Origin of the sequence: Micrococcus sp. Alg238-R198 (assembly GCF_900537135.1) — a bacterium.
Taxonomy (GTDB): domain Bacteria; phylum Actinomycetota; class Actinomycetes; order Actinomycetales; family Micrococcaceae; genus Micrococcus; species Micrococcus luteus.
In genome coordinates, this window is record NZ_UNRH01000014.1 from 1 (window position 1) to 55,544 (window position 55,544).

Below are 55,544 nucleotides of genomic sequence, written 5' to 3' on the forward strand. Positions count from 1 at the left end.
GCCACGCCAGGACGTGTTCGCTCGCGGCGTCGGTGGTGTTGGAGATCGTCTCGTGCGACAGGTCCGTGCCGATCGTGGAGGCCAGGTGGTGCTGGATGTCCCGGATCGTCATTCCGCCGGCATAGAGGCTGATGATCATGTCATCCAGGCCCCCGAGGCGCCGCTGGCCCTTGGGCACCAGGCGCGGGGTGAACGACCCGCCCCGGTCTCGCGGGACGTCCAGCTCGATCGGCCCGACCTCGGACTCCACGGTCTTCGGGGTGGTCCCGTTGCGGGAGTTGGCGTGCTTCGGCGCCTCGCTCGAGCCCTTCTCGTAGCCCAGATGGCTGGTCAGCTCGGCCTGCAGGCCCCGCTCGAGCGCGGCCTTGACCAGCGCGGGCACGAACCCGCCGTCACCGGTGAGCTCGACGCCGCCCGCGTCGATCTGCGCGAACAGGGCATCAAGCTGCCCTGAGGCTTTCAGCTGCTCGACCAGGTCCTGGCCCGAGGGCTCGCCTGGGTTCTTCTCGTCGATCATGGTCATGATTCTTACCGTTCCTCTCGGTACGGCTTACACAGACCATCTGACACGCCCCAAGCCGATCCGCCCGCGCCCGTCCCCGTAGCGAGACTCGGTGTCCACCAGGCCCAGGTCTCGCAGGCGGGCGATGTGCCGCTCCACCGAACGCACCGTCTGGGCCGACCGCCGGGCCAACAACTCCTGGCTCGGGTGGCACGACCACGCCTCGTCCGCATGGTCACCCAGCAGCAAAAGCACGAACGCCTGGCCGGTGTTGAGTTGGCCTGTCTCCGCGACTTTCTGCGCCCACTTCATCGCTTCGATGCTCATGCCTGCTCCTCCTCGGTCCCGAATGCCTCGGCGTGCGCCTCACGGGCATCGGCCAAGCGGCGGCGCCCGGTGCGCTCTGAGCACCCGAACTTCTCTGCGACCTCCGCCGCCGAGGGCACCTGGCCCTCCTGCGCACGGGCCACGATCCATGCGGTGATGTCCGCACCCGATGCCTTCTCCACCGTCTTCGTCTCTGCGGCGACCGGCTCTGACGACGCCACGGTCTCGACGACCTCGATCCCCTGGGCGACCTGCGATTCCTCGACCACGGCCTGCGGAACCTCGCGGGCCTCGCGTTCGGTCTCGAGTTTGGCTTGACGCTCCATCCGTTCCAGCTCCTGCCGGTGCCGAGCCTCGGCCACCTCGGCCTCCCGCTCGGCCTCGCGCCGCTGGGCCTCGATCTGCCAGCGGCTCGCTGCGAGTTCGGCCTCCAGCTCCGCGCGCTGACGATCCAGCTCCGCCTGAGCCTTCAGCTGCTCTGCTTCCTCCGACACCTGCGATGCGCGCTCGGCCCGCCGCGAGTCCGGGTTCTCCACCGCGACCCGCGCCAGCTGATCCGTGGCCACGAACACCGCCACCGGAACCATCACCGCGATGAGCGCACCCACCACGGACTGCCACACGCTCGCGTTCTCAGCACTCCACGCATGCGCCCCGTTGGCGATCATCGACAGCCCCGTGAACGCCCCCAGCGCCCACCACGACGCCCGCGCGGACTCCCCTCGAGACTCGTGCACCAGTACGGAGCCTGCGTAGACCAGGATCGCCAGGTCTATGAAGACCGGCACTGCCCAATGCATGAACGGCGGCAGCCCCAGCCACGCCGCGACCTCGTACAGCGCCGCGAACGAAATGGAGAACGCCACCAGCCCGGCCACAGCGGTCCCGGCCACCACGGCCCGGATGAACCGCCCATCGTTCGGGTTGACCCGGCGCGGAAGCGTCCGAATCCCACTGTCCGTGGGCCGCGCCCCGGTGCTATCCTTTGAGTGCTCGACCAGCGTGTTCTTTGGAATGTGCACCGTCTCGGATTGAGCGTTTTCGGAAGCCCCGACAGCCTGCCCGCTGGCCGGGGCTTCCGCCCTTTTCGGCCCAGACGTTCGGGCCTCCCACATCTGCTGCGCGCTCATCGCGTGCCCTCCTCGATCTTCTTCAGCACCTCATCCAGGTCGTCCACCGCGTCCCGCAGCGTCGACCGGATCTCCGCCTGGGACTCGCCCTCGACATGCCCCACGGACCGGATCACGTGCGCCAGCGTCCGCACGCACCGCACCGAGTCCCACACGACCCCGTGCAAGTCCTCGTCTTCGACCAGCGCCTTACCCGTCGCCGGAGACACCAGCGAGGCCACCGGGGTAGCCGCCTTGATCAGCGCTGGCACCGCGGCCGCACCCGACCCGTTGAACGCAGTCAGCACACGACGCGCGCGGCCCTTCTGTTCCTCGTCGTGCCGGACCAAGTTCAGCGGCTCGATCCCGAAGTCCTCGGCCGGCATGTCCAGCACCGAGTCCAGGCCCATCTGGCCCTCGAGCACCGCCTCTGGCCCTTCGGACGACGTCGCGGCTCGCTCGCGCACCGGCTGATAGGTCTTCCCGTCCGTGCCAGTCACCCGCCGAGCGTTTCCAGGTGTCCCATTTGGGACATCTCGACCCGCCGTCGCGTCGAGTTCCCGGTGCACGGTGCTCTTAGACAACTGAGTGGCGGTTGCGATGGCGCGTGCGCTCATGCCGGCCTCACGAAGTGAGAGGACCACGTCCTGCCGATATTCCAAGGGCGGACGGAGGTGGAGGTTTCCGAACTCACGGGTCACGTAGTCGTCCCAGCTGCGGTAGCCAAGAACGGCCCAGGCCCGTCCTCGATATGCCGAACGGATGAGGTGGTAGACCGACTCCATGCCAGTCTTAATCTGGTCCGTGAGGTCACGCGCTGCCGCAGCAGTCATGGACGCGCCGTGGTCAGGGTCAACCACTGTCGCCGTCACGGCTTCCCCTCCTCGGCCTCGAACACGAAGAGGTCTCGCATCGACAACCCAAGAAAGTCAGCGACGGTCTCGAGTTCCGTGAAGGTGAAATCGCGGTGCCCGTTCATACGTGCTGACACCGATGCGCGGCTTAGACCGAGGGCTTCGCCCAGGTCCCCCATGCTTTTGTCGGCCAGGGCCAACCTGGAGCGGATTTGCAGAGTTAACTGCTTCTGTCTCGTCATGGCCACCAGTGTTGTGCTACCCGCAACACTGGTCAAGCCGTATGTTGCTTATGTAGCAATTTTTTTTCGTATCCCATGACGACTGGCCTGCCCTTCGCTACGCTGGACACATGGATGAGTCAGAAATCAAGACCGCACTCCTCGCGGAGATCCGCGCCTGGATGGGCCGCCGGCAGGTCAACCAGTCCGACATGGCCCGGCACATGGGCCTGACACGCAGCGCGGTCAGCCGGCGGATGAGCGGACAGCAGGACTTCACGTTCCCCGAACTGGCCTCGATCGCGGGGTGGCTCGACATCACGCTCGCTGAACTGTTCGGCCCGGTCGTCCTCCAGGCACGAAGAAGCCCCCGCACCGACATGGTCGGTGCAGGGGCCTCAGGATCGCTCCCCCGGTTGGATTCGAACCAACAACCCTTCGATTAACAGTCGAATGCTCTGCCGTTGAGCTACGGGGGAATGTGCCGCGAACCGCCGGAGCCGTTCGGACAACGGATGGAACTCTACCAGAGCCCCTGCCTGCGCGCCACCCGGCCGCGGGGCGCCGTCGTCGTCCTACCCACGCCCGGGGACCGGGCCCTTGCCAGGCACGGTTCCGGCGGGCCTACGGTGCGCGGACACCCCAAAACCATCAGGAACGGACCCGAAGGAGAGACGTGTCCATGACCATCACGACCCTCACACGCAAGACCGCCCTGACCGGCACGGGCATGCTCGCCGCCCTCGCCCTCGCGGCCTGCGGCACCACCTCCGACAACGGCGACGACGGCTCCGCCTCGCCGGGGGTCGACGCCTCCTCGGCGGTGGCGAGCACCCCCACCACGGACGACGCGTCGGGCTCGGCGTCGTCATCAGCCTCCTCCGCTTCGGCCTCGTCGACGGCCGCCGCGGCCAGCAGCGGCTCGGCCACCGGCCAGGCCGACGACCCCGCCTACGCGGTGATCGACGCGGTCCTGGAGAAGTACGGCGACGGCATCATCGTCGGGGTGGATGCCGACGATGACGACACGACCTGGGAGGTCGACGTCGTGGTGGGCGAGGAGGTGAAGGAGCTGGACGTCACCGCCGACGGCGACATCACCGAGACCGATCGCGAGTCGGACCCCGAGGACGTCCAGAAGGCGAAGGAGGCCGAGGTCACCGCCCAGCAGGCCCTCGACACCGCCCGAGAGGGCCGTGACGGGGTGACCCTGGACGAGATGGGCCTGGACGACGACAACGGCACCCTCCAGTGGGAGGTCGAGTTCGACCGCGAGGACGGCTCAGACGGCCCCGAGGTCGAGATCGACGCCAGGTCCGGCGAGGTGCTCACGGTCGACGAGCACTGACGCCGGGTGGCCGACGGGCCGCCGTTTCCCGAACGAAAGCGCGTCTGGGGCCGCCATTTCCCGAACGAAAGCGGGTGGGGGTCAGTCGTCGGCGCGGAGGGCCCGGCGGCGCGCCTCCAGTTCCATGAGCTCGCTGTTGAGGCGGGTGAACTCGGCGGGGTCGCCCTCGGGGCCGAGCCGCTGCAGGCGCCCGAGCAGCTCCTCCTTGCGGTGCACGATCTGCAGGGCGAACAGGCGGTTCATGATGTCCCGGCAGTACCGGTCCACATCCTCGGGAGTGCGGGCGGGCAGGTCGCGGACCGCCAGTTCGGACACGACGCCGGCCACCTCCTGGGGCACGGCATCCCGCACGGCGTCCACCCAGCGCTGCGGCGTCGCCCCCGCCGACCCGGCCATCTTCACGCCCTGGTGGACGGCGGCGTACTGCGGGACCGTGAAGCGGGCGGCGTACAGCGCGGTCCACTGCTCCGCGGAGAGCAGGGTCGGATGCTGCAGCACCACCTCGAGGGACTCCCGCTCCCGGCGGGCGACGGGGTCGCGCGGATCCACCGGCACCACGATCCGCGGCGCCGGGGCGGCAGCCTCCCCGTGGCGGCCCGTGGGCCCGATCGCCTGCCCGTCGTCCGCCGGGGCTGGCCGCGCCTCGGGCTCGGGCCCCCGCCGCGGCGCGCGCCCGGCCGCGGCCACGGCGCGGTGCACGGCGTTCGGGTCGAGGCCGAGCCAGCCGGCCAGCTCCCGCTCGTAGCCGGGACGCAGGACGGCGTCCTTGATGCCCGCCACGATCGGAGCCGCGTGGCGCAGGGCCCCGGCGCGGCCCTCCACGGTGTCCAGGTCGTAGTCCTTGAGCCCGGCCCGGATCGCGAACTCGAAGAGCGGGCGCCGCGAGGCGATGAGCGCGCGCACCGCCTCGTCGCCCTTCTGCATGCGCAGGTCGCACGGGTCCATGCCGCTGGGCTCCACGGCCACGAACGTCTTGGCGAGGAACCGGTGGTCCTCGTCGAACGCCTTGAGCGCGGCCTTCTGCCCGGCCTCGTCGCCGTCGAAGGTGAAGATCACCTCGCCGCCCGTGCCGTCGTCGGAGATCAGGCGACGGGCCACCTTGATGTGGTCCGCGCCGAACGCGGTGCCGCACGTGGCCACGGCCGTCCCGACGCCGGCCAGGTGGGCCGCCATCACGTCCGTGTAGCCCTCGACGAGCACCAGCTGGCGTTCCTTGGCGATCGTGCGCTTGGCCAGGTCGATGCCGTAGAGCACCTGGGACTTCTTGTAGAGCGGCGTCTCGGGGGTGTTCAGGTACTTGGGGCCGGGATCGTCGTCGTAGAGCTTGCGGGCGCCGAAGCCGATGGTCGCGCCGGTCATGTCCCGGATGGGCCAGAGCAGGCGGCCGCGGAACCGGTCGTACAGGCCGCGCTGTCCCTCGGACACCAGCCCGGAGGCGCGCAGCTCCTCGTCCCGGAAGCCGCGCTGCCGGAGGTGGTCCAGCAGATGCGACCACCCCTGCGGGGCGTACCCGAGGCCGAACTGCGTCGCGTGCTCCTGCGTGAATCCCCGCTGGGTGAGGAAGTCGCGGGCGGCCTGGGCCTCGGGCGAGCCGAGGGCACGACGGAAGAACTCGTCCGCCACCTTGTTCGCCTCGAACAGGCGACGACGGCGCCCCGTCTCCGCCTTGTCCGGGCCGGTGCCGCCGTCCTCGTAGTGCAGCTCCACCCCCACGCGGGACGCCAGCCGCTCCACGGTCTCCGTGAACGTGGTGTGCTCCAACTCCATGAGGAAGCTGATGACGTCCCCGTGCGCGCCGCAGCCAAAGCAGTGGTAGGTGCCCACGCCGGGGCGCACGTGGAACGACGGCGTCCGCTCATCGTGGAACGGGCACAGCCCCTTGAATGAGCCCACGCCCGCCGAGCGCAGAGTGACGAACTCCTCCACGACGGCCTTCAGATCCGTGCGCTCGCGGACGAGGTCGATGTCCTTGCGCACGATCAGTCCAGCCATGCGGACCATTCTAGGGACGGGGCGGGGCGGTCAGCCCCGAGCGGAACCGGCCTCCGTGGACGGCTCGGCCTCCGCTGCGGCCTGTGCAGGACCGGTCCCCGCCGTGCGGGGCGCTTCGGTCCGCGCCGCGCCCGCTCCCTCGGACGCGGGGCGCCCGGTGGCGGGGTCGATGACGGGCAGCGCGCCGGTGGCCGCCTCGACCAGCGGATGGAACAGCGCGGCCGAAGCCAGGCCGCCGTGACGGCGGCGCGCCGAGGACACGAACGAGAGGCTCATGTCGCCCACCATAGCGACTCGCGACCGTGATTCCGGTCACGGGAAGGCAACATTCTGGGCGGTCAGGTCACGGTTCGACGCGCGCCCGCCCCCGCGGACTGCCCGTGCAGCGGCAGCAGCCGGGGCACCAGCCGGACGAGGCTCACCATCACCCCGAGCTCCACGAGCGTCTGCGTCACCACCACGAGCGGGGCCGGGTCCAGGCTCGCCGGCAGGGCCAAGGCCAGCGGCAGCATGACCAGGGAGTTCCGCGTCGCGCCCGAGAACACGAGTGCCCGTCCTGCGGGCACGTCGAGATGCGTCCACCGCGCAGCCACCACGCCGAGGGCCACCATCACGGCGGCGAACGCCGCGAACAGGGGCACGACGGCGGCCAGCGCGGGCAGCCGCTCCCCCGCCCCGCGGATCTGCGAGGCGACCACCGTGAACAGCGTGACGACCATGAGCGGGACCATCGCCGCCGTGAACCCGCACCCCACCGCGGCCGCGCACCGCACCCCACTGGAGCAGCGCCGCGAGCGCGAGCGGCGCCAGGATCAGCAAGACCAGGGCACGGACGAACGGCCCGGCGTCGACCACGGCCACCGCCGCCTCGCCGGCGACGACGCGCAGCAGCACGGGCAGCACGGGCAGGACGGGCAGCACGACCAGCTGGACGAGCATGAGCAGTGGAGCCGCCGCCAGCAGCCGCTCGGCCGCCCCGCCCGCGAGCGCGGTGAACGCGATGACGTAGTCCACGCACGGGGCCAGCAGCACGAGGAGCACGCCCACGAGCAGCACGTCGTCGTGGGCCACGAACCGACTCAGCCCGAACACCACCGCCGGCACCACCAGGAACGTCGCCAGCAGGAGCGGCGCGAGGACCGGCTCGACGAGCACCGCCCACGCGCCGGCCCCGGGCACGGCCCACCCGACGACGGCGCCCGCGGCGATCCCGGCGGGGGCTGACCCCTACGCTGGGGGCCATGCCCACCGCCCCCGCACCGTCCGAGGCCGCTGCCACCCCGTTGCACGTGGCCGTGCGCACGCTCGACGCCGCGGCGCTCGCGGCGGCCGGACACACGGCGGCGACCGCCGTGGCCGCGGTGTACGCGCACGCGGTGGTGCGCGGGGCGGCGTCGTTCTGGCTGGACTCGGCCCTGCCGGACCCGGCCGAGGCCCGCTGGTCCGTGGCGGGCGACGGCCTGGACGTGCTCGGCGAGGAGCAGGGCCGTGTGCCCTCCCCCGGACCGCGCCTGGTCCGGCACGACGACCCCGCCGATCCGGACCGCGCGTGGGCGGGCCTCGCGGCTGCGGCCGCGCCCCGGCCGGTGGTCGGCGGCGAGGGGCTGCCCCTGCGCGGCGGCCTGGTCGGCTGGTTGGGCTACGAGCTCGGCCTGGCGGATCTGGGGGTGACACCGCCCTCACGTCGAGCCGAGGACCCCGCGCCCCTGCCCGCGCAGTTCTGGGTGCGCCCGTCCCGCTACGTCGTGGCCGACCACGCGGCCGGGGTGCTGCACTGCTGCGTCGTCTCCCTCGATCCGACCACCGCGGAGGCCGGGGCCGACCGCTGGGCGGCGGACGTGCGCCGCGCCCTCGCCGCGGCCCGCCGCGCTCTCGAGACGGCGGCGGGCGACGCCGTCGTACCCCCGCCGCAGGACGCCGTCCCGGGGCCGCGGGCCGATGAGGAGGCGCCGGGCACGTGGCGCGAGGACCGGGCGGCGTACGCCGAGCAGATCGCCCGCTGCCGCGCCGCGCTGCACGCCGGCGACTCCTACGAGCTGTGCCTGACCACCCGCTTCGACGCCGATCCCGGGCTGCGCGTGGACCCGCTGGTCCTCTTCCACGAGCTCGCCGCGCACCAGCCGGCCCCGTATGCGGCGCTGCTGGAGCACGGCACGGGCTCCCGCCGGTGGGCCGTGGTCTCCGCCTCCCCCGAGCGCTTCCTCTCCGGGCGCGAGGGCCGGTACAGCACCAAGCCGATCAAGGGCACCGCCGCCCGACTGGCCGACCCGGTCGCGGACGCCGAGGCCGCCCACGCGCTCGCCGCCGATCCCAAGACGCGCGCCGAGAACCTCATGATCGTGGACCTGCTGCGCAACGACCTCTCGCGGGTGTGCGAGCCCGGCTCCGTGCAGGTGCCCTCCCTCATGGCGGTGGAGAGCTACGCGAGCGTCCACCAGCTCGTCTCCACCGTCACGGGCACCGCACGGGCCGGCGTCGAGCCCGTGGACGTGGTGCGGTCGCTGTTCCCGGGCGGGTCGATGACGGGCGCGCCGAAGCGACGCAGCGTCGAGCTGCTGGCCGCGTGGGAGGCGTCCCCGCGCGGGGTCTACTCCGGGACGCTGGGGATGCTGAGCGCGGACGGGACGACGTCGTTGTCCGTCGTGATCCGCACAGCCGTGCTCGCCGGGGGCCGCTGGTCCGTGGGGGCCGGCGGGGCGATCGTCGCGGACTCGGACCCGGCCGCCGAGCACGACGAGGTCCTCCTCAAGGCCCGCGGCCTGCGCCGGGCCCTCGCCCGCGCCGCCGGCACCGGCCTGCCGACGACGTCGCCCGACGTCGCCTGACCCCACCCTGTGGTTCGGGGGCGATACTCGGCGGTATTCCGACGGAATAACGCCGGGAACCGCCCCTAAACAAGGGGGGGCGACCACCCGGGCCGCCTGCCTAGGCTGGGGACATGGCCGATCCGCACCCCGTCCTCGCCGCCTCCGCCCCCGACCTCGACCCTGACGCGCTGGACGCCGTCCGCGCGCTCGTGGCCGCCGCCGAGCGTCCCGTGGTGCTCTCCGGGGCAGGGATGAGCGCCGAGTCCGGCATCCCCACGTTCCGCGACGCCCAGACCGGGCTGTGGGAGCGGTTCTCCGCGGAGGAGCTCGCCACGGAGGAGGCATTCCTCGCGGATCCCGCGCTCGTGTGGTCCTGGTACCGGTGGCGTGCCCGGATGGTGCGGGCCCGCCGACCCAACCCGGGGCACGACGCCGTCGCCGCCTGGCAGCGCCACACACCCGGCCTGGAGGTGGTCACCCAGAACGTGGACGACCTGCACGAGCGCGCCGGCGCCCGGGTCCTCGCGCACCTGCACGGGTCCCTGTTCGAGCACCGCTGCGCCGAATGCGGGGCCCCCGCCGACGTCGACCCGGGCGCGCCCGCGGACGAGGCGACGGCCGGCTCCGAGGCCGACCTCGAGGCGATGCTCCGCGAGGCACCGCCGGCCTGCACCGTGTGCGGCGACGGGCTGATCCGCCCGGGGATCGTGTGGTTCGGGGAGATGCTGCCGGCCGAGCCCTGGGACCGGGCGTTCGCCGCGCTCGAGGACTGCGACCTGTGCGTCGTCGTCGGCACCTCGGGCATCGTCCAGCCGGCGGCGTCCCTGCCGTTCGTGGCGCTGGGGGCCGGAGCCGCCGTCGTCGAGGTGAATCCGGTGGAGACCGAGCTGAGCGGCGCGGTCACGCACGTCCTGCGAGGTCCCGCCGGCGCGGTGCTGCCCGCACTGCTGGACCCGCCGGTCAGAGCCAGACGCGCCGGAACTCCGCGCCCTGCACCAGGGTGTGATGCCACTCGACGGCGGTCGAATCGGTGAGCGAGGCGATCTGGTCGATCACCACGCGCTGCCGGGCGGCGTCGTCGGGGGCCTGCGCCCAGTCGAACGCGAACATCGGCTCGAGGTACCGGTCCCCCGTGGCGTCCAGCAGCGCCACGAGCTCCGCGAGCACCTCGCGCTGCCGCGCGTAGAGCGGCTGGCGCTGCTCGGCGGTCATCACGTAGGCCGCCGCGATGCCCTTCATCACGGCGATCTCGATCTCCGTCTCCTCGGGCACCACGACGTCGGCGCCGTGGCGGGTCAGCGGCTCGTTGCCGAACACCTGGCGCGTGGCGTCGAAGGCGGCGCTGCAGAACCGGCCGATCAGCTGGCTCGTCATGTCCTTCATCGCCGCGAGCGCCCGCCGGGAGCCGTCCATCTCGGAGACCCACACGTCGGTGGCCTCGAGGCGGGCCAGGGCCGCGTCGACCTCGGCCGGGTCCGTGTGCGGCAGGTACCACTGGCGGGTGGTCTCCACGACGCGCTCCCGGTGCTCCGGGATGGCCAGCCACTTGAGCTGGAATACGGCGTTGACCACGCCGTCCTCGACGTCGTGCACGGAGTAGGAGATGTCGTCCGCGAGGTCCATGACCTGGGCCTCCATGGACGTGCGCGTGCCGGGCACCCCGGCGCGGAACCAGCGGAACACGGGCAGGTCGTCCTCGTAGACGCCGAACTTGCGCGAACGCGTGCCGTCGGGGCGCAGCGGGGCGTCCTCACGGGTCCACGGGTACTTGCATGCGGCGTCGAGGGCGGCGCGCGTGAGGTTCAGGCCCGCGGAGGAGCCGTCCGCGAAGAGCTTCTTCTGCTCGAGGCGGGCCAGCAGCCGCAGGGTCTGGGCGTTGCCCTCGAAGCCGCCGACGTCCTCGCTGAGCGCGTCGAGCGCCTTCTCCCCGTTGTGCCCGAAGGGCGGGTGGCCGAGGTCGTGGGACAGGCAGGCGGTGTCCACGAGGTCGGGGTCGCAGCCCAGCGACCTGCCGAGCTCACGCCCCACCTGCGCCACCTCGAGCGAGTGCGTCAGGCGGGTGCGGGCGAAGTCGTCCGCGTCCGGGGCGACCACCTGGGTCTTGGCCCCCAGCCGGCGCAGGCCCGCGGAGTGCAGCACGCGGGCACGATCCCGCTCGAAGTCCGAGCGGTACGAGGACTTGGGCGGCTCGGGCAGCCACCGCTCCCGGTCCCACGGCGTGTAGCCGGGGGTCTGCACGGCGCGGCCGGCATACGGGGGCCGGCCCTGGGGGCCGAACAGCACCGGCTGGTGGGCGGCGCCGGTCCAGGGCGACGACGGCGCGGCGGGCGCTCCGGCGGCGGGCTCCGGCGTCGTGGGCTCAGCCACCGGAGACGTCCAGCTCGGCGGCCTGGATCATGGCCTGCTGCTCGGCGTTGAGCTCGCGGGAGTCGAGCCAGCCGTCCGGCAGGTGCGGGCGCTTGGGGGCGCCGGCCCGGCCGCGCGGGCCCTCGGCGGCCTCGCCCGGGTAGGGCTGGTCCCGGTCCACGCGGGCGAGGATCTCGCGCATCGTGGCCAGGTCCGGGGCGGTGGACAGCGCGGTGCGGATCTCCGAGCCCACGGGGTAGCCCTTGAAGTACCACGCCACGTGCTTGCGGATGTCCCGCAGCGCCTTGAGCTCATCGCCACCGAAGGTGTCCACGAGCAGCTCGGCGTGGCGGTACAGCGTGTCCGCGACCATGCCCAGGGTCGGGCGGAACCGGTCCTGGCGGCCCTCGAACGCGGCCTGCAGATCCCCGAACAGCCAGGGCCTTCCCTGGCAGCCGCGGCCGATCACGACGCCGTCCACGCCGGTCTGCTCGACCATCGCGATGGCGTCCTCCGCGGACCAGATGTCGCCGTTGCCGAGCACGGGGATGTCCGGCAGGGCCTCGCGCAGCCGGGCGATGTCGTCCCACACGGCGGTGCCCGAGTAGAACTGGCGCGTGGTGCGGCCGTGGAGGGCGACGGCGGCGACGCCGAGGTCGCGGGCCGTGCGGCCGGCGTCGAGGAAGGTCAGGTGGTCCTCGTCGATGCCGCGGCGCATCTTCACGGTCACCGGGATGTCCTTCTTGGCCGCCTCGGTCACGGCCGCCTTGACGATCGAGGCGAACAGCTCCGACTTCCACGGCAGGGCCGAGCCGCCGCCGCGCCGGGTCACCTTGGGCACGGGGCAGCCGAAGTTCATGTCGATGTGGTCGCAGCGGTCCTCCTCGACCAGCATCCGCACCGCGGCGCCGGTGGTGACCGGGTCCACGGAGTAGAGCTGGACGGAGCGGGGCACCTCGTCCGGGTCGTGCTGGATGATCCGCATCGACTCGGGCTTCCGCTCGACCAGCGCGCGGGCCGTGACCATCTCGTTGACGTAGAGGCCGCCGCCGTACTCGCGGCACAGGCGACGGAACGCCGTGTTGGTGATGCCGGCCATCGGGGCGAGCACCACGGGGACGTCGATGGTCAGCGGCCCCAGCCGCAGCGGGGGCAGGGCCAGGCGGTCCGTCGTCGGGGCGGGGTGGCGGGCCTCGTGGAGCTGATCGTCGTCGGTGATGCGTCGACCCGCGCCGGCGGACTTGGCGTAGTGCGCGGCGTGGAGGTCGGCGACGTCGTCGGCGTCGGTCACCGCCGCGGCGGGGAGGGTGTGGGAAGAAGTCATGTCGGATCCCATTCTTCCATTCCGCCCGGCACCCGCGTCACCGTGCCCCACGACCCGGCCCGCTGGGAGGCGATCGCCGAGGCGCCCCGCCGGGACGGGCAGACCGTCCTCCCGGCGGGTCAGGCCTCCGACGACGGCGCCGCGTCCCCGCCGTCGAGCACCGCCAGCAGGTCAGCACCGGCGAACATCTGAGCGGTCTGACGCGCCGAGGGGGTACCCGCGTCCGGGTCCGCCCCGGCCGCGAGCAGATGCCGCATCGAGGCGACATCCCGTTTGAACGTGGCGCAGGTCAGGGCGCGCTGGCCGCGATCGTTGGCGTGCTCGATCTCGGCGCCGGCCTCGATCAGCATCGCCACGGTGTCCGGGTGCTCGTGGTAGGCGGCGAGGGTGAGGAAGGAGTCGCCCGCGTGGTTGCGCAGGCGCGTGCTCACCCCGGCGTCCAGGTATGCCTTCAGCTGGGCCGTGTCCCCGTCCCGCGCCATGTCGAAGAGCCGGTTCGCCAGCTCGATGTCCTTCTCGCTCCACTGCTCGCTCATGCCCGCCAGTATGGCGGACGCCGCGGCGATCGACCGCTCCGCAGCGACATCTCCGCGGGTCTGCCCGCAGGTGATGTCGCCGGCCGGCGGTCAGACGAGCACCGGGAACAGCCCCGCCCGCCCCGCGGTTGCACCCGGCATGACCCGCAAGCACCTCGGCTTCCTCAACTTCGGCCACTGGATCCACCGTCCCGGCGCCGAACCGGACGCGCGGCAGGCCCTCGACGACGTCGTCGCCATGGCCGTGGCCGCCGAGGACGCCGGGCTCGACGGCGCCTGGCTGCGCGTCCACCACTTCCAGCGGATGTTCTCCTCGCCGTTCCCGATCCTCGCCGCGATGGCCGCCCGCACCGAGCGGATCAGCCTCGGCACCGGCGTGATCGACCTGCGGTAGCGCATGTCGGGGTTGCAACACTCGTCCACGTAAGCTTGGTTGCATGGTCGAACTGGTAGCGCTGAGGAAGACGAACGAGGTGGCGGCCTACGTCCGCGCCTCCATGGACCGCAAAGGCGACCGCTGGACGGTCGATACACAACTGAGGAAGATCAGGGCATTGGCCGAGGCCAAGGACTGGAACGTGGTCGAGGTCTACGAGGACAACGCGGTGTCGGCGACGAAGAAGCGTCGAGCTGGCACCCGCTGGGCCGAGATGTTGGACGACGCCCGAGCAGGTCGATTCTCGATGGTCGTCGCCGTGGACATGGACCGACTGCTGCGGAGCACGAAGGACCTCAACACGCTGATCGACCTCGGCCTGCGCGTCGTCACAGTGGACGGCGAGATCGACCTCTCGACGGCCGACGGAGAGTTCCGAGCGACGATGCTCGCCGCTCTCGCCCGGTTCGAGGCTCGACGCAAGGCGGAGCGGCAGATCAGGTCGAACGAGCGCCGCCGCGCCGAAGGCATCCCGGCGTCCACCTGGAAGGCGTTCGGTTGGACGAGGGAGGGCGAGCTGATCGAGGAGGAGGCCGCCGCAGTTCGGCGGGCCTTCGATGCGTTCCTCGGTGAGCCGTCGCTGTCGATCCGTCGCATCCGGGAGGACTTGAACAGCGCTGGCCACCTCACCGCCCGCGGGTCGGAGTTCTCCGTCGATGCTGTGCGGTATCTGCTGGCGAACTCGCTCTACGCTGGCTTCATCCGCCACTACAAGACCGGCGAGCTGTACCCGGTGCAGGGCGAGGCGTTCCCGCCCATCGTCGGCGAGCAGACGTGGCGGGCCGCGGTGGCGAAGCTGGAGGACAACGTGCGGAGGTCGGCGAGGCAGGGCAATCAGCCGAAGTACCTCCTGTCCACGATCGGCCTCTGTGGGAAGTGCGGCGCGACGCTCGTCTCGGGGACGAACAGCCGCAAGCAGCCGACGTACCGTTGTGGCGAGCAGTTCCATCTCACCCGCCAGCGCGAGCCCGTCGATGCGATGGTCACCGAGGCGGTGCTCACGCGCCTGTCGTCCGTGGACGTGCACGACCTCGTGATGCCGCAGGAAGCCGCCGGGCCGGATCGCGAGGAACTGCTGACCGAACGGAACGCCCTGGTCGAGCGGGTGAAGGAGCTGAGCCCGCTGCTGCGCGACATCCATCAGCCGGTCCTGGAGATCACGGCGGCGATCAACGACGTGAAGGCTCGCATCGACGAGATCGACGCGGAGCTGCTCGACCGCTCGGTGTCGGTGGCGGCGAAGCTGCTGGCGGAGGTCGACGAGCCGGTCGGCACCGCGGAGCGCCGCGAGGTTGTCGAGTCGAAGTGGAAGGCGTTGGACATGGACCGTCGCCGGATGCTCGTGGACGAGCTGGTGACGGTGACCATCGAGCCCATCATGCCGGGTCACGTGAAGTTCGACCCCGATCTCGTGCGGATCGAGCCGAGACGCGACTGACTCATGACTCGACTCGTCATTGCACTGGTGAGTCGAGTCATGGAAGAATGGTTGCAGACAAGAAGATCCCACCGGGGCCGCGACTTAGAAGCGCGGGGTTCTGCTCCCGGATGAGTAGCCGGTCAAACAGCCCAATTACCGTGGCGGGGAACCGGAAGATACTCATGTCTGAGGACTTCCGATGTCTGTCGTTATCGACGTTCCCCGCGCATCCGCGCTCGTCCGCCCTGGCCTCGATCAGGGCTCCGCTCCTTCTCCGCAGGCAGACGGCCACGATCCCGTCATCGCCGCCGCCCGCGCCGCTGGCCGCCGAGCCGGTGAGCGCCTGGCACTCACTCCGCTGACCCCGCGCCAGCGCGCCGCCGTTGCCTCTGTGATGGGCGGTGGTCGCTGATGAGCGCGAACTCCGCCGCCTTCGATCACTTGACCGGCTTCCGCTGGCGTCAGGGCGACCCGTCCCTCGCCGACGCCGAGGCCCAGCTCTACGACCTCGGCGTGCTCCGCTCTGTGCTGGAGGAGGCCGTCGAGATCGCCGTCGCCGACGCCCGAGCCGATGGGGTGACCTGGGCCAGGATCGGCGACGCCCTCGGCGTCACGCATCAGGCTGTCATCAAGCGCTACGGCCGGGGCGGTGGTCGCTGATGTACGCCGACGCACGCAACCTCAGCACCGCTCCCACCAACCTGACCCCGCCCGGAGGGCCTGGCCTGGCACCCGCCGAAGGCGGGCTGCCCGTCGTCGTGATGGCTGCCCGTAGCCGTGCTTCGCACTCCAAGAGTTACGAGACCCTCATTCGTTCCTACGGGCGCGGCAAGGGCTTGTCGATTGCCGCGCCTTGCAACAACATGCCTGGTCAGCGGCCTGTTCCGCCCTCGCTCCGTCGCGTGGTCCCGCGGGATCATATGGGGTCTCATTTGGGGGTCAATAGGGGGTCATTTAGGCGCCGCACTCCCTCTGAGGCCCTCCGCGCCGCCCGCGGCGGGGGTGGTCGCCGTGGCTAAGCAGGAGAACAACCCGACGAGCATCGGGCTCACGCAGTACCTCGATCCGTCGTACTGGGCCTGGGCTGCCGAGGACCCGAACGGGGCCGCGCTGCTCCAGCAGGGTGCCGAGGCGATCCTCGCCTACGTGGTGCAGCGGCTCGAGGCCACCGGCTGCCAGGTCGTCGAGGCCTACGGCATCGTGCACGACAAGGACGAGCGCGAGGTCTGGAGTGACACGGAGAAGGCCCTGGTGGTCGAACCGAAGCCCGAGCACCTGCACGCCGTGATCAAGTTCGCCAGCCGTGCGAAGAGTGCGCCGCTGGATCGGCTCGCGTTCGGCATCGGCGTCGAGCCCCAGTACGTCGAGAAGCCTGGCCGCGGGCGGTACGCCTTCGACAACATGCTGTCGTATCTGACGCACGTGAAGTACGCGGACAAGCACCAGTACGCGCCTTCGGAGGTCGCCACGGTGCGTGGGCCTGACTACCTCGGGATCGACGCCCAGCGCCGGGAGACGTGGCTGAAGGGCCGCGCCCACGTGAAGAAGAAGATCGTCGCCGAGAACTTCGAGGACATGCGGGAGCGCGTTCTCCAAGGTGAGATCACGCGGGATCAGATCATGCTCACGGACGAGCTGTTCGATATCTACTCGCGGCATCAGCGGGAGATCGACGACGCGCTGTCGGCCTACGGCCAGCGTCGCGCATACCGGGCGGCGGCGAAGCTGCGCGCCGGTGAGTTCTCGACGCACGTGGTGTTCGTCCATGGGGATGCCGGGATCGGCAAGACCCGGTTCGCCACGGACTTCATTACCGAGGCGATCAACGCGGCGAACGCGCACGGCGAGCGGTGGCAGGTCTACCGGGCCGCGACGGGGAACCCGCTTGATGACTGGCGGGGCGAGGAAGTGCTGCTGCTGGACGATCTGCGGGCCTCGGCGATGGATGCGAACGACTGGCTGCTGCTGCTCGATCCGTACAACGCCTCGCCTGCGAAGGCCCGCTACAAGAACAAGGGCGAGGTCGCCCCGCGCCTCATCGTCATCACGGCGACGATCGAGCCCGTCGAGTTCTTCTACTACGCCCGCCAGAAGGGCAACGTGGACGAGGCGCTGGACCAGTTCATCCGCCGGCTGGCCTCGGTCGTGAAGGTCTATCGTGCCGACGACATCAATCGTTACCTCGTGCAGCACATCGGGAAGATCGAGCCCTACGAGTGGCACCAGTGCAGCGTTCCGACCGCCGCGCACACGCCCGGTATGTACGGCAACGCGTACCACCAGAACGTCGGGTCGCGGGAACTGACCTACGGCCCGGAGACCTCGGCCGAACATGATGCGGAGGGCGCGGTTGCTGAGCTGCTGGGTGGGCTCGCGGTGCGGAGCCCTGACGTGCCGCTGGCGCTGATCGGAGGTGCCGCATGAGCACCGAACGCGATGCGCTCTTCCAGGGGGTCGAGGGGGCCGGAGGCCCCTCGCAAGCAGCCGGGGAGGACATGAGCGCCAGCGAAACGTCCGACACGGCTACTGCTTGCCACTCTGGCGTACAGGTGGAGCAGCAGACCGACTCCCAGGTGAACACCGGTCGGGCTGATGCGGAGGCTGTGCGCCAGAGTCACGGCGGCGCGAAGCGTCGTCGTGGGGGCGGCGGGAGGCTCGACACCCGCTTCGATGACGCCACGCTCGCGGCGCTTCGCACTCGTGCGAAGCGGCTCGGGCTGGCTCCGAGCACGTGGGTGCGGACCGTCGTGCGCGATGCCCTGCACGCCTCTCGGAGCGAGGGGCTGGATGCCGCCGTGGCCGCGCAGCTGCTCGGGGTCGAGGAGCGCGTGCAGGCGTCTGCTGATGCTCGGGAGCTGGCCGCCCAGGTGCGCCCGCTCGCGATCAACGTCAACGACCTGGACCGCCGTGCTCGCGCGGGTGAGCCGGTGGCGCTGTCGGCGGAGGTGCCCGAGCTGATCGAGCTGCTGCACGAGGTCCGCGCGCTGCTCGGGGATCGGGCGGCCTCATGAGCACGACGCATTACAGTCCGAGCGCCAACGCCGCCGACACCGAGCGCTACATCCGGGGCAAGGAGGACGAGCGCGGCGTCGCGATCACGGGCGACGTGCCGGGAGGCCCCGGCGCGTTCTCGGCGCGCGCCCGCGCGCTCACCCAGAACACGAAGCGTGACGTCGAGGCGCTGCACTACAGGCAGTCGTTCAGCGACGACGAGTTCGACCCAAAGAATCCTGAGGACGTGCAGCGGGTGAACGATCTGGGTTACCAGCTCGCGAAGAAGATGCACCCCAACGCGGACTGCCTCGTGGTGAGCCATGTGGACGGACGCGGGAAGAAGCCGCACAACCACATCTTGGTCATCAACCACAGCAATCGGACGGGGAAGGCGCTCTCGGACTATCGCACGTTCCACGACCGCAAGGCCGGGAACCAGCGGGGCGTTCAGTCAGCGAACGACGAGCTCATGCGCGAGCACGGTCTCTCGGTCGTGAAGCGTCTGGAGCACGCGCCGAAGGACTGGGAGCTGCGCCGCGAGGACTTCGCCGAGGGCGGGCTCGACCGCGAGATGGGCGACCGGATGAGCGCCGCCCTGGCTGATCCCCGTGCGGTGGACAAGGCCGGTCTCGAAGCGGTGATCGAGGAGCAGAACCAGCAGCTCGGCGATGACGGGGAGCGGGTGCCGCGGATGCGGTTGCACAGCCCCGTCAGCAAGAAGGGCAAGCGCGCCGGGCAGGAGACCTGGACGCTCTACATCGAGGACCGCCGCGGCGAGTCCGGACGCGCCGAGCGCCGCAAGCGCGCGAGCGCACTCTCGGCGGACTTCACCCCGGAGGGCGCGCAGGCGTTCTTCGACTATCACCAGCAGCAGGAGGAGCAGGAACATGAGCGCAGCGCTCGACAGGCTGAAGCAGCAGAACGCGCAGAGCGGATCGCAGCAGCAGCTCGACAGTCCGGAGACGATGGAGGCGTTGACCTCGATCCTCGCCGCCGTCGAGGCGCAGAACGCGAGGCTCGACCGGCTGGCCGAGCAGCAGAAGAAGCTCGCAGGGTTCGTGAAGGTCATGGACGAGGAGACGACGAGGCGGCTGGAGCGGATCACGGCCTCGGCGTCGACCTCCTCGCCCTCCAGCGACGCGTCCGCGAGGATCGCGAGTATCGAGAGCAGGCTGAACGAGATCGCGAGCACGCTCGGCGAGTTCGCGCAGAGTCTCAACGGCGAGAGCTTGAACGCCGCGTCGCAGAGCTTGGTCGCGGAGGCGCAGAGGAATCACGCGGCTACGGCATCGGCGATTGAGGGGCTCAAGGCGCAGGCCGCGGCGAACCAGAAGCTCGTCAGCCAGGTCGGCGGCGCGGTGCAGCGGATCGAAAAGCGCACCGAGGAGCGAGTCGTGAAGGCCGTCGAACAGGTCGCCGGGGAGGCGTCTGCCACGATCGCGGCAAACCTCGACGCATCGAACGAGCGCGCCGAGCGGATCATCGCTGCCACGGCGAAGCTGGAGGCCCGTCAGCTCTGGTCGGCCGCCGCCGCGATGTGCCTCGCACTCCTGCCGGTGGTGGTGGTCGTCGCCGGGCTCTGGATGGGCATCGCTGGGCTCATCACAGGCGCTCAGTGGGCGCTGGACGTGGACGGTAGCGTGTGGCTCGGGATCGGGCGCTGGCTCGTGATCGCCGCGGGCCTCGCGGCGGCCGGCTACGGGGTCTTCGCGTCCGTCCGCTGGGTTGCTGGCCTCGTGGAGACCTGGAAGGGTCGCGGGATGCCGACGTGGCCGAACTGGCGACGATGACTGGAGCCACTCGAACTACTGACCCCGGTCAGTAGTCGAACGATTGCCGCAGCAGCCGGTCGAGCGACGTCGGTGCCGCCGCAGTCGCCGGAGGACGATCGCCGCTGTGACGGCCACCCCGACTGCGATCCCGGCACCGATGAGCCAAGGGTTGCCGAGGAAACCTCCGATACCTGCGAGGGCTCCGCCCGCGGCGAGGAGAGGCAGGCCGCAGCAGATCAGCAGCGGAAGCGCGCAGCATGCCAACAGGAGCAAGCCCGTCCCAGCACCGACAAGCACGCCCGCGCGATGCGAGTCGTGGTCCTTATCGCCGCTCATCGTCTGTTCCTCTCCCAGCTGAGCGTTCCCCCCGATTGTCTGCGTGCGCGTTCACGCGCAGCACGACAGGAGCGACGGATCGGTGGTGAAGGCCTTGGCGGCGATCCGGATGCCCTCGGCCATGGTCAGGTAGGGGGCCCAGGCGTCGGCGACCTCGGCGACCGTCTTGCCGAGCACGTGGACCCCGGCGGCGGCGAGCTCGCCGGCGTCCTTGGCGACGGCGGTGATGCCGAGAATCTTCCCGGTGTCGGCGTCCACGACGATCTTGACGAAGCCGCGGGTGTCGCGGTTGACCAGTGCGCGGGGCACGTGGTGCAGCGGCAGGACGCGGCAGTCGCAGCGGATCCCGGCGGCGACGACGTCCTTCTCGGTCATCCCGACCGCGCCGATCGCCGGGCCGGTGAACGTCACCCTCGGCAGTCGGGCGTAGTCCACGGCCCGGTCGGCGTCGGCGAACGCGTTCTCGGCGACGAGGGTGCCGTGGTGGGCGGCGACGTAGACGAACTCGGGGTGGCCGGTCACGTCGCCCGCGGCCCAGATCCGCGGGTGGGAGGACTGCATCCGGTCGGAGACGACCACCTCGCCGAGGTCCCCGGTCTCGACCCCGACCCTGTCGAGGCCGAGCCCGTCGGTGACCGGTCGTCGTCCGAGGGCGACGAGCACCTGGTCGGCGCGGAACTCCTCCCGCCCCCCGGCGACGTCCGCGGTGACGACGGCCTGCCCGGTCGCGGCGTCGCGGGACACCCGCGTCGGCAGCGCGCGGCGGACCACCCGGATGCCCTCGTCGGCGAACACCTCCTCCAGCGTCCTGGACACCTCCGGCTCCTCCTTCGACGCGAGCCGGGACCGGACCAGCACGGTGACCTGGGAGCCGAGCCGGGCGAACAGCTGCGCCTGCTCCAGGGCGACGTAGCCGCCGCCGAGCACGAGCAGGGACTCAGGGAGTTCGGTCAGCTCCATCGCCGTGGTCGAGGTCAGGTACCCGGTCTCGTCCAGGCCGTCGATCGGCGGGGCCCACGGCCGAGAGCCGGTCGCCACCAGGAAGTGCCCGGCCTCGATCGTCTCGGTGCTGCCGTCGTCCCCGGCGACCTGGAGGACCGGAGCGTCGGGGGTGCCGGCGAACGCGGCGTCGCCGCGGCGGACGGCCCACCCGTAGGAGTCGGCGACGTCGGCGTACTTCTCGCCCCGCAGCGACTCGACCAGCGCCTGCTTCCCGGCGATCAGGGCGGGCATGTCCACCGGCCCCGCCGTCGTCGCGATCCCCGGGAACCGGTCGGCGGCGTCGGCCGCGGAGTGCCGTGCGTCGGCCGCGGCGATCAGGGCCTTCGACGGCACGCAGCCGGTGTTCACGCAGGTGCCGCCCAGCGTCCCGCGCTCGATCATCACCACCGACTTGCCGAGCGTGGTCGCGCGGATCGCGGCGGCGAACGCACCACCGCCCGATCCGATGATGGCGAGGTCGTACTTCGTGGGCATCGCAGCTCCTGTCAACACTTGGTCTTCCGGTCTGTCTCAGCCATACTGGACCTTCCAGTGCAGGGGAAGGTCAAGAGGACTTCTGCCGAAAGAAGAGGGGGCCTGCGATGCGCATCGGGGAACTCGCCGAGCGGGCGGGAACGACGGCGAAGACGCTGCGGTTCTACGAGGAGCAGGGCCTGCTGCCGCCGGCCGAGCGCACGCCGTCCGGATACCGCGACTACGCGCCCGAGACGGCCGCCCGGATCGACTTCGTCCACCGCGGCCAGGCCGCGGGCCTCACCCTCGCCCAGATCCGCCAGATCCTCGACATCCGCGACGACGGCGCTGCTCCCTGCGAGCACGTGCGCGACCTCCTCGACGCACGCCTCGCCGAGATCGAGCAGCAGATCGCCCAGCTCGCCGCGCTGCGCGACACCATCACCGAGCTCAGACGCGACGCCGCGCAGCCCGACCCCGACTCGTGCAGCGCGGACCAGGTCTGCCGGTACCTGTAAACGGCAGAGCCGGTCGCACCAACGCCACAAGCCCGACATGCGCTATGAGAACCCCCTGTACATGGCCGAGGCCGCGGCCACCACGGACCTCATCTCCGGCGGCCGGCTCGAGCTCGGCGTCTCCCGCGGCTCACCCGAGGCCGCCCTCGACGGCCAGGCGCAGTTCGGCTACGCCCTCGACGAGGGGCAGACCTGGGCCGACGTGACCCGAGAGCGCGGACGCCGGTTCCTCTCGGCCGTGCGCGGCGAGGGCATCGCAACGCCGGACCTCACCTCCGGCTGGGCGCACAGCTCGCAGCCGCTGCGGATCGGGCCGCACTCCCCCGGGCTCGCGGACCGCATCTGGTGGGGGTCGGGGTCCACGCCGTCGGCGGTCGAGGCGGGGCGGGATGGCTACAACATGCTCTCCTCCACCCTGCTCCTGCAGGACGACGGCCGCCCCTTCCACGTCCAGCAGGCCGACCAGATCGCGCGCTACCGGGAGGCCTTCGCCGCGGCCGGCCACGCCGGTCCGGGCCGCACGGCGGTCACGCGCTCCGCGTTCGTCATCCAGGACCGGGAGGACGAGCTGTACTTCGGCCGGGAGCGGGCCTCGCGCGACTCCTCCGGCATGCTCGAGGGCGGCGCCGCCCGCTCCGGCCCGACCTATGCCGGGTCCGCCGAGGAGGTCGCGGAGAAGCTCGCCGCCGACGACGCCGTCGCCGCCGCCGACTGGGTCCTGTTCGCCAACCCCAACCAGCTCGGGGTCGAGTACAACGCGAAGATCTTCGCCGGCTGTGCGGAGGTCTGGCGCCTGCTCGGCTGGGATGCATGAGCGAGGCCCCGCCTCACCTCCCGGCCGCCGACGACGGCGTCGCCCGAGCCCGTCGCGCGCGCTGGGCCGTCACCGCCGCCTTCGCGACGAACGGCGCCCTGCTCGGCGCGCTCATCCCGCACTACCCGGAGGCCAAGGCCGCGTTCGGCCTGGACCCGGCCGCGTTCGGCCTGCTCGTCATCGCGCTCGCCGTGGGCGGCACGCTCGCCGGGCCCCTGCCCGCGCCGATCCTGCGCCGGTTCGGCGCCCGCCGCGTCATGCTCGCCGGCAGCGTGGCCATCGCCCTGCTCACGACGGCGGCCGGTCTCGTCCTCGACGTCGCCGGGGCGGGCGCGGGGGCCGGGCACGGTGCGGGCACGGCCGCGGCCTGGCTGCTGTGGGTCTTCGCGGGCCTCGTCCTGGCATCGGGCGTGCTCGACGCCGTCGTAGACACCGCCCAGAACGCGCAGGGCCTGCAGGTGCAGACCCGGCTGGCCCGGCCCGTGCTCACGACCATGCACGCCGGCTGGAGCCTCGGGGCGGCCGCCGGTGCCGGGCTCGGCGCCGCGGTCATCACCGTGGGCGGCCCCGCGGCCCTGCACCTGGGGCTCAACGGCGGCGCGTGCGTCGCGGTGCTGCTGGGGGTCCGGCGCCTGTTCCTGGCGGAGGCGCCCACGGACTCGGCCTCGGCCCGCGACGCCTCGGATCAGTCACCCGCGCCGTCGGAGACGTCCGCGCCGCCTGCCCCGGCCACCCAAGCCCTCCCCCACCGCGCCGCCGTGGCCGTGCTCGTCCCCGCCGTGGTGATCGCGATGGCCGGGTTCGGCGTGGAGGAGTTCGGCAACGCGTGGGCCACCCTGTTCCTGATCACGGAGCGCGGCCTGGATCCGGCCGCGGCGGTGCTCGGCGCGTCGACGCTGCTGGGCGCGCAGTTCGTCGGACGCCTCGCGGGCGACCGAACCCTCACCGCCCTGGGACGCCGCGGGGCGCTGACGGCGGGGCTGGGCGCCGTCGTCGTGGGGCTGGGGCTGGCCCTGGCGCCGCTGCCCGAGCCGGTGGCCGTGCCTGCCGCGTTCGCGGGGCTGGCCCTGGCGGGGCTCGGCTGCGCCGTGGTGGTGCCCGTGGCCTATGCGCTCGGCGACGAGGCGCCCGGGCTCCGGCCGCAGACCGGGCTGGCGGTGACGAGCTGGTGCATGCGGCTGGCCGGGGTTGGGCTCAGCCCGGCGGTCGGGGCGCTGGCCGGCGCCGTCGGTCTTGCACCGGCGCTGACGGTGTTCCTGGGCCTGGCCGCCGTCGGGGCGGTGCTCGCCGCCCGGCTGCCCGCCGCCCCGTAGGAACCGCTCAGTCGTCGTCGACCTCGCCGGCGAGGGCCTGGGCCGCCAGGTGCTCCTCGGTCGCGGCCTCCCAGATCTCCTTGGCGGCGGAGCCGTTGAGCAGCACGAGAAGCACGCCCACGATGATGTCCGCCCAGCCCGACGCCGTCAGCACCGTGATCCCGGACAGGGCGATCAGCACGACGCCGGCCACGAGGTCGTTGCGCGCCGCGAGCCAGGCCGCCCGGGTGAGGGAGCCGCCGTCGACGCGGACGCGGGCCAGCAGGACCACGCACACGATGTTCACGAGGAGCGAGCCGACGGCCGCCCCCAGCAGCACGCCCGCGGCCGGCGGCTCGGGGTCGCCGATCTTCGTGGCCGCCATGACGAGCGCCGCCACGGCCGGCAGCACGATGATCCCGGCCATGACCTTGCCGATGACCGCCTGCCGGGCCGCCGTCCACCCGAGCGCCACGAAGATCAGCAGGTTGACGGCGAAGTCCTCGAAGAAGTCGACGGAGTCCGCCACGAGGGCCACCGAGCCGATCCCCACCGCCAGGATGATCTCGACCACCAGGTAGGCGCCGTTGAGCAGGGCCACCGCCAGGACGGTGCCCCGCAGGGTGCGGGTGCGCCGGCGGTCCGCTACGGCCGCCCGGTTCACGCGCCCGGCGCGTCGTCCACGAACACGTACGTGTCCACCAGCGTCCGCGCCGCGTTGCCGCCGATGAGCCCGTCCACGATCCGCTCCAGCGGGGCCATCGCCTCGTCCACCTCGATCTGCACGGGGTACTGGGCCACGAGCAGGGCGAGCAGGTCGGCCACGGCCTGCAGCGCGTCCTCCTCCCCCAGCTCCGGATCCCAGCCCACGAGCACATCGGCCGGCGCGTCCTGGCGCTCCGGGGTGTAGGACACCGCGAACGCGCGGATGCGCCCGCCCTCGGCCTTCGGCGCGTCGCGGAGCACGACGGCGCCCGCGGCCCCGGTGGCCGGGCCCAGCAGCAGCTGCTGGGCGGCCCCGACGCTCAGGGTCGACGGGTCCCACGCGTGCACGGCGTCATAGAACGCGGCGACCGCCTGCGTCAGCTCGACGGAGCCGGTCGAGGCCTCCTCGAGGACCACGCCGTCCGGGTGCTCCTCCCCGCGCACATCCGGCAGGCCGATGGCCCCCGGGGCGATCGCGACGCGGCGGGAGCGCTGCACGGGGGTGAAGCCCTGGGCCACGAGGAACGCCTCGGTGCCGGCGGCCAGTGCGGCGGTCTGGGACCGCACGGCCTCCGTGTCCACGGGCGGGCGGCCCGTCGCACCGTCGGCCTCGGTCTGCGGGTCGGCGCCGGCCACGCCGGGCACCAGGGCGTCCTTGGCGAACCGGGCCTTCAGGGCCGTCGTCGGGATGGTGCCGGCGGCATGCGCCTCCGCGGCGAGCCCCCGCAGGGCCGCCACGAGCGCCCGGCCGATGCCCCGGCGCCGCTCGGCGGCCGCGGTCTCGACGTACAGCCACAGCCGCCGCGGGTGCACGGACGAGGCGTAGACGACGCCGGCCGCCACCGGCACGCCGGCGTCCTCGGCCACGAGCGCGCGGCGCCAGGGCCGTTCCGCGTCCTCGGCGAGCATCGCCCGGTCCTGGTGCTGCTGCGCGTTGGCCGGGTCGCCCCACACCTCGAGCAGGGCCAGGTCGTCCCCGGGCCGCCAGGGACGCAGCACGATCTCCCCGTCGGCGACCGCGGCGGAGTCGAACAGCGCGCCGCCGTCGTCATGCCCCGCGGCCCCGGCCGCTCCCGTCACGTCCCCGCTCACTTGACCAGGCGCTCCAGCAGGTAGGACTTCACCTGGGACAGCGCCACGCGCTCCTGGGCCATGGTGTCCCGCTCGCGGATGGTCACGGCCTGGTCCTCGAGGGTGTCGAAGTCCACGGTGATGCAGAACGGGGTGCCGATCTCGTCCTGGCGGCGGTAGCGACGGCCGATCGCGCCGGAGTCGTCCGTCTCGATGTTCCAGAGGGTGCGCAGCTCCGCCGCGAGGGACTGGGTGGCCGGCTGCAGCTCGGGCTTCTTCGACAGCGGGAGCACGGCGGCCTTGACCGGGGCCAGGCGCGGGTCCAGCTTGAGCACGGTGCGCACGTCCACGCCGCCCTTGGCGTTCGGGGCCTCGTCCTCGGCATAGGCGTCCACGAGGAACGCCATCATGGCGCGGGTCAGGCCGAAGGACGGCTCGATCACGTACGGGGTGTAGTGCTCGTTGTTCGCCTGGTCGAAGTACTGCATCTTCGTGCCGGAGTGCGTCGTGTGCTGGCCCAGGTCGTAGTCGGTGCGGTTCGCGATGCCCATCAGCTCGCCCCAGCCGTCGCCGCCGGTGAAGCCGAAGTCGTACTCGAGGTCGATGGTGCCGTCCGAATAGTGCGCACGGTCCTCCGCGGGCACGTCGAGGCGGCGCAGGTGCGCGGGGTCGATGCCGAGGTCGATGAACCAGTCCCAGCAGTCCTCGACCCAGCGGTCGAAGTGCTGCTTCGCCTCGGCCGGCGGCACGAAGTACTCGATCTCCATCTGCTCGAACTCGCGGGTGCGGAAGATGAAGTTGCCCGGGGTGATCTCGTTGCGGAACGCCTTGCCGATCTGGCCGATGCCGAACGGCGGCTTCTTCCGGGCCGCGCCCAGCACGTTGAGGAAGTTCACGAAGATGCCCTGCGCCGTCTCCGGGCGCATGTAGTGCAGGCCCTCCTCGTTGTCCACGGGGCCGAGGTAGGTCTTGACCAGGCCCGAGAACAGCTGCGGCTCGGTCCAGGCGCCCTGGGTGCCGCAGTCCGGGCACACGATCTCGGCCATGCCCTCGGCCGGCCGGCCCTTCTTGGCCTCGAACGCCTCGAGCAGGTGGTCCTGGCGGTGGCGCCTGTGGCACTGGGTGCACTCCACGAGCGGGTCGGTGAAGGTCTCGACGTGGCCGGAGGCCTCCCACACCGCGCGCGGCAGGATGATGGAGGAGTCCAGGCCCACCATGTCCTCACGGGAGCGCACGAAGGTCTTCCACCACTCGGCCTTGATGTTCTCCTTCAGCTCCACGCCCAGGGGCCCGTAGTCCCACGCGGAGCGCGAACCGCCGTAGATCTCACCGGCCTGGAACACGAAGCCTCGGCGCTTGGCGAGGTTGATGACGTTGTCCAGCGGGGACTTGGCAGCCATGGGGGCATCACTTCCGTACTCATCGGCGGGGCGGGAGGGGATCACGACGACGACGGCACCCGGCCGCCTTCGACGCGGCGGGCCCGTTCCGGCGCGGCGCGCCGGTCGATCCCGTCCAGCCTACCGGCCATGATGGACACCATGACCGAGACGAACGCACCCGACGCCCAGCCCCTGCCCATCCGTGACGAGTCCATCCGCCTCGGCCAGGCGCTCAAGCTCGCCTCCCTCGTGGACGACGGGGCCATGGCCCGCGACGTCGTCACCGACGGGCTCGTCACCGTCAACGGCGCGGTGGAGACGCGCCGCGGCGCCCAGCTGCACGACGGGGACGTCGTCGAGTTCGCCGGCGAGGCGTTCGTCGTCCAGGCCGGGCAGGCCTGAGCCGACGCCCCGTCGGGCGGCCGCGGCGCCGTCGTCGAGCGTGTCCGGTGCGTCAGCCGCGGGGCGGCACCATGTGGGCGAGGTACTCCTTCACGTGGCCCAGCTCCTGCTCGTTGATCGCGTGGCCGAGCCCGGCATAGACGATCTTCATGAGGTCCACGTGGGCGTTCAGCCAGGCATGGGTCTCCTCGACCCGGGGCTCGGAGATGATCGGGTCCTCCTGGCCGCGGCCCCAGAAGACCTTCGGTCGGACGCGGGCGACGTCGTCGTCGCGGGTGAACAGCTCGCGCAGCCGCGGCTCGGTGAGCTCCGGGTCCACCACGAAGCCGGACAGCGCCACGGTGCACGCGTAGGCCTCCGGGTCCAGGCGCAGCAGCGACGTGGCCATCGCCATGCCCTGCGAGAAGCCGAGCAGGGAGACGGTGCGGAAGTCCCCGCGCACCGCCTGCACCCAGGCGTGCAGGGCCTCGACGGCCTCGCGGACCGGCTCGGCGGTGGAGCCCAGCTCGCCCGTGACGGGGTCCTGGGAGAGCGGGAACCAGGCGTGGGAGCCCGGCTGCAGGGGCAGGGGCGCGCGCACGGCGGCCACCGTGACGTGCTCGGGCAGGTGCGGGACGAGGCCGAACAGGTCGTCCTCGTTCGCGCCGTAGCCGTGCAGGACGATCAGCAGGTCCTCGGTGCGCTCGCCCTCGGGGCGGGACCAGCGGACGACGGGCTCGACGGCGGGGGTGGGGTTCGCGTTCACGTCCGCCAGCCTAGCGAGCGGCGCGGTCGGCCCCTCCCGGAGGTTGACCCCTCCCGCGCGATGCGGGCAGAATCCTACCCGTGGGTAACCCATCCTCCTCCCAGCCTCCGCACGCCTCCGACGCGACCCCGGTCGACGACCCCGCCGCCCATCCGTGGCGCCGCTACGTCGCCATCGGGGACTCGTTCTCCGAGGGCATCGGCGACCCGGACCCGGACCGTCCCGGCTACCACCGCGGCTGGGCCGACCGCCTGGCCGAGGAGCTCTCCCGCCTGACGCCGCCCGGCGAGGACCTGGCCTACGCCAACCTGGCGGTCCGCGGGAAGCTGCTGGACCAGATCGCCGAGGACCAGGTGGAGCCGGCGCTCGCCCTGCGGCCGGACCTCATCAGCGTCTGCGCAGGCGGCAACGACATCCTGCGCGGCGCGGACCCGGACGAGATCGCGGTCCGGTTGGACGCCGTCGTCGAGCGTCTGGCCTCCGACGGCGCCACCGTGCTGCTGTTCAACGCGACCGACGTGAAGGGCACGCCCGTCATCGGCCGCATCCGCGGCACCGTGGCGATCTACAACGAGAACGTGCGCACCATCGCGCTGCGGCACGACGCGCTGGTGCCGGACATGTGGTCGCTCAAGGACCTCGCCCGGCGGGAGATGTGGGCCGAGGACCGCCTGCACTTCTCTGCGCTCGGCCACCACACGATCGCCGCGATGGTGCTGGACACCCTCGGCGTGGAGCACGGCCTCGAGCACCTGCGCCTCTCCCCGCCGGCGCCGCGCACGTGGCGCGCGGCCCGCGCGTCGGACGCCGCATGGGTGCGCACGCACCTGGCGCCGTGGGTGGTCCGCCGCCTCCGCGGCGTCTCCTCCGGCGACGGCGTCACGGCCAAGCGCCCCGTCCCCGAGCCGCTCTTCGGCGCGCCGATGCCGCAGGGCTCGGACCACACCGAGCCGCTGGACATCGTCGAGCCCTGAGCCCGGCCGGCGGGGACCGGTGGCCGTTTCCCGAACGACAGTGCCGCGACACGCCGCCGTTTCCCGAACGAAAGTTCAGAGGGCGAGGGTGCGCTTGAGCGTGTCGGCCACCTGGCCGTATTCGGTGAGGAAGCCGTCGTGGCCGATGGGCGAGGCGATCGTGTGCACCGGCGGCCGCGCGGGCAGCGCCGCCGCGAGCGCCTCGGACTCGGCCGGCAGGTAGAGCCGGTCCGAGTCGACGGCGGCCACGAACGCCCGGCCCCGGTAGTCCGCGAGCGCCGCCGCCACGCCGCCGCGCCCGCGCCCGACGTCGTGGCCCATGAGGGCCTCGGTGACCACGAGGTAGGAGTTCGCGTCGAACCGGTCGGTGAGCTTGGCCGCCTGGTGGTCCAGGTAGGACTCCACGGCGTAGCGCCCGCGCCCGCCCGGCACCCCGACGACGGCGCCGAACGGGTCCTCGATGCCCTGCGGTTCCCGGCCGAACCGCTGGCCGAGCTCGCCCGCCGTGCGGTAGGTGGTGTGGGCGATGCGCCGGGCGATGCCCAGGCCGGCCACGGGGCCGGGGCCGGGGTAGTAGTCGCCGCCCTGGAAGTCCGGGTCGAGGCGGATGGCCGCGGTCTGCGCCTGGCCCCACGCGATCTGGTCGGCGGAGGAGGCCGCGGTGGCGGCCAGCACGCCCACCCCGGCGACGCGCGCGGGGTGGGTCGCGGCCCACTCGAGGGCGCGGGCCCCGCCCATCGATCCGCCGATCACGGCACGCCAGGCGCCGATCCCGAGGTGGTCGGCCAGGCGCCGCTCGGCCTCGACCGCGTCCCGCAGCGTGAGGAACGGGAACCGGGAGCCCCAGGGCCGCCCGTCGGGCGCGGGCGTCGAGGGCCCGGTGGAGCCGTGGCAGCCGCCGATCATGGCGGGGGCGACCACGAACCACCGGTCCGTGTCCACGGCGCGGCCCGGGCCGACGAGGGCGTCCCACCAGCCCGGCGTCGGGTCCTCCTCGTGCGCGGCCACGTGCGCGTCGCCGGTGAGGGCGTGCAGCACGAGCACGGCGTTGGCGCCGTCGGCGGCGAGGGTGCCCCAGGTCTCGTAGGCCAGCTCGACGTCGGGCAGCAGCCCGCCGGTCTCGGTGCGCAGCTCGCCGACCCGCAGACGGTGGCGGCCGCCGCGGGGCAGCGCGGTGCGCGACGGACGCGTGGCGACGGCGGTCATGCCCGCTCCCCCGCGTCGTCGTCGCCGCGGCGGGCGGCGGCCGCGAAGCCGCGTTCGAGGTCGGCGAGGATGTCCTCGATGTCCTCCACGCCGAGCGAGAGCCGCACCAGGCCGGGGGTGACGCCGGCGGCGCGCTGCTCGTCGTCGGTGAGCTGGGAGTGGGTGGTGGAGGCCGGGTGCACCACGAGCGAGCGGACGTCGCCGATGTTGGCCACGTGGTGGTGCAGGGTGAGCCCGTCCACGAACGCGGCCCCGGCCTCGCGGCCGCCCGCGATCTCGAAGGAGACGAACGCGCCCGCGCCCTTCGGCAGGTAGCGCTGGGCCCGCTCGTGCCACGGGCTGGACTCCAGGCCGGCGTAGACCACGTGCTCGACGTCGTCGCGGCCCTCCAGCCAGCGCGCCACCGCGGCCGCGTTGGCCACCTGCCGCTCCATGCGCAGGGACAGGGTCTCCAGGCCGAGGTTCACCAGGAACGCGTTGAACGGGGAGATGGCCGAGCCGTAGTCGCGCAGCAGCTGCACGCGCGCCTTGAGGATGAAGGCCAGGTTGGCGCCGAGCGGCGAGCCCACCCCGAGGTCCCGCGCGTAGACGAGGCCGTGGTACGACTCGTCCGGCTCGTTGAAGCCGGGGTACCGCTCGGCGTGCTGCGCGTAGTCGAACGTGCCGGCGTCGACGATCACGCCCGCGATGGCCGCGGCGTGCCCGCCGAGGTACTTCGTGGCGGAGTGGGTGACGACGTCGGCGCCGTGCTCGATGGGCCGCAGCAGGTACGGGGTGGCCAGCGTGTTGTCCACGATCAGCGGCACGCCGGCCTCGTGGGCGGCGTCGGCGACGGCGCGCACGTCCAGGACGTCCCCGCGCGGGTTGCCGAGGGTCTCGCCGAAGAACGCCGTGGTGTTCGGCCGGACGGCGGCGCGCCAGGACTCGAGGTCGTCCGGGTCGGTCACGAACGTCGTCTCGACGCCGACCTTGGCGAGGGTGTGCTTGAACAGGTTCTGCGTGCCGCCGTAGAGGCTGGCCGAGGCGACCACGTGGTCGCCGGCGCCGGCGAGGTTGAGGATCGCGAACGTCGTCGCCGCCTGACCGGAGGCCAGCAGCAGCGCGCCCACACCGCCCTCGAGCGCGGCGATCTTCTCCTCCACCGGGCCCTGCGTCGGGTTGCCGATGCGGGTGTAGAGCGGGTCGAGGTCCTTGAGCGCGAACCGGTCCGCGGCCACCTGGGCGGACGGGAAGTCGTACGAGGTGGTCTGGAAGATCGGCAGGGCGGTCGCACCGAAGGCGTGCTGGCCGACGGCGACGCCCGCGTGGACCTGCGCGGTGGAGAAGCCCCAGGCGTCGGGGGTCGGGGTGGTCTGGTCGGTCATGGCGGACCCTCCTGAGGGGTTCAGGGGCCGGACCCGGCCGCCCCGCCCGCCGGCCGACGTGCCGATCCGGGAACCGGCGTCGTCGAGGTGCCGGAGATGACCCGGCGCCGTCGAGAGGGGCCGTGGGATCGGCCCGCGCTTGCCGGCGTCCGTTGTGGGGCCGGCCTGGTCGTCACCCGGGGCACCCCACCGCGGAAGGAGGGTTGCCGGTCAGCATGCCGGGGCCTGTTGCTGACTCTCGTGACCGTGCCTCCGAGTGTAGCCCGCCGCCCCGCCACGATTTCGTCACGCGTGTCACCCGCGGATACGCTCTCCGCACGGGGCGCCCGACCCGTCAAGGGCTCGACGCCCCGCGACTCGCACCAGGTCAACCCCCGGGGCAGCCCGGGAACGGAGAGGAACAGCGCAGTGCACACCTGTCGCATGGACCACGTGTCCTACGCCGCCGGCCCCGAGGGCCTGGACGCCACGGTCGCCCGCATCGCCGAGACGCTGGGCATCGAGCGGATCAAGGGCGGTGTCCACCCCCGCTTCGGCACGCAGAACGCCCTGTTCCCCATGGCGGGCAGGCAGTATCTGGAGGTCGTCGAGGCCCTGGACCACCCGGCCTCCCTCAGCGCGCCGTTCGGCCAGCTCGTGCGCGCCCGCACCGAGCAGGGCGGCGGCTGGATGAGCTGGGCGGTGGCCACCCCGGACATCGGCCGGTTCGAGCGCCGCCTCGGCCGTGAGGCCGTCCCCGGCAACCGTCGCTTCCCGGACGGCCGGGAGCTGTCCTGGCGGCAGATCGGCGTCAAGGGAACCCTCGCGGACCCGCAGCTGCCGTTCATCCTGCGCTGGGCCGACGGTCAGGAGGACATGCACCCCTCGCAGGCGGCCGAGCCGCAGGCCACCATCGAGCGCCTGAACATCGCCGGCTCCCCCGAGCGCCTCGCCGAGTGGCTCGGCGACGACGAGGACGGCCAGGTCCAGGACGTGAACATCGAGTACGTCGCGCCCTCCGGCACCCCGGGCATCGTCTCGGTCACCTTCCGCACCCCGAAGGGCGAGGTCACGCTCTGAGCGCGGGGGCGGGGCCGCTCAGCCGAGCAGCCCCGCCCGCGCCAGCAGCGGGTAGCCGACGAACCCGACGGCGTCCAGCAGCGCGTGCGCGATGACCAGCGGCATCACCCGGCGCACCCGCAGGAACACGAGCACGAACACCACGCCCATCAGGGCGTTGCCCACGCCCGGCCCGATCCCCTGGTACAGGTGGTACGCCCCGCGCAGCAGCGCGAGGGCGAGCACGACGACCGCCACGCGGGTCGGCAGGTACAGCCCCTCGGCGCTCACCCACGACGACGGCACGGCCGGCGCCGGATCGTGCGCCAGGCCCGCGGCGCGCAGCCGCTGCAGATACCCGAGCCGGTCGACGAGCCAGGCGCCCACGATGACCTCCTCCAGCAGTCCGTGCCGCAGCGCGGAGAGCAGCAGGACCGGCACCTGGTACCAGCTCTGACCGAGCGCCGAGCCGACGATCGCCGTCGTGATCCCCAGGGCCCGGCCGGCGGCGTAGACGCCGAGCGTGCCCAGCCCGATGGCCGCGAACAGGCCCAGGCCCCAGGCCAGGTCGCGGCCGGGGCGGCGCAGGTCGAGGCCGAGCACCCGGAACGGGTTCCGGCCGCGCAGGTGCATCAGGTGCAGCACGAGGGCCACCGGCACGAGCGCGAACCCGATGCCGAGCAGCTGATAGGTCAGGTCGAAGGCCCAGCGGTCGGCCAGGGCCGGGTTGAGGACGGTGGTCTGCTCGCCGAGCGGGGCCTGGGTGGCCTTGTCGATGAGCTGGACGATCGCATAGACCGCCGACTTCCCCAGGGAGAGGCCGAGGACGATCGCGATCTCCCACCGCACCGTGCGCGCGGACGGGGCGGGCAGCGCGGGGGCGGGTCGGACGGCCGGGGTGCGGGACGTGCGCGGGGTGGCGGGCATGCCCTCCAGTATCGGCCCGCCCCTCTCCCCCCGGGCGCTTTCGAACGTGAGGTGGGGCCTTTCTCCCGTTCGAAAGTCCCCATTCCCCCGATGTCACGTTCGAAAGTCCGGGAGGGCGGAGGGAGGGTTAGCGTGGTCGTGTGGTCTCCCCGCCTGCCCCCAGCGAGCTCGAGCTGGTCCACCGCGCCCTGCAGCACCTCCGCCCCGGCCTCGACCCCGCCCTCGCCCGGCGGCTCCGCACAGCCGACTGGGCCGCGGCGTCCGTGGAGGAGGGCGGGCAGTTCCACCGCGTGCTCGTGCTCGAGGACGTCGGCGTCCTCCGGATGACGCGGGCCCACGAGGTCGGCGCCGCCCCGGCCGCGCGGTGGGCGCCCGAGCGGGACCCCGCGGCGCACCTGCCCCGGCGCCTGGCCCTCCTCGACGGGCTCGCCTCGGCCCTGGCCGAGCGCGACGTGCCGTGGGCCGTCCCGGTCGCCCTCTCGGACCCCGTCCCCGCGGGCCCGGGCGCCGCGGTGCTGCAGCGCTTCCTCCCGGGCGGGCCGCACCCGCCGCACGAGGGCGATCCGGCCGTGCTGCGCGGCGTCCTCGACGACCTCGCCGCCGTGGACGTCACCGACCCGCGGATCGCCCCGCACCTCGGCCGCCCGTTCGCGTTCCGCGGCCCGTGGACGCCGGAGCGCGCCCGGCACGTCGCGGCGCTGCCGGGGGCGGTCGCCGCGCGCCTGGGCGCGTGGGAGGGGCACGACGTCGACGCGCGGCTGGGCGCCGAGGCGTGGCCGGACGCGGTGGCTGCCCTCGCGGACGCGGTGACGACGTGGACCGCCGCGCCGCCCGTGCCGCCGTCGCTCGTGCACGGCGACCTGGCCGGGCACAACATGCGCTGGCGCGCCGTGCCCGAGGACGAGGACCCGCGCGCCCCGCTGCGCTGGGCGCTGGCCGGGGTGCTGGACTGGGACTTCGCGTGCGCGTGGGACCCCGCCCTCAACGTGGCCTACCTGGCGCTCTGGCACGGCGAGGAGAAGGTGCCCGACCTGGCCCGGGACGCGGCCGAGGCGCGCCGGGCCCGCGTGTGGCTCGGGGCGATGGCCCTGGAGACGCTCGACGACGCGGCGGCCCGGGACGCGATCGTCGGCGGGCTGGCCGCGGGGTCCTGGCGGCGCCTGCTGCGCAAGACCCTGCCCCGCGTGGCGCGGGCCCTCACCGCCCTGGACGGCTGAGGGCCCGCGCGGTCGTCAGGACACGCCCAGGCGCTCCAGGACGATCTCGCGGACGCGGCCGGCGTCGGCCTGCCCGCGGGTGGCCTTCATGACCGGGCCGATCAGGGCGCCGACGGCGGCCATCTTGCCGCCCTTGATCTTCTCGGCCACGTCCGGGTTGGCGGCGATCGCGGCGTCGACGGCCTCGGTGAGCGCGCCGTCGTCGGACACCACGGCCAGGCCCTTCGCCGAGACGACCTCCTTGGGGGCGCCCTCGCCGTCGGCCACCAGACCGAGCACCTGCTTGGCGATCTTGTCGTTGATCGTCTTCGCGGCGATCAGCTCCTCGACCTCCACCACGTGCGCCGGGGTGATCCCCAGCTCGGCGACGGCGACCTCGCGGACGTTCGCCAGGCGGGCGATCTCGCCCATCCACCACTTGCGGGCGGCCGCCGCGGAGGCGCCGGCCTCCACGGTCGCGACGATCTCGTCCAGGACGCCGGCGTTGACGACGTCGCGGAACTCCTCGTCCGAGAAGCCCCACTCGGCCTTGAGCCGCTTGTTCCGCACGGCCGGCAGCTCGGGCATGGCCGTGCGCACGCGCTCGACCCACGCGGCGTCCACGTGCACGGGCACGAGGTCCGGCTCGGGGAAGTACCGGTAGTCGTCCGCGTCCGACTTCGGGCGGCCCGAGGTGGTGCTGCGGGTGTCCTCGTGCCAGTGGCGGGTCTCCTGCGTCACGGTGCCGCCCGCGGCGAGCACCGCGGCCTGGCGCTGGATCTCGTGGGTGACCGCGTGCTGCACGGCGCGCGTGGAGTTCACGTTCTTCGTCTCGGTGCGGGTGCCGAACTCGGTGGCGCCCTTGGGCATCAGCGAGACGTTCGCGTCGCAGCGGACGTTGCCGCGCTCCATCCGCGCGTCGGAGATGTCGATGGCCTGCACGATGTCCCGGATCGCGGTGACGTAGGCGCGGGCCAGCTCGGGGGCCCGCGCACCGGCGCCGACGATCGGCTTGGTGACGATCTCGATGAGCGGCACGCCCGCACGGTTGTAGTCGACGAGGGACGCGGAGGCGCCCTGGATCCGCCCGGAGCCGCCCACGTGGGTGAGCTTGCCGGCGTCGTCCTCGAGGTGCGCGCGCTCGATCTCCACGCGGAAGACCTCACCGTCCTCCAACTCGACGTCCAGGTGGCCGTCGAAGACGATCGGCTCGTCGTACTGGGAGGTCTGGAAGTTCTTCGGCGTGTCCGGGTAGAAGTAGTTCTTCCGCGCGAACCGGCAGGTCTCGGCGACCTGCGCGTCCAGGGCCACGCCCAGGCGGATCGCGTACTCCACGACCTTGCGGTTGAGCACCGGCAGGGTGCCCGGCAGGCCGAGGTCGAGCGGGGTCACGTTCGTGTTCGGCTCGTCGCCGAACGCGTTGGGCGCCGAGGAGAAGATCTTCGTGGCGGTGTTCAGCTCCACGTGCACCTCGAAGCCCAGCACGGGGTCGAAGCGCTCCATCGCCTCCGCGAAGTCCATGGTCTGCTCTGCGTGGCTCATGCCCGGCCTCCTGCCGTGGTCGCGGTGGTGGCGCGCTGCGCGCCCTTCTCCAGCTCGGGGGCCTCGGCCCACACCGGCCCGCCCCGGCGCTGGGCCACGAGGCGTTCGAGCGCGGCGCCGGCCTCGTACAGGCGCGCGTCCTCGCGCGCCGGTGCCATCAGCTGCAGGCCGTAGGGCAGCCCGTCGACGACGCCACCCGGCACGGACATGCCCGGGATGCCGGCGAGGTTGGCCGGGATGGTTGCGAGGTCGTTGACGTACATGGTCATCGGGTCGTCCGTCTTCGCGCCCAGCTCGAACGCCGGGGTCGGCGCGGTGGGCGTGAGGATGACGTCCACCTGCTCGAAGGCGCGGGCGAAGTCCTCCTGCACGAGCGTGCGGACCTTCTGCGCGGAGCCGTAGTAGGCGTCGTAGTAGCCGGCGGACAGCGCGTAGGTGCCCAGGATGATGCGGCGCTTGACCTCGGCGCCGAAGCCGGCGGCGCGGGTGGCGCCCATGACCTGCTCGATCGTGCCGCCGTCGGGCACCACGCGGTGGCCGTAGCGGACGCCGTCGAAGCGGGCCAGGTTGGAGGAGGCCTCCGAGGGCATGATCAGGTAGTACGCGCCGAGGGCGGCGTCGAAACTCGGGCAGGAGACCTCCACGATCTCCGCGCCGGCCTCACGCAGGGCGGCGACGTGCTCGTCGAAGCCGGCCCGGATGCCCGGGTGGAACGCCTCCGCCGGCAGGTCCGTCACGACGCCGACGCGCAGCCCCGCCAGGTCGCGGCCGCGGGCCGCGGCGGTCAGGTCCGCCGGCGCCTCGGCCAGGGACGTGGAGTCCTGCGGGTCGTGGCCGGTGATGACCTGCTGCAGCGCCGCGGCGTCGGCCACGGTGCGGGCGGCGGGGCCGATCTGGTCCAGCGAGGAGGCCATCGCGATCAGGCCGTAGCGGGAGACGGCGCCGTAGGTGGGCTTCACGCCGACCGTGCCGGTGAACGCGGCGGGCTCACGGACGGATCCGCCCGTGTCCGAGCCGAGGGCGAAGGGGGCCAGGAAGGCGGCGACGGCGGCCGCCGACCCGCCGCCCGAGCCGCCGGGCACGCGTCCCCCGTCCCACGGGTTGCGGGTGATGCCGAACGCGGAGTGCTCGGTGGAGCCGCCCATCGCGAACTCGTCGAGGTTGGTCTTGCCGAGGATCGGCAGGCGGGCCTCGCGGAGGCGGGCCACCACCGTGGCGTCGTACGGGCTGAGCCAGCCCTCGAGCATGCGGGAGGCGGCCGTGGTCGGCTGCCCGCGGGTGACGATGTTGTCCTTCACGGCCACGGGCACGCCGGCCAGCGGGTGCAGGGCGTCGGCCTCGGGGCCGCCGGCGGCGCGGATCTCGTCCACCTCGGCGGCGACGGCGAGGGCCTCGTCCGTGTTCACGTGGAGGTAGGCGCGCACGCCGCGGTCGCCGTCGGCGTCGGCGCGCACGTCGCCGTCGTGGGCCGCGATGCGGTCCAGGTGGGCCTGGACGAGCTCCACGGAGGTGGTGGTGCCGGCGCGCAGGCGCTCGGCCATCTGCAGCGCGGTGAGCCGGACGAGCTCGTCGGCGCCGAGGGTCGCGTTCACGTCGAACGTCTCGGTCATGGGGGTGATCACTCTCCGTCCAGGATGGCGGGGACCTTGAACTGGCCGTCCTCGGAGTCCGGCGCCTGGTCGAGGGCCTCCTCCTGCGTGAGCATGCCGGCCGGCACGTCCTCGCGGAACACGTTCTCCAACGCGATGGGGTGGGACGTCGGCGTCACGTCGTCGCCCGCGGCGGCCTGGACCGCGGAGACGTGCTCCAGGATCTTCTCCAGGTCGCCGGACATCGTGTCCAGCTCCTCGTCGGTCATCCGGATGTGGGCCAGGCGAGCCAGATGCTCCACCTGATCCCGGGTGATCTCAGGCATGGATCTCCTCGTGTGACGGGTCGGGGCGGGGTGGACGACGCCGGCGCGGCGGCGGCCACATCGGAATCGAGTCTAGTGCCGGGGCCTGCCCGGCCGCCGCCACCGCTTCGAGGCGGGAGATCCACCCCACCGCGGCGCTCCGGGCCCGCATGACAGGGATTTCCCGCCCCGAATGGGGTCCCGGTGCCGATGTCCCGCCCGGGGTCAGTCCAGCGCGAGCCGGTAGACGAGGAACGGGCCGGTCTCGTCGGCCGGGTCGAGGTCCGGCACCACGTCCGCGAGGAGCCAGTCCCGCTCCGGGACGCGCACGAAGCCGGCGCGCTCGTACATCCGGTGGGCGTCGGTCATGGAGGGCATGGTGGTCAGCACGACGGCGTCCACGCCCTTCTCGGCGCGGGCCCGCGCCACGATCTCGGCCAGCAGGGCGCCGCCCACCCCGCGGCGGTGGAACCGCGGGTGCACGGCGAGCATGCGGAACTCGTACTCCCCGTCGCCGGAGGTCTCGGCCAGGGGCGAGCCGGGCGGGGTGAGCACCACGGACCCGGCCACCTCGCCGTCGACCTCGGCCACGAGCACCTCTGCGCGGCCGGCCCGGTCGGCCACGTCCATGAGGGTCTTCACGTAGGCGTCGTCGGGGGCGATGTGGCCGCCGTCGACATAGGACGCCAGGGTGAGCTCGGCGACCGCCTCGTGGTCCTCGGGGCGCAGCGGGCGGACGAGGGCGCTCATGCGTCACCTCCGGCGCGCTGGCGCAGCGTGTCCTTCAGGCGGGCGCGGGTCGCGTCCGTGGCCACGACGTAGTCGCGCCGGCGCAGCCAGGCGGTGGGCACGGCCTGGTGGGGGTGGCCGTCGCGCGCCTCGTGCAGCCCCTCGAGGAACGTCGCGGCCGCCGGCTCCTGCCAGATGTTCACCCAGTAGGCGCGATCCCGCTCCTGCGCCGTCAGTTCCGTGACCAGCCGCCTCGTGAACGAACAGCCCGGCCGCCAGAACACGACGACGCCGCCGCGCCCGACGTGCGCCTGCGCGCCGGCGAACGGCCGCGAGCGGACCCGGACCGCCCACCGGTACGTGACCGCGTAGCCGGCCAGGACGAGCCCGGCCACGATCATGCCGACCTGCTGCAGGCGCGTCCCCGCGATCATGAACGTCAGTCCGCCGGCCACGAACAGGACCGGGTAGAACCACGGGTCTCCGACGATCCGTCTCATGCCCTCTCCCCCGTCACGGCGGCCAGGGCGGACCCGTCCACGTCGCCGGCCACCATCCAGTCAGGATGTGCCGTGCCGTCCGCCGAGGCGGGCCGCGTCACCGCGACGCCGGCCTCCTCCGCCACCAACGCGCCGGCGGCCCAGTCGTACTCGTGCGTGCCGAACTCGGCGTACGCGTCCAGGGTGCCGTCGGCGACCATGCACAGGTCCAGCGCCGCCGAGCCGATCCGTCGCACGTCCCCGAACGCGGGCAGCAGGGCCGCGAGCGCCCGCACCTGCAGGGCCCGGCGGGCGGGGTCGTAGCCGAAGCCGGTGGCGAGCAGTCGCCCCGAGCGTCCGGGCAGGGGACCGGTGAGCCGCACGGGGGCGGCATCGCGGTCGGGCAGGTCCACGCCCGCCGTCGTCGCGTCCGCGGTGCTGAAGGCGCCCCGGCCCGCGCTCGCGTACCAGGTGCGCCCCAGCGCGGGCGCCGCCACGACGCCGGCCAGCCAGCGTTCGGTGCCCTCGGCCACCCCCAGCAGGTCGGCGGTCTCGGCGTCCACCGGGCCGGTGACGGCCACCGAGGTGCAGAACTGCGGAAGCCCGCGCACGAAGTTCGTGGTGCCATCCAGCGGGTCGATGGACCAGCGGTACCCGGACGGCTCGGCCGGACGGGTGGCGCCGTACTCCTCGCCGGTGATCTCGTCCGAGGGGCGGTAGCCGGCGACGACCTCCCGGACGGCCTGCTCGGCGCGGCGGTCGTAGTCGGTGACCCAGTCGGAGCCGGAGGACTTCGTCTGCGCGCCGATCTCCTCGATGCCCAGCGGGACGGCCGGGTGGTGACCGGTCCAGCGCCGGGCCAGGACGTCCGCGCCGGCGCGCGCGGCGGCCTTGGCGACCACGAGCAGGCCCGGGACCGTGGTGCGCGCGCTCATGCCGAGGCCTCCCCGTCTGCGGCGCCGTCGGTGGCGTCGTCCGTGTCTGCCGGGCGCACGGCGTCCGGGCCGCCGGCCAGCAGCGCCGTGAACCCGGCCTCGTCCAGCACGGGCACGCCGAGGGACTGCGCCTTGTCCAGTTTGGAGCCGGCGGCCTCGCCGGCCACGAGGAAGTCGGTCTTCTTGGACACGGACCCGGAGGCCTTGCCGCCGCGCACGAGGATCGCCTCCTTCGCGGAGTCGCGGGAGAAGCCCTCGAGCGAGCCGGTGACCACCACGGTCAGGCCCTCGAGCGTGCGCGGGGTGGACTCGTCCTGCTCGTCCTCCATGACCACGCCCGCCGCGGCCCACCGGTCCACGATCTCCCGGTGCCAGTCCTCGGCGAACCACTCGATGAGCGCGTCCGCGATGATCGGGCCGACGCCGTCGATCTCGGCCAGCCGGTCCCGGTCGCCGGCCTCGGCCGCCGCGCGCAGCGCCGCCATCGAGCCGAACGCCGTGGCCAGCGAGCGGGCCGCCGTCGGGCCCACGTGCCGGATGGACAGCGCCACGAGGGTGCGCCACAGCGGCTGGGACTTGGCCTTCTCGAGCTCGTCGAACAGGCGCAGCGTGTTGGCCGTGGGCGCGGACGGCTTCTTCGCGGTGCCGGCGGTGAAGAAGTACGGCTTGAGCGTGAACACGCCCGAGGGCACCAGGCGGCCGTCCACCTTCGTGCGGCCCTCGCGCCACACGCGCACCGCGCCGAGGGAGCGCTGCAGGTCCGTCAACCCGTCCTCGCCGCGGGGGCCCGTGATCTCCTCCGGCGTGCCGGAGGCGAGGTCGAAGATCTGCGCCTCCGCCGTGATGGGGCCGGGACCCTCGGGGCGCACCTGCCCCTCGTGCTCGGCCGGGTCCTCGCCGGGGCCCTGGACGAGCCAGCGGGCGGCCTCCTCGCCGAGCGCCTCCACGTCGAAGGCGCCGCGGCTGGCCAGGTGCTCGACGCGGCCGGCCAGCTGGGCCGGGCAGGAGCGGGCGTTGGGGCAGCGCAGGTCCACGTCCCCCTCCTTGGCCGGGGCCAGCGGCGTGCCGCACGAGGGGCAGTGCGCGGGCATGACGAACTCGCGCAGCTCCCGGCCCGCCTCGATCGCCTTCTCGCGCAGCGGCAGCACGGGGCCCACGACCTCGGGGATCACGTCCCCGGCCTTGCGCACCACCACGGTGTCCCCGATCAGCACGCCCTTGGCCTTGACCACGTCCTGGTTGTGCAGGGTGGCCAGAGAGACGGTGGACCCGGCCACGGTGACCGGCTCCAACACCGCGAACGGGGTCACCCGACCGGTGCGGCCCACCGAGACCGCGATGTCCCGCAGCAGCGTGTGCACCTCCTCCGGCGGGTACTTGTACGCCGCCGCCCAGCGGGGCACGCGGGAGGTGTGGCCGAGGTAGCGCTGGTCCGCGAACGCGTCCGCCTTCAGCACGATGCCGTCGATCTCGTGGATCAGCTCGTGCCGGCGCCGGCCGTACTCCTCGATCACCGCGACGACGGCGGCCAACGCCTCCTCGTCCGCACCCTCCACCACGCGGGTGTAGGGGCTCACGGGCAGGCCCCAGCCCGCGAGCGCGTCGTACACCTCGTGCTGGGACTCCAGTCCGAACGCCTCGACCGAGCCGATGCCGTGCACGAACATGGCCAGCGGGCGCTGCGCGGTGACGGCCGGGTCCTTCTGACGCAGGGCGCCGGCGGCGGCGTTGCGCGGGTTCGCGAACGGCGTCTGACCCTCCTCGGCACGGCGCGCGTTGAGCTCGGCGAAGGCGGCGGAGGACATGAACACCTCGCCGCGCACCTCGAACTCGGCGGGCCAGCCCTCGCCGGAGAGCTCGTGCGGGATGTCCCCGATGGTGCGCACGTTGGCGGTGACGTCCTCGCCCGTGACGCCGTCGCCGCGGGTGGCGGCCTGCACGAGCCGCCCGTCCCGGTAGCGCAGGGCGACGGCGAGCCCGTCGATCTTCACCTCCACGAGCCAGCGGGGCGCCACGCCCGGTCGCACCTGCGTCAGGGCCTGCGCCGCGCGGCGGAACCAGACCTCGAGCTCCTCGATGGAGAACAGGTCCTCGAGCGAGTACATGCGGGCCCCGTGCCGGACGGGGGCGAACGCCTCCGAGACCTCGCCGCCGACCTCCTGGGTGGGCGAGTCGTTGGCCACGAGCTCGGGGTGCAGGGCCTCGAGGTCCTCGAGGCGGCGGTACAGCGCGTCGTACTCGGCGTCCGAGATCTCCGGGGCGTCCCGCTGGTAGTAGGCGGTCCGGGCGGCGCGGACCCGCTCCACGAGGTCCTCGTACTCCTCCCGCAGGTCCGCGGCGGGGATGTCCTGCGGATCGGGCTGGGCGGCGGATTCCTTGGGGGTGCTCACCCGGCCCAGCGTAGTCGGCGTCCCGGACGGCGCACCCGGGTCAGGGGATGCGCACGAGCACCGCCGTGATGTTGTCCCGGCCGCCGCGCCACAGGGCGGCGCCGATGAGCTTCTCGAGGGCGTCCTCGAGGGTGTCGGCGTCGTCGATCAGCGCGCGGATCTCCTCGTCCAGCAGCTCGCCGGTCAGGCCGTCGCTGCACAGCAGGACGAGGTCCCCGGAGGCGAGGGGGACCTCGGCCACGTCCACCGTGAGCGCCTCGCGCGAGCCGAGCGCGCGGGTGATGACGTTGCGGCGCGGGTGGACGCGGGCTTCGGCGGGGGTGAGCTCCCCCGCGTCGACGAGCATCTGGACCGCCGAGTGGTCCACCGTGAGCTGCTGGAGCACCGGCGAGCCGACGGGCCGCAGGTACACCCGGGAGTCGCCGACGTTCGCCACGGCCCAGCGGCCGCGCTCCGTGTCCAGGCAGGCCAGGACGGTCAGGGTGGTGCCGGAGCGCCCCAGCCCGGCCTCGACGACGGCGGCGTCCGCCTCGTGGATCAGGTGGCCGAGCTCCTGGGGCGTGTGGGCCGTGCCCGGGGCGAGCACCTCGGGGGCGCGGCGGCGCAGGGTCTCGATCGCGGCGGCCGAGGCCACCTCGCCGGCCTCGTGCCCGCCCATGCCGTCGGCCACGGCGGCGAGCACCAGCGGCTCCCCGACGAGGGTCCACGCGTCCTCGTTCAGGTCGCGGACGGCGCCCACGTGGGTGGCGCCCGCGGCCTGGGGCCGCGGCGCGGACGGGGTCTCGGGGCGGGGGTCCACGGGGTCCTCGATCAGTCGGCGAGCAGGGTCTGGGCCGACCCGTCCAAGAGCAGGGAGGGGCGGACCTCTCCGAACCCGCGGACGATCCTGGGCGGCTGCGGGACGAGCACGAAGCGCTCGTCCCGGGACAGGGCCGCAGCGGTCATGGCGTCCACGAGCACGGTACCCGGATCGGCCAGGGACGTCAGCCGCGCGGCGAGGTTCACGGTGGGCCCGTAGATGTCCCCCATGCGGGAGAGCACCCGTCCCCATGTCAGGGCGACGCGCGCCGAGGGCAGCTCCTCGTCCGCGGCGATGGTCTCGGCCAGGGAGAGCGCGATCGCGGCGCCGGCCTCGGGGGTCTCGGCGTTGAACATGACCTCGTCGCCGATGGTCTTCACGAGCCAGCCGCCGCCGGCCGAGATGGTCTCCGCGGCGAGGGACTCGAAGCGCAGCACCATGCGGGCCAGCGTCCGGTCGTCCATGGTCCGGGAGAGCGTCGTGTAGGAGACCATGTCCGCGAAGCCGACGGCGCGGGCCAGCGGCAGCGGCGCATCCGACTCGGAGCCGTCGCGGCCCTGGGCGCTGGCCGCCAGCCCGGCCTCCACGCGCACGGTCAGGCGCTGGACGGCGCGGTTGAGCTGGCGCCGGTAGACGATCCGCATGGCCTTCTCGAGCGGTCCGACCATGTCCGGGAGCATGTCGACGACGGCCCGCCGCGCCTCCGGGTCCGTCAGGTCCTCGGAGGCGATCTTGTCCTCCACGAGCGCCTCGATCTGCCACACCACCATGCGGTCCGTCATCTGCCCGATCGAGCGGGCCAGCGAGATGGCGGTGTCCTCGTTCAGCGTCCCCGAGCGCACGAGCGTGAGCACGGACTCGAACGCCTCGATGTCCGCCTCGGTGAAGGCCTTGTGCCCCTCCGGCGACGTCGGATAGCCCAGCGCACGCCAGATCTTCCGGGCGGAGGCCATCGAGACGCCGAGGCGCTGCGCCACCTCCCGTGAGGTGTAGGCGCGCGGGCCCACCACCAGGCCGGCGTCGAGCGTGCGCATCGCGCTCGTCCAGCCGGCGGGCTGGGCGGAGCGCTCCTCGACGTCGCGGACGGTCTCGTCCTCCGCCGGCGGGACGATCGGCAGCGGTGCGGTGTCCGGTGTCTCCGGACGGCTCATCGGAGGTCTCCTGTCGGGACGGGGGCGGGCCAGGTTGCGGTGCGGGCCTGGCGGGTGAGGTGGGCCAGGGCCTCCTCGAAGCGCGCGGCCTCGGGGACGTCGCGCAGCCGCCAGTGGACCTGGCGGGCGGGCTCCTGGAAGAGGATGTGCAGGTCTCCGGCACCCGAGCCGCGGCGGCGCCGCTGCACGTCGGCGATGGACACGAGCGGCATGGCGGCACCGGAGCCGCCGACGCCGGCGCCCTGGAGGATGCGGCGGTCGGTGAGCACGGTGCGCCGGAAGACCCAGCGCCACAGCGGGCGGATGGTGCCGGGGAGCAGGACGAGCGCCGCGACCACCCACGCGGCCGCCTCGAGCACGGCGCGGTTCGCGGCGACGATCCCGGGCAGGTCGGGGCGTGCGAGCACGCCGACGGCCAGGCCGAGCAGGAACGCGACGGCCACGAGGACCGCGGCCGGGCGCAGCAGCGCGCGCGGGTGGGTGCGGGTGCGCACCATCACCTGCTCACCGGGCTCGAGTCGCACGGCGGTCACCTCCTGACCGGGACGGGTGTGTCATGCGCCGCGATGGACGTCTCCGCGCAGGTGGGCCACGTCCCCCGCACTGACCTCGGTCTCGATTGTGCCACGGTCCGGTGTGACGTGCTTCACGCGCAGGGTGCCGCCGGGGCCGAGGCCCACGGCCGTGCCCTCCAGCACGCCGCCGCCGGGCAGCTCGGCGCGCACCGCGCGGCCCAGGGTGGAGAGGCGGTCCGCCACGGCCGCCACGGCGGGGTGGCGTCCGTCCACGGCCGCCGCCTGTCCCGCCACGCCCGCCGCGAAGCGGTCCACGGCCGCCACGACGGCGTCGCGCAGCTCGACCGCGAGGTCCCGGGGCGCGGGCACGGCGTCCGCGCCGATCCACTCCGCCAGGTCCGAGGCGGTGTCCACCGGGGCGGCCCCGCGGTGGTCCAGGTTCACGCCCATCCCGACGGCGACGCCGGGCCCCTTGCCGTCCGAGGACAGCGCCACCGTGGCCAGCACGCCGCACAGCTTGCGCCCGTCCGTGGCGAGCACGTCGTTCGGCCACTTCACGTGCGTCGGGACGCCCCGGGCCGCGAGGCGCTCGGCGACCGTGGCGGAGGCGACGAGCGAGAGCCAGCTCAGATGGGCCGGGGAGACCGGCACCCCGCCGGACTCGGGACGCAGGTACACGGACAGGGCGAGCGCCGCACCCGGCGCGGCGCTCCACACCCGGGAGTGCCGACCCCGGCCGGCCCGCTGGTCCGCGGTGGCCACGGCCGCACCGTGCCGGTGCCCCTCGCGGTCCAGCCGCGCGAGGAGCTCATCCTGCGTGGAGCCGGCGGAGTCCAGCCAGGTCAGGTCCGGTGTGGGGGCGTCGTCGGGGTGCATGCCCCTAGATATACACGGCGTTCCCGAGGGCGGGCTGGGCGGGCCGATCCGCCGCCGGGGCGCGCGGAGGGGCGGCCCGGGCCGACGTCCTCGTCGTTTGTGGGCTTCCTCCAACCGAGGGCGTCCGCGGCGGCCCGTAGACTGGCCGACTGAGCCTCCGCATCTGGCGGACCACCACAAGGAGGACGTGTGACCGATCCCGATCTGACCACCACGGCCGGCCGGCTGGCCGACCTGCATCGGCGGCTCGAGGCGACGGCCGCGCCCGGCGGCCCGGACGCCGTCGAGCGCCAGCACGCGCGCGGCAAGCACACCGCGCGCGAGCGGATCGACCTCCTCCTGGACGAGGGCTCCTTCGTGGAGCTGGACGCGCTGGCCGTGCACCGCACCACCGCGTTCGGCATGGACGCCAAGCACCCGGCCGGCGACGGCCTGGTGTCCGGCTTCGGCACCGTGGACGGGCGCCAGGTGGCCGTCTACTCCCAGGACTTCACGGTGTTCGGCGGCTCGCTGTCCGAGCGCAACGGGCAGAAGATCGTGAAGGTCCAGGAGTTCGCCGCGCGCAACGGCTGCCCCGTGATCGGCATCCTCGACGGCGGTGGCGCGCGCATCCAGGAGGGCGTGGCCTCCCTCGCTCAGTTCGCGGACATCTTCCGGAACAACGTCCTGGCCTCGGGCATGATCCCGCAGATCTCGCTGATCATGGGCCCCTCCGCCGGCGGCGCGGCCTATTCGCCGGCGCTGACGGACGTCGTGGTGATGGTGGACCAGACCTCGCACATGTTCATCACCGGCCCGGACGTGATCAAGACCGTCACGGGCGAGGACGTGGACATGGAGACCCTCGGCGGCGCCCGCTCGCACAACGCCACCTCCGGCACGGCCCACTACATGGCCTCCTCGGAGGAGGACGCGATCGCGTATGTGCAGGACCTGCTGGAGTTCCTGCCCTCGAACAACCTGGCCGAGGCCCCCGCGTTCGAGCCGGCCTCCCTCGAGCTCACGGCGGAGGACGAGGCGCTGGACGAGATCGTCCCGGACTCCGCCCACCAGCCCTACGACATGCTCGAGGTCATCGCCTCGATCGTGGATGAGGGCCACCTGCTGCAGCTGCAGGAGATGTACGCGCCCAACGTGATCACCGGCCTGGCCCGCCTGGACGGCATGAGCGTGGGCGTCGTCGCGAACCAGCCGCTGCAGTTCGCCGGCACCCTGGACATCGCCGCCTCGGAGAAGGCCGCGCGGTTCGTGCGCTTCTGCGACGCGTTCAACATCCCGATCATCACCCTCGTGGACGTGCCCGGGTTCCTGCCCGGCACGGACCAGGAGTTCAACGGCATCATCCGCCGCGGCGCCAAGCTGATCTACGCCTACGCCGAGGCCACCGTGCCGAAGCTGACCGTGATCACCCGCAAGGCCTTCGGCGGCGCGTACATCGTGATGGGCTCCAAGAAGCTCGGCGCCGACCTGAACCTGGCCTGGCCGAGCGCACAGATCGGCGTGATGGGCGCCCAGGGCGCCGTGAACATCCTGTACCGGCGCGACCTGAAGGCGACGGCGGAGGCGGGCGGCGACGTCGACGCGCGCCGGGCCGAGATCGTGGCCGACTACGAGGCCGAGCTGCTCAACCCGTACCAGGCCGCCGAGCTGGGCTACGTGGACGCCGTGGTCCCGCCGCGCCAGACCCGCGCCCACCTGGTGCGCGCCCTGCGCGCCACCTACCACAAGCGCGAGGCCCGCCCCGCCAAGAAGCATGGGAACATGCCGCTGTGAGCGCGCTCGAGCACGCCCCGCGCCAGGACGGGGAGCACGAGGAGAACGAGGGCGTTCGCCTGGACGGCGCCCAGCTCGAGCCCGAGGAGATGGCCGCCATCACCGCGATTCTCGCCCAGATGCGGGCCCAGGGCGGCACCGAGGTCCCGCAGACCGGTCGGCACGGCCGCATGCGCCGCCCGGACCGCACCCTCCTGCGCCGCGGGGACCTGGGCCTCTGGGCCCGCCCCGGCGAGGACCAGTGGCGGCGAACCGGGGGGTGGCGATGAGCAATAGCACTAGGCCCTCCGGAAACGCTGGACGTACGGAGACGGTGGATGGCGGGGAATGGAACGGAGGTGTGGAGGGTCGTCGTTACGTTGTCAGGGCGCATCCGTGGGTTGCCGGAGCGGAAGGTGTGGTCTACGTGGCGAACGGCCTCGGAGCGCCGATCCGCCTCGCAGCCCCCACTCTCTGGGTATGGGAGGAGCTGCAGCAGCCGCGCACGATCGAACAGGTGAGCGCCGCCCTCTTGGACGAAACAGCGGACCCCGACCATGGACGCGCCCTCATTCTCAACCGAGTTCAGGCGCTCTTGTCCCACGGACTGGTGGACATCGTCAGCCCCTCGGGTGACTGACCATTCCCACCCCGGCATCTGACGTTTCCTCGGCCACACGGGTAGGGTGTTTCGCGTAGCCCCTGGCGGGTCGGCAAGATGCGCGAGAAGTGTCAACACGAGGCCGTCCCCCACTCTCGATCCGTTGACGAATGCCGAGGAATACCCGTGACCGTACCGCCCCACTTGGACGCCACTCCTGACTCTTCGGTCTCTCTTAGGGATGTTCTACGGTTCGTTCATCGATACTGGCGCGCTCTACTGGTCGCGCCGTTGGTGGGTGTGCTGGCCACGGCGGTCTGGGCCGCCGTGCAGACGCCTCGCTACACGTCCACGACGTCGGCGGTGGTCTCCATCGGAGCGGGTGAGAACATCGGAGTGGCACTGACCGCGGACAACCTGGCGAAGTCCAAGGCGCAGCAGTACGCCGAGCTGGGTGATTCGCGGGCGCTCGCAGAGTCGGTGGTTCAAGAGCTGTCCTTCTCACTGTCGGTGGAGGACGCCCTGGAGGCCACGGGGGTGGAGAGCACTCGCAACGGCGCCCTCCTCGAGATCAGCGCGGAGGAATCGACCGCGCAGCGCGCGCAGGAGCTGTCCCAGGCCTGGACCCAGGCCCTGGCCGAACGAGTGCAGGACCTCGAGTCCAGCGACACGGCACCTGGCTCATCCATCATCTCGGTCGAGATCCTCGCGGACGCCAACCTGCCCGCCTCTCCGTCGTGGCCGAACATCCCTCTCGTCCTGGCCCTGGGTGCCGGGACAGGCCTGCTCATCGGACTCGGCTACGCACTGGCTCGCCACCTCCTGGACAACCGGATCCGCTCTTCGGCCATGATCGAAGAACGCTACGGACTATCCATCCTGGGCACGATCCCCCAGGTGGAGCGGTCCAAGAAGGACACAGCGGGTGCGCGGGCCCGAATCTTTGTCGACCGGCAGGCGGAGACACACAACCGTGCCACGTTCCGGACCACGGAGGCCTTCAAGGAGCTCCGCACCAACATCGACTTCCTGCGCCCTGACGACGCCCCTCAAGTGATCACGGTGACATCGGCTCACCCCGGCGAGGGCAAGTCGTCCATCGTGGCGAATCTGGCCGTGACCCTAGCTCAAGCAGGTCGAGATGTCGTCCTTATTGATGCCGACCTCCGTCGGCCGGTCCTCTCGGAGACCCTCGGCCTGGTGGGAGACGTGGGTGTCACAGACGTGATGCTCGGGCGGGCCACGGTGCGGGATGTCGCCCAGACTGTCGTCGATCTGCCAAACCTGTCCTTCATCGGGACGGGGCGGATTCCCCCGAATCCGTCAGAAATTCTTGGATCTGACCGTTTCCATGACATGGTCCGCAGCCTCGCGGATAACGCGCTGGTTCTGATCGATGCTCCACCGCTCCTCCCCGTGACGGACGGCGCGATCCTTGCTCGTCGGTTCGACGGGTGCGTCCTCGTTGTAAGCGCCGGTCGGTCTACGGTCGACGAATTGGACAAGGCGATCTCGAACGTACAGAACATCGACGGCGACATTCTCGGTGTTGTCCTCAACCGCGTCCCCGCTAGGGGCGCTGAGGCGGCCTCCTACCAGTACTACGGTCAGACCTACTACGGCCGCGAGGACCCCACGCCAACGCGCGAGCAGTGACCATGTCAGCTGCCGATTTCTCCGGTATGAGACCGCCGCCCGCTCCACTCCCCCTCGACGTCGCAGTCGACCTCGCCCATGCCCTGATCCAGCGCCACTGCGATGAGCTCGAGCTCCGGGTCCTCTTCCTGAAAGGCCCGGCAGCTCATCATCAGGGACTTCGTGGGCGCCGCATCTCCACCGACATCGATGCCTTCCTGACGGAAGAGGATGCCCACCGGCTGGAGAGGTCACTGCTGGGCACGGGATGGTCCACCCGACCCTCGGGCATGGAGGGAGTCGCATTAAAACATGCAGTGACACTCGTTCATGAGCACTGGCCGGTTGACATCGACATCCATCATCACATCCCGGGGGTCGCCCCCCTGCCCGGAGAGGTGTTCAACTCCCTCTGGGCGCGACATGACCATGTGGAGCTCGCGCACTGGCGTGTGGACGTCCCGGATCGCGTCGACCACGCCCTGATCCTGCTCCTGAACATCCTTCGGTCCGGCCCGCATGGTGGCTCCGACCCGCGCTTGGGCGTCCTGGCCGACGCCCTGGATGATGACGCGATGCGGACGCTCGACCGCCGGATCGCCGAGTTCGACTGCGGCCCACAGGTCGCCCCGTTCGTGAGGCGGCACGGACGAGGGCTGCTCACGCTCGACACCCGTGTGCCCGATCGCACCTGGCTCCTCTATCAACATCTGGACCAGCCGGCGCTGCTGTGGCTGGACGGGGTGGTCCGCGCTCCCTGGAGGCGGAAGCCCGCGCTCCTGCTGAACGCCGTGCACCCATCCCGGCACGTCCTGTCGGAAAGGAATCTCACTCTCATCGAGGCACCCCGCCGCGAGGTGTTCGCCGCGAGAACCAGGCGGCTGGTCCGGACCGTCGTGCACCTTCCTACGCTCCTGCGGACCTATCAGGTGATCCGCCGGTCATCCCGCGCGCGGGGAGAATGAGTCCTCTCGGGGCAACTCTGACCCGGCCGGTCCTAGGGTTCCTGCAACTCGTAGTGCTCCGGGACGAACGGCGGCTAGGTTCAGACCCGCCTTGTGAGCCACTGAGGAGCACTGAACAGCCACTGGACTCGCAGCAGCTGGCTGAGCCACAACAGCATGAGGGGTCCCCCGACACCGATGACGACGCCGATCAGCAGATGGAGTCCGACCTGGTCGACTCCCAGACGCAGGAGCACGATCCGCGCCGCCGCCATGAAGAGGACGTGCGCAATGAAGACCGCCATGGACCGCTGGCCGATGTACTGGAAAACCTCTGCCCTCCGATCGGCGCGAGCTGGCAGACTCGACCAGTGAAGCGCCCTGGGTTTGTTGGAGACTCCTGACCTTGGAAACGAGGATGGAGTTATGCCGAAAGAGCAGACAGCGGGGAAGCCGACGACGCGTCGGTATTCGCCGGAGGAGAAGGCCGCGGCGGTCCGGATGGTGCGGACGCTGCGTGCCGAGCTGGGGACCGAGCATGGGACTGTGCAGCGGGTCGCGACGCAGCTCGGATACGGGGTCGAGTCCGTGCGGATGTGGGTCAAGCACGCCGACATTGACGACGGCGTCACCTCTGGCGTGAGCAGCGCTGAGGCGCGGCGGGTGCGTGAACTGGAGCAGGAGGTCCGGGAGTTGCGGCGGGCCAACGAGGTCCTCAAGCGTGCTGCGTCTTTCTTCGGGGCGGAGCTCGACCGCCACTACCGGAAGTAGTCGCGTTCATCGACGCGAACAAGGATGACCTGGTCGACGGTCGCCGGCTCGGAGTCGAGCTCATCTGCAGGCTGCTGCAGGTGGCTCCGAGCAGCTACTACGCCGCCAAGACCCGCGCCCCCTCGGCTCGCGCGGTGCGGGACGAGGAGCTGATCCCGCAGCTGGTCGAGCTCTGGGAGACGAACTACCGCGTCTATGGAATCCGCAAGCTCTGGAAAGCCGCCGGCCGGGCGGGGATCATGATCGGCCGAGACCAGACCGCCCGGCTGATGCGCGCTGCAGGCATCGAGGGTGCGCGGCGGTCGAAGAGGGTCAAGACCACCCGGCCGGACCCGGCGTCGGCGCGGCACCCGGACCTCGTGAAGCGGGAGTTCACCGCGCCTGCCCCGAACCGGCTCTGGGTCACCGACCTGGCGTTCGTGCCGACGTGGGCCGGCGTCGCGTACGTCTGCTTCATCGTCGACGCGTTCAGCAGGATGATCGTAGGGTGGCGGTGCGCGTCACACATGCGCACCGAGATGGTCCTCGACGCGATCGAGATGGCCCGCTGGTCCCGCGGCGCTCGCCACGAGGACCTGCGCTGTCACAGCGACGCGGGGTCTCAATTCACCTCCATTCGCTACGGCGAACGCCTCGCCGAGATCGGAGCGACACCGTCGATCGGGACCGTCGGGGACAGCTATGACAACGCCCTGGCCGAGACCGTGAACGGCTATTACAAGGCCGAGCTCGTCCGCGGACCCGCACGGCCAGGTCCCTGGCGAACGGTCGAGGACCTCGAGCTCGCGACCCTCGGGTGGGTGTCCTGGCACAACACGCAACGCCTCCACGGCTACCTCGGCGACGTCCCACCCGCCGAGTTCGAGGACACGTTCTATGCTGTCGAAGCCGGCCGCGAACAGCTGGTCGGAATCAAATAGCGCGAGTCTCCATCAGACCCAGGGCGCTTCACTTCTCGCGTCTGTGGCCGTTTGGGCGGGACGCGCCAGCCCGCGACGGACCCGCGGTGTTTCGCCTCTCGTTGGAACGCCAAACCGACCGCGATCCACATGGGTGCGGCTCCGGCCAGGGCCCCAGCCGTCTCCGCCACGGCTGCCACAACAAATGCCGCGACGGCTAGAGCAGGTTCCCAGCGCGTTGTCATGGATCGCCAGACGACCCTGGCGAGTACAGCCGTCATCACGGCCAGGAAGAGGAGGCCAATGGCGCCGGTCGCCACCAGGAAGATGCCGGTGAGACTCTCACTGGAGTCACTAGCTCGAAGCGTGGTCTTGATGAGGTTCCCAGCCGATCCGATCCCCTCGCCCACCGGCGACGAGAGCGCCGAGTCCAGGCCATGCATGAAACCTTCGATATGGGCTTCGGAGCCGCCGTCGGCAGCGAACGAATTGAAGAACAGGAATCCACCGGCAACCGCGAGAAGGGTGGTGACGAATCGCCCCAGGAGCTTTGAGAACCAGGGAATGAAGAGCCCCAACCCGAGGACGAGCATCCCCGCCCGACTGAAAGAGAAGTACACGGCGCAAAAGGCTCCGATGAGCACAATCCATCGTAGACGGCTGCGCATGGTGTGGAACATTGCAACGGCACCGATGCCGACGGCCAATCCTGCAATGGGCGGGTTGAGGAACAAGCCGCCCACCCTGAGGGCCGGCTCCCCCTCAGCATTCCAGTAGGTGTAGGAACCGGGCAGGCCCTGGTACTGCAGGACAATCGACTCATCCCCTGAGTTCACCACGAATGCGGTGGGGTCCAGAATGGGACCCGCCTCCACCTCGATGAGCATGTAGACGATGTTCGCAACGGTTACCACAGACCACGCCCGCAGGGCGCTCCTCCACTCACGAGACGTGATAACCATGCCGATGACCACCAGCAGGGCGGGAACAAGCAACTGACGGAAGACCTCGAACGCGAGGCCGAACGGGACTGTTGCGCGCACCACCGCGAGCAGACACAGGAAGACGTAAATGCCGATGGCGGCCAAGCGCATCCGAGGCCGAGAAACCTGTCGAACCATGGCAAGCATGAAAGCCAAAATGAGAAGTAGGTCGTCGGCCAGGGTGATCCCACTTGCGGCGGCAGTGAAGGACACCACAGCATTCTGAAGCGCACCGACAAAGATCATCAGCACGAGGATGCACGTCATGAGACTCGGCGACTCCCGAGACGACTGGCGTGCGACCACAGGATGGCGGGCAGTGCTCATGTTCTGATGGCATCCTTCGCAAAGGGGTTCGACCTCCCCAGCGTACGGTAGATCGTTCCACATCCGGCCCAGGGTCAGGGCAACGACACATCCCGCCCGTCGGGCGCCCGGAGCGCCCCAAGCTAGGTGTTGTGGGTCATGAGGTTCTTGACATGGGTACCAGGCTGAGATGAGACGAGTGGGCCTCTCCCGCAGGATGGAAGTTCCTACACCACCCACCTGCCCGAAAAGACCCACTCATGACTCACGCTAACGCACCCCTGACCCCCACCGGCCGACTCAGGATGGCCCACCGCCACCTGCACGACGGGATCCCGCAGGCACACGTGGCCGCCGAGTTCCGGGTGAGCCGGCCCACGGTGGCCACCTGGGTCGCCCGCTACCGCGCCCAGGGAGAAGCCGGCCTTCAGGACCTGCCCAGCCGGCCGCACCGTTCACCTGCCCAGCTCGATCCGGTCCTGGTCGCCCAGATCCACGCCCTGCGGCGGGAGCGCAAGTGGTCCGCATGAGCCGCCCCCTTCATTCGGTCCGGACGTTCTGTGAGTCGTCGGTTTCCATTTGATGGGTGCACTGCCGAGCGTACTCGGCTGGGGTTAGGTAGCCGAGCGAGGAGTGCCGGCGGTGGTGGTTGTACTCGTCCTTCCAGTTGCCGATGATGACCTGTGCGTGCAGCAGCGAGTAGAAGCTGTTGATGTTGAGGCACTCGTCGCGGATCCGGCTGTTGAACGACTCGACGTACCCGTTGCGCCACGGCGAGCCCGGAGGGATGTAGGACAGGCCGGTGCGGGTGCCGGCCCAGTCGGCCATCGCCTCGCTGATGAACTCCGGCCCGTTGTCCGACCTGAGCACCGCCGGGGCGCCCCGGGCGGCGACGAGGTCCTCGAGGTGGGCGGTGGGTCGGTCGGCGGT

The 55,544-nt window shown here is 72.1% G+C and carries 56 protein-coding genes, 1 tRNA gene, 2 pseudogenes, 1 riboswitch and 1 other annotated feature (1 of these 61 running past the window's edge); of the genes and pseudogenes, 25 read left to right on the plus strand and 34 right to left on the minus strand.

What is annotated here, in order from left to right; all coding sequences use genetic code 11:
• The 6 genes from G6R13_RS10825 to G6R13_RS10855 all read right to left on the minus strand — a co-directional run.
• On the minus strand, positions 1-517 hold a 517-nt coding region (locus G6R13_RS10825; protein ID WP_205521362.1), incomplete at its 3' end, for a transposase.
• A gap of 33 nt (positions 518-550) precedes the next feature.
• Positions 551-829, minus strand: coding sequence for a helix-turn-helix domain-containing protein (locus G6R13_RS10830; protein ID WP_236557123.1), 279 nt, complete (start codon positions 827-829; stop codon positions 551-553).
• The gene (locus G6R13_RS10835; protein WP_044659678.1) at positions 826-1,959 is read right to left on the minus strand and encodes a DUF2637 domain-containing protein; all 1,134 of its coding nucleotides are present in this window, start codon (positions 1,957-1,959) and stop codon (positions 826-828) included. Before G6R13_RS10835 ends, G6R13_RS10830 begins: the two co-directional genes overlap by 4 nt.
• The gene (locus G6R13_RS10840) at positions 1,956-2,723 is read right to left on the minus strand and encodes a helix-turn-helix domain-containing protein (RefSeq protein ID WP_230956249.1); all 768 of its coding nucleotides are present in this window, start codon (positions 2,721-2,723) and stop codon (positions 1,956-1,958) included. The genes G6R13_RS10835 and G6R13_RS10840 overlap by 4 nt, the downstream gene beginning before the upstream one ends.
• Before the next feature lie 83 nt (positions 2,724-2,806).
• Positions 2,807-3,034: a helix-turn-helix transcriptional regulator gene (locus G6R13_RS10845; RefSeq protein ID WP_060974140.1), complete on the minus strand. Its 228-nt coding sequence runs from the start codon at positions 3,032-3,034 to the stop codon at positions 2,807-2,809.
• Positions 3,035-3,420: 386 nt separating this feature from the next.
• Positions 3,421-3,492, minus strand: a tRNA-Asn gene (locus tag G6R13_RS10855).
• A 203-nt stretch (positions 3,493-3,695) separates the two neighbouring features.
• On the opposite strand from G6R13_RS10855, the gene G6R13_RS10860 reads away from it, so the two are divergent.
• On the plus strand, positions 3,696-4,361 hold the full coding sequence (locus G6R13_RS10860; RefSeq protein ID WP_240335741.1) for a PepSY domain-containing protein: 666 nt from the start codon (positions 3,696-3,698) through the stop codon (positions 4,359-4,361).
• Between the two features lie 81 nt (positions 4,362-4,442).
• Here G6R13_RS10860 and dnaG read toward each other — a convergent pair whose 3' ends face one another.
• The 3 genes and pseudogenes from dnaG to G6R13_RS10875 all read right to left on the minus strand — a co-directional run bounded on the left by dnaG (position 4,443) and on the right by G6R13_RS10875 (position 7,562).
• Entirely contained in the window at positions 4,443-6,353 is a 1,911-nt protein-coding gene (dnaG, locus tag G6R13_RS10865) for a DNA primase (protein WP_163721674.1), read from the minus strand.
• 30 nt (positions 6,354-6,383) lie between these two features.
• A complete protein-coding gene (locus G6R13_RS10870; protein WP_044659704.1) occupies positions 6,384-6,629 on the minus strand; it encodes a hypothetical protein in 246 nt (81 codons plus the stop codon).
• A gap of 62 nt (positions 6,630-6,691) precedes the next feature.
• Positions 6,692-7,562: pseudogene (locus G6R13_RS10875) on the minus strand (arsenic resistance protein).
• A 32-nt stretch (positions 7,563-7,594) separates the two neighbouring features.
• Between G6R13_RS10875 and G6R13_RS10880 the strand changes: the two are divergent.
• Together G6R13_RS10880 and G6R13_RS10885 are read left to right on the plus strand one after the other, a co-directional pair.
• Positions 7,595-9,178, plus strand: coding sequence for an anthranilate synthase component I family protein (locus G6R13_RS10880; RefSeq protein ID WP_163721675.1), 1,584 nt, complete (start codon positions 7,595-7,597; stop codon positions 9,176-9,178).
• A 113-nt stretch (positions 9,179-9,291) separates the two neighbouring features.
• Complete coding sequence (locus G6R13_RS10885; RefSeq protein WP_163721677.1) at positions 9,292-10,194, plus strand: NAD-dependent deacylase; 903 nt, start codon at positions 9,292-9,294, stop codon at positions 10,192-10,194.
• Here the strand turns inward: G6R13_RS10885 and G6R13_RS10890 are convergent.
• The 3 genes from G6R13_RS10890 to G6R13_RS10900 form a co-directional block, all read right to left on the minus strand.
• The gene (locus G6R13_RS10890; RefSeq protein ID WP_240335744.1) at positions 10,121-11,398 is read right to left on the minus strand and encodes a deoxyguanosinetriphosphate triphosphohydrolase; all 1,278 of its coding nucleotides are present in this window, start codon (positions 11,396-11,398) and stop codon (positions 10,121-10,123) included. The genes G6R13_RS10885 and G6R13_RS10890 overlap by 74 nt on opposite strands.
• Positions 11,399-11,519: 121 nt before the next feature.
• Complete coding sequence (gene dusB / locus G6R13_RS10895) at positions 11,520-12,830, minus strand: tRNA dihydrouridine synthase DusB (protein WP_240335742.1); 1,311 nt, start codon at positions 12,828-12,830, stop codon at positions 11,520-11,522.
• A gap of 119 nt (positions 12,831-12,949) precedes the next feature.
• Positions 12,950-13,366: an ankyrin repeat domain-containing protein gene (locus G6R13_RS10900; protein ID WP_065573265.1), complete on the minus strand. Its 417-nt coding sequence runs from the start codon at positions 13,364-13,366 to the stop codon at positions 12,950-12,952.
• Positions 13,367-13,505: 139 nt separating this feature from the next.
• Between G6R13_RS10900 and G6R13_RS10905 the strand changes: the two genes are divergently transcribed.
• The 8 genes from G6R13_RS10905 (at position 13,506) to G6R13_RS10940 (ending at position 20,006) form a co-directional block, all read left to right on the plus strand.
• Entirely contained in the window at positions 13,506-13,760 is a 255-nt protein-coding gene (locus G6R13_RS10905) for an LLM class flavin-dependent oxidoreductase (protein ID WP_100058355.1), read from the plus strand.
• 43 nt (positions 13,761-13,803) lie between these two features.
• Positions 13,804-15,240 (plus strand): recombinase family protein, encoded by a 1,437-nt coding sequence (locus tag G6R13_RS10910; RefSeq protein ID WP_070708917.1) that lies wholly within the window; start codon positions 13,804-13,806, stop codon positions 15,238-15,240.
• Positions 15,241-15,421: 181 nt separating this feature from the next.
• Positions 15,422-15,634: a hypothetical protein gene (locus G6R13_RS12500; RefSeq protein ID WP_080555871.1), complete on the plus strand. Its 213-nt coding sequence runs from the start codon at positions 15,422-15,424 to the stop codon at positions 15,632-15,634.
• Positions 15,634-15,882, plus strand: coding sequence for a hypothetical protein (locus tag G6R13_RS10920; protein WP_007321353.1), 249 nt, complete (start codon positions 15,634-15,636; stop codon positions 15,880-15,882). Before G6R13_RS12500 ends, G6R13_RS10920 begins: the two co-directional genes overlap by 1 nt.
• A 342-nt stretch (positions 15,883-16,224) precedes the next feature.
• Entirely contained in the window at positions 16,225-17,646 is a 1,422-nt protein-coding gene (locus G6R13_RS10925; RefSeq protein WP_073117383.1) for a Rep family protein, read from the plus strand.
• Positions 17,643-18,233, plus strand: coding sequence for a hypothetical protein (locus tag G6R13_RS10930; protein WP_163721681.1), 591 nt, complete (start codon positions 17,643-17,645; stop codon positions 18,231-18,233). Before G6R13_RS10925 ends, G6R13_RS10930 begins: the two co-directional genes overlap by 4 nt.
• Entirely contained in the window at positions 18,230-19,516 is a 1,287-nt protein-coding gene (locus G6R13_RS10935) for a relaxase/mobilization nuclease domain-containing protein (protein WP_024034594.1), read from the plus strand. Before G6R13_RS10930 ends, G6R13_RS10935 begins: the two co-directional genes overlap by 4 nt.
• Positions 19,467-20,006: a hypothetical protein gene (locus tag G6R13_RS10940; RefSeq protein WP_080555874.1), complete on the plus strand. Its 540-nt coding sequence runs from the start codon at positions 19,467-19,469 to the stop codon at positions 20,004-20,006. Before G6R13_RS10935 ends, G6R13_RS10940 begins: the two co-directional genes overlap by 50 nt.
• Before the next feature lie 369 nt (positions 20,007-20,375).
• On the opposite strand, the gene merA is transcribed toward G6R13_RS10940, so the two are convergent.
• Complete coding sequence (gene merA / locus G6R13_RS10950; protein ID WP_010079213.1) at positions 20,376-21,800, minus strand: mercury(II) reductase; 1,425 nt, start codon at positions 21,798-21,800, stop codon at positions 20,376-20,378.
• Positions 21,801-21,907: 107 nt separating this feature from the next.
• Here merA and G6R13_RS10955 point away from each other — a divergent pair, with 107 nt between their 5' ends.
• From G6R13_RS10955 to G6R13_RS10965, 3 genes are read left to right on the plus strand one after another with little or no spacing between them, the layout of a single operon-like run.
• Positions 21,908-22,297, plus strand: coding sequence for a heavy metal-responsive transcriptional regulator (locus G6R13_RS10955; RefSeq protein WP_010079214.1), 390 nt, complete (start codon positions 21,908-21,910; stop codon positions 22,295-22,297).
• 37 nt (positions 22,298-22,334) lie between these two features.
• Complete coding sequence (locus tag G6R13_RS10960; RefSeq protein ID WP_073115822.1) at positions 22,335-23,111, plus strand: LLM class flavin-dependent oxidoreductase; 777 nt, start codon at positions 22,335-22,337, stop codon at positions 23,109-23,111.
• A complete protein-coding gene (locus G6R13_RS10965; RefSeq protein ID WP_163721683.1) occupies positions 23,108-24,424 on the plus strand; it encodes an MFS transporter in 1,317 nt (438 codons plus the stop codon). Before G6R13_RS10960 ends, G6R13_RS10965 begins: the two co-directional genes overlap by 4 nt.
• 7 nt (positions 24,425-24,431) lie before the next feature.
• Here the strand turns inward: G6R13_RS10965 and G6R13_RS10970 are convergent, their stop codons facing one another.
• The 3 genes from G6R13_RS10970 to G6R13_RS10980 are packed head-to-tail and all read right to left on the minus strand — an operon-like array spanning position 24,432 to position 27,579.
• Entirely contained in the window at positions 24,432-25,067 is a 636-nt protein-coding gene (locus tag G6R13_RS10970) for a cation transporter (protein WP_041103529.1), read from the minus strand.
• Positions 25,064-26,200, minus strand: a complete 1,137-nt coding sequence (locus tag G6R13_RS10975) for a GNAT family N-acetyltransferase (RefSeq protein ID WP_041103530.1) — start codon at positions 26,198-26,200, stop codon at positions 25,064-25,066. The genes G6R13_RS10970 and G6R13_RS10975 overlap by 4 nt, the downstream gene beginning before the upstream one ends.
• Positions 26,197-27,579 (minus strand): glycine--tRNA ligase, encoded by a 1,383-nt coding sequence (locus G6R13_RS10980; RefSeq protein ID WP_041103531.1) that lies wholly within the window; start codon positions 27,577-27,579, stop codon positions 26,197-26,199. Before G6R13_RS10980 ends, G6R13_RS10975 begins: the two co-directional genes overlap by 4 nt.
• Positions 27,580-27,720: 141 nt before the next feature.
• Between G6R13_RS10980 and G6R13_RS10985 the strand changes: the two genes are divergently transcribed.
• Positions 27,721-27,963, plus strand: coding sequence for an RNA-binding S4 domain-containing protein (locus G6R13_RS10985; RefSeq protein WP_041103532.1), 243 nt, complete (start codon positions 27,721-27,723; stop codon positions 27,961-27,963).
• 52 nt (positions 27,964-28,015) lie between these two features.
• Here G6R13_RS10985 and G6R13_RS10990 read toward each other — a convergent pair whose 3' ends face one another.
• Positions 28,016-28,708 (minus strand): phospholipase, encoded by a 693-nt coding sequence (locus tag G6R13_RS10990; protein ID WP_036340883.1) that lies wholly within the window; start codon positions 28,706-28,708, stop codon positions 28,016-28,018.
• An 80-nt stretch (positions 28,709-28,788) separates the two neighbouring features.
• On the opposite strand from G6R13_RS10990, the gene G6R13_RS10995 reads away from it, so the two are divergent.
• Positions 28,789-29,682 carry an SGNH/GDSL hydrolase family protein gene (locus G6R13_RS10995; RefSeq protein ID WP_041103533.1) on the plus strand — a complete coding sequence of 298 codons (894 nt, stop codon included), beginning with the start codon at positions 28,789-28,791 and terminating at the stop codon, positions 29,680-29,682.
• Positions 29,683-29,757: 75 nt separating this feature from the next.
• Here the strand turns inward: G6R13_RS10995 and G6R13_RS11000 are convergent, their stop codons facing one another.
• Complete coding sequence (locus G6R13_RS11000) at positions 29,758-30,888, minus strand: homoserine O-acetyltransferase (protein WP_041103534.1); 1,131 nt, start codon at positions 30,886-30,888, stop codon at positions 29,758-29,760.
• The gene (locus G6R13_RS11005; protein WP_087114695.1) at positions 30,885-32,252 is read right to left on the minus strand and encodes a bifunctional o-acetylhomoserine/o-acetylserine sulfhydrylase; all 1,368 of its coding nucleotides are present in this window, start codon (positions 32,250-32,252) and stop codon (positions 30,885-30,887) included. Before G6R13_RS11005 ends, G6R13_RS11000 begins: the two co-directional genes overlap by 4 nt.
• Before the next feature lie 130 nt (positions 32,253-32,382).
• Positions 32,383-32,498: riboswitch (SAM riboswitch) on the minus strand.
• 177 nt (positions 32,499-32,675) lie between these two features.
• Here G6R13_RS11005 and G6R13_RS11010 point away from each other — a divergent pair.
• The gene (locus G6R13_RS11010) at positions 32,676-33,311 is read left to right on the plus strand and encodes a VOC family protein (RefSeq protein WP_080772560.1); all 636 of its coding nucleotides are present in this window, start codon (positions 32,676-32,678) and stop codon (positions 33,309-33,311) included.
• A gap of 18 nt (positions 33,312-33,329) precedes the next feature.
• On the opposite strand, the gene G6R13_RS11015 is transcribed toward G6R13_RS11010, so the two are convergent.
• Positions 33,330-34,217 (minus strand): CPBP family glutamic-type intramembrane protease, encoded by an 888-nt coding sequence (locus G6R13_RS11015; RefSeq protein ID WP_163721685.1) that lies wholly within the window; start codon positions 34,215-34,217, stop codon positions 33,330-33,332.
• Positions 34,218-34,357: 140 nt separating this feature from the next.
• On the opposite strand from G6R13_RS11015, the gene G6R13_RS11020 reads away from it, so the two are divergent.
• Complete coding sequence (locus G6R13_RS11020) at positions 34,358-35,434, plus strand: phosphotransferase (RefSeq protein WP_144819576.1); 1,077 nt, start codon at positions 34,358-34,360, stop codon at positions 35,432-35,434.
• A 15-nt stretch (positions 35,435-35,449) separates the two neighbouring features.
• Here G6R13_RS11020 and gatB read toward each other — a convergent pair whose 3' ends face one another.
• The 11 genes from gatB to G6R13_RS11075 all read right to left on the minus strand — a co-directional run bounded on the left by gatB (position 35,450) and on the right by G6R13_RS11075 (position 46,723).
• Entirely contained in the window at positions 35,450-36,955 is a 1,506-nt protein-coding gene (gene gatB / locus G6R13_RS11025; protein WP_163721688.1) for an Asp-tRNA(Asn)/Glu-tRNA(Gln) amidotransferase subunit GatB, read from the minus strand.
• A complete protein-coding gene (gene gatA / locus G6R13_RS11030) occupies positions 36,952-38,565 on the minus strand; it encodes an Asp-tRNA(Asn)/Glu-tRNA(Gln) amidotransferase subunit GatA (RefSeq protein WP_205521361.1) in 1,614 nt (537 codons plus the stop codon). The genes gatB and gatA overlap by 4 nt, the downstream gene beginning before the upstream one ends.
• An 8-nt stretch (positions 38,566-38,573) precedes the next feature.
• The gene (gene gatC / locus G6R13_RS11035; protein WP_002854348.1) at positions 38,574-38,870 is read right to left on the minus strand and encodes an Asp-tRNA(Asn)/Glu-tRNA(Gln) amidotransferase subunit GatC; all 297 of its coding nucleotides are present in this window, start codon (positions 38,868-38,870) and stop codon (positions 38,574-38,576) included.
• A gap of 204 nt (positions 38,871-39,074) precedes the next feature.
• On the minus strand, positions 39,075-39,599 hold the full coding sequence (locus G6R13_RS11040; protein WP_095347191.1) for a GNAT family N-acetyltransferase: 525 nt from the start codon (positions 39,597-39,599) through the stop codon (positions 39,075-39,077).
• Positions 39,596-40,078: a hypothetical protein gene (locus G6R13_RS11045; protein ID WP_163721691.1), complete on the minus strand. Its 483-nt coding sequence runs from the start codon at positions 40,076-40,078 to the stop codon at positions 39,596-39,598. The genes G6R13_RS11040 and G6R13_RS11045 overlap by 4 nt, the downstream gene beginning before the upstream one ends.
• Complete coding sequence (locus G6R13_RS11050; RefSeq protein ID WP_163721693.1) at positions 40,075-40,992, minus strand: inositol monophosphatase family protein; 918 nt, start codon at positions 40,990-40,992, stop codon at positions 40,075-40,077. Before G6R13_RS11050 ends, G6R13_RS11045 begins: the two co-directional genes overlap by 4 nt.
• A complete protein-coding gene (gene ligA, locus G6R13_RS11055) occupies positions 40,989-43,382 on the minus strand; it encodes an NAD-dependent DNA ligase LigA (RefSeq protein WP_163721695.1) in 2,394 nt (797 codons plus the stop codon). The genes G6R13_RS11050 and ligA overlap by 4 nt, the downstream gene beginning before the upstream one ends.
• 40 nt (positions 43,383-43,422) lie before the next feature.
• A complete protein-coding gene (locus tag G6R13_RS11060; protein WP_020625514.1) occupies positions 43,423-44,181 on the minus strand; it encodes a protein phosphatase 2C domain-containing protein in 759 nt (252 codons plus the stop codon).
• Positions 44,182-44,192: 11 nt separating this feature from the next.
• Positions 44,193-45,332, minus strand: a complete 1,140-nt coding sequence (locus G6R13_RS11065) for an adenylate/guanylate cyclase domain-containing protein (RefSeq protein ID WP_163721697.1) — start codon at positions 45,330-45,332, stop codon at positions 44,193-44,195.
• A complete protein-coding gene (locus G6R13_RS11070) occupies positions 45,329-45,856 on the minus strand; it encodes a PH domain-containing protein (RefSeq protein ID WP_041103555.1) in 528 nt (175 codons plus the stop codon). Before G6R13_RS11070 ends, G6R13_RS11065 begins: the two co-directional genes overlap by 4 nt.
• 30 nt (positions 45,857-45,886) lie before the next feature.
• Complete coding sequence (locus G6R13_RS11075) at positions 45,887-46,723, minus strand: biotin--[acetyl-CoA-carboxylase] ligase (RefSeq protein WP_020625511.1); 837 nt, start codon at positions 46,721-46,723, stop codon at positions 45,887-45,889.
• Between the two features lie 189 nt (positions 46,724-46,912).
• On the opposite strand from G6R13_RS11075, the gene G6R13_RS11080 reads away from it, so the two are divergent.
• The 5 genes from G6R13_RS11080 to G6R13_RS11100 all read left to right on the plus strand — a co-directional run bounded on the left by G6R13_RS11080 (position 46,913) and on the right by G6R13_RS11100 (position 51,676).
• Complete coding sequence (locus G6R13_RS11080) at positions 46,913-48,496, plus strand: acyl-CoA carboxylase subunit beta (RefSeq protein ID WP_163721698.1); 1,584 nt, start codon at positions 46,913-46,915, stop codon at positions 48,494-48,496.
• Complete coding sequence (locus G6R13_RS11085) at positions 48,493-48,765, plus strand: hypothetical protein (protein WP_163721701.1); 273 nt, start codon at positions 48,493-48,495, stop codon at positions 48,763-48,765. Before G6R13_RS11080 ends, G6R13_RS11085 begins: the two co-directional genes overlap by 4 nt.
• A 137-nt stretch (positions 48,766-48,902) precedes the next feature.
• A complete protein-coding gene (locus tag G6R13_RS11090) occupies positions 48,903-49,115 on the plus strand; it encodes a hypothetical protein (RefSeq protein WP_163721703.1) in 213 nt (70 codons plus the stop codon).
• A gap of 78 nt (positions 49,116-49,193) precedes the next feature.
• On the plus strand, positions 49,194-50,732 hold the full coding sequence (locus G6R13_RS11095; RefSeq protein WP_346341362.1) for a polysaccharide biosynthesis tyrosine autokinase: 1,539 nt from the start codon (positions 49,194-49,196) through the stop codon (positions 50,730-50,732).
• Between the two features lie 2 nt (positions 50,733-50,734).
• Positions 50,735-51,676, plus strand: coding sequence for a nucleotidyltransferase family protein (locus G6R13_RS11100; RefSeq protein ID WP_163721707.1), 942 nt, complete (start codon positions 50,735-50,737; stop codon positions 51,674-51,676).
• 80 nt (positions 51,677-51,756) lie between these two features.
• Here G6R13_RS11100 and G6R13_RS11105 read toward each other — a convergent pair whose 3' ends face one another.
• On the minus strand, positions 51,757-51,960 hold the full coding sequence (locus tag G6R13_RS11105; RefSeq protein WP_087114327.1) for a hypothetical protein: 204 nt from the start codon (positions 51,958-51,960) through the stop codon (positions 51,757-51,759).
• A 121-nt stretch (positions 51,961-52,081) separates the two neighbouring features.
• On the opposite strand from G6R13_RS11105, the gene G6R13_RS11110 reads away from it, so the two are divergent.
• Positions 52,082-53,346, plus strand: a protein-coding gene (locus G6R13_RS11110; RefSeq protein ID WP_240335743.1) for an IS3 family transposase whose coding sequence is annotated in 2 segments (ribosomal slippage) — positions 52,082-52,385 and positions 52,385-53,346 — 1,266 coding nt in all. Because the reading frame shifts where the segments join, the coding sequence is not laid out codon by codon here.
• Positions 52,381-52,515, plus strand: a sequence feature (AL1L pseudoknot). It overlaps the preceding gene by 135 nt.
• Here G6R13_RS11110 and G6R13_RS11115 read toward each other — a convergent pair.
• Entirely contained in the window at positions 53,301-54,635 is a 1,335-nt protein-coding gene (locus tag G6R13_RS11115) for a hypothetical protein (protein ID WP_163721709.1), read from the minus strand. The two genes, G6R13_RS11110 and G6R13_RS11115, sit on opposite strands and share 46 nt — an antisense overlap.
• Before the next feature lie 239 nt (positions 54,636-54,874).
• Here G6R13_RS11115 and G6R13_RS11120 point away from each other — a divergent pair.
• A pseudogene (locus G6R13_RS11120) lies at positions 54,875-55,141 on the plus strand (leucine zipper domain-containing protein); the annotation flags it as partial.
• Between the two features lie 13 nt (positions 55,142-55,154).
• Here the strand turns inward: G6R13_RS11120 and G6R13_RS11125 are convergent.
• Positions 55,155-55,544 carry part of the coding region annotated (locus tag G6R13_RS11125) for an integrase core domain-containing protein (RefSeq protein WP_163721711.1) on the minus strand (this coding region is incomplete at its 5' end). Its footprint extends 175 nt past the window's final position, so 390 of the 565 annotated nt are shown.

Coding starts and splice junctions, on each gene's coding strand:
- G6R13_RS10910 (WP_070708917.1), top strand. CDS start 13,804: ATGGTCGAACTGGTAGCGCTGAGGAAGACGAACGAGGTGGCGGCCTAC.
- G6R13_RS11100 (WP_163721707.1), top strand. CDS start 50,735: ATGTCAGCTGCCGATTTCTCCGGTATGAGACCGCCGCCCGCTCCACTC.
- G6R13_RS11040 (WP_095347191.1), bottom strand. CDS start 39,599: ATGAGCGCCCTCGTCCGCCCGCTGCGCCCCGAGGACCACGAGGCGGTC.
- G6R13_RS10905 (WP_100058355.1), top strand. CDS start 13,506: ATGACCCGCAAGCACCTCGGCTTCCTCAACTTCGGCCACTGGATCCAC.
- G6R13_RS10900 (WP_065573265.1), bottom strand. CDS start 13,366: ATGAGCGAGCAGTGGAGCGAGAAGGACATCGAGCTGGCGAACCGGCTC.
- G6R13_RS10880 (WP_163721675.1), top strand. CDS start 7,595: ATGCCCACCGCCCCCGCACCGTCCGAGGCCGCTGCCACCCCGTTGCAC.
- dnaG (WP_163721674.1), bottom strand. CDS start 6,353: ATGGCTGGACTGATCGTGCGCAAGGACATCGACCTCGTCCGCGAGCGC.
- G6R13_RS11000 (WP_041103534.1), bottom strand. CDS start 30,888: ATGACCGCCGTCGCCACGCGTCCGTCGCGCACCGCGCTGCCCCGCGGC.
- G6R13_RS11095 (WP_346341362.1), top strand. CDS start 49,194: ATGCGCGAGAAGTGTCAACACGAGGCCGTCCCCCACTCTCGATCCGTT.
- gatB (WP_163721688.1), bottom strand. CDS start 36,955: ATGAGCCACGCAGAGCAGACCATGGACTTCGCGGAGGCGATGGAGCGC.
- G6R13_RS11105 (WP_087114327.1), bottom strand. CDS start 51,960: ATGGCGGTCTTCATTGCGCACGTCCTCTTCATGGCGGCGGCGCGGATC.
- merA (WP_010079213.1), bottom strand. CDS start 21,800: ATGCCCACGAAGTACGACCTCGCCATCATCGGATCGGGCGGTGGTGCG.
- gatC (WP_002854348.1), bottom strand. CDS start 38,870: ATGCCTGAGATCACCCGGGATCAGGTGGAGCATCTGGCTCGCCTGGCC.
- G6R13_RS10830 (WP_236557123.1), bottom strand. CDS start 829: ATGAGCATCGAAGCGATGAAGTGGGCGCAGAAAGTCGCGGAGACAGGC.
- G6R13_RS10885 (WP_163721677.1), top strand. CDS start 9,292: ATGGCCGATCCGCACCCCGTCCTCGCCGCCTCCGCCCCCGACCTCGAC.
- G6R13_RS10835 (WP_044659678.1), bottom strand. CDS start 1,959: ATGAGCGCGCAGCAGATGTGGGAGGCCCGAACGTCTGGGCCGAAAAGG.
- G6R13_RS11005 (WP_087114695.1), bottom strand. CDS start 32,252: ATGACCGACCAGACCACCCCGACCCCCGACGCCTGGGGCTTCTCCACC.
- G6R13_RS11115 (WP_163721709.1), bottom strand. CDS start 54,635: ATGAGCACTGCCCGCCATCCTGTGGTCGCACGCCAGTCGTCTCGGGAG.
- G6R13_RS11050 (WP_163721693.1), bottom strand. CDS start 40,992: ATGAGCGCGCGCACCACGGTCCCGGGCCTGCTCGTGGTCGCCAAGGCC.
- G6R13_RS11010 (WP_080772560.1), top strand. CDS start 32,676: ATGGACCACGTGTCCTACGCCGCCGGCCCCGAGGGCCTGGACGCCACG.
- G6R13_RS11015 (WP_163721685.1), bottom strand. CDS start 34,217: ATGCCCGCCACCCCGCGCACGTCCCGCACCCCGGCCGTCCGACCCGCC.
- G6R13_RS10920 (WP_007321353.1), top strand. CDS start 15,634: ATGAGCGCGAACTCCGCCGCCTTCGATCACTTGACCGGCTTCCGCTGG.
- G6R13_RS10860 (WP_240335741.1), top strand. CDS start 3,696: ATGACCATCACGACCCTCACACGCAAGACCGCCCTGACCGGCACGGGC.
- gatA (WP_205521361.1), bottom strand. CDS start 38,565: ATGACCGAGACGTTCGACGTGAACGCGACCCTCGGCGCCGACGAGCTC.
- G6R13_RS10845 (WP_060974140.1), bottom strand. CDS start 3,034: ATGACGAGACAGAAGCAGTTAACTCTGCAAATCCGCTCCAGGTTGGCC.
- G6R13_RS12500 (WP_080555871.1), top strand. CDS start 15,422: ATGTCTGTCGTTATCGACGTTCCCCGCGCATCCGCGCTCGTCCGCCCT.
- G6R13_RS10965 (WP_163721683.1), top strand. CDS start 23,108: ATGAGCGAGGCCCCGCCTCACCTCCCGGCCGCCGACGACGGCGTCGCC.
- G6R13_RS11075 (WP_020625511.1), bottom strand. CDS start 46,723: ATGCACCCCGACGACGCCCCCACACCGGACCTGACCTGGCTGGACTCC.
- G6R13_RS11065 (WP_163721697.1), bottom strand. CDS start 45,332: ATGAGCCGTCCGGAGACACCGGACACCGCACCGCTGCCGATCGTCCCG.
- G6R13_RS10960 (WP_073115822.1), top strand. CDS start 22,335: ATGCGCTATGAGAACCCCCTGTACATGGCCGAGGCCGCGGCCACCACG.
- G6R13_RS11045 (WP_163721691.1), bottom strand. CDS start 40,078: ATGAGACGGATCGTCGGAGACCCGTGGTTCTACCCGGTCCTGTTCGTG.
- G6R13_RS10870 (WP_044659704.1), bottom strand. CDS start 6,629: ATGAGCCTCTCGTTCGTGTCCTCGGCGCGCCGCCGTCACGGCGGCCTG.
- G6R13_RS10930 (WP_163721681.1), top strand. CDS start 17,643: ATGAGCACCGAACGCGATGCGCTCTTCCAGGGGGTCGAGGGGGCCGGA.
- G6R13_RS10980 (WP_041103531.1), bottom strand. CDS start 27,579: ATGGCTGCCAAGTCCCCGCTGGACAACGTCATCAACCTCGCCAAGCGC.
- G6R13_RS10935 (WP_024034594.1), top strand. CDS start 18,230: ATGAGCACGACGCATTACAGTCCGAGCGCCAACGCCGCCGACACCGAG.
- G6R13_RS10985 (WP_041103532.1), top strand. CDS start 27,721: ATGACCGAGACGAACGCACCCGACGCCCAGCCCCTGCCCATCCGTGAC.
- G6R13_RS10955 (WP_010079214.1), top strand. CDS start 21,908: ATGCGCATCGGGGAACTCGCCGAGCGGGCGGGAACGACGGCGAAGACG.
- dusB (WP_240335742.1), bottom strand. CDS start 12,830: ATGACTTCTTCCCACACCCTCCCCGCCGCGGCGGTGACCGACGCCGAC.
- G6R13_RS10840 (WP_230956249.1), bottom strand. CDS start 2,723: ATGGAGTCGGTCTACCACCTCATCCGTTCGGCATATCGAGGACGGGCC.